Origin of the sequence: Rhizobium sp. G21 (genome assembly GCF_014158035.1) — a bacterium.
Classification (GTDB): domain Bacteria; phylum Pseudomonadota; class Alphaproteobacteria; order Rhizobiales; family Rhizobiaceae; genus Rhizobium_E.
The window spans coordinates 909,959-965,504 of the sequence record NZ_JACFXW010000001.1; the positions used below are offsets into that span (position 1 = coordinate 909,959).

58 protein-coding genes and 6 pseudogenes (2 of these 64 cut by a window edge) are annotated in these 55,546 nt (G+C 63.2%); 29 read left to right on the plus strand and 35 right to left on the minus strand.

Translation table 11 applies throughout. The features are described 5' to 3' along the window. From H2O14_RS04610 to fabD, 6 genes and pseudogenes are all read right to left on the minus strand, one after another. Window positions 1–271 carry the beginning of a YicC/YloC family endoribonuclease gene (locus H2O14_RS04610; protein ID WP_182826699.1) on the minus strand. 617 nt of this gene lie to the left of the window's left edge, so 271 of the gene's 888 nt are visible here — the first part of the coding sequence; the start codon lies at window positions 269–271; the stop codon falls past the left edge of the window. A gap of 20 nt (window positions 272–291) precedes the next feature. Beyond that, window positions 292–1,491, minus strand: coding sequence for an endolytic transglycosylase MltG (gene mltG, locus H2O14_RS04615; protein ID WP_182826700.1), 1,200 nt, complete (start codon window positions 1,489–1,491; stop codon window positions 292–294). A gap of 113 nt (window positions 1,492–1,604) precedes the next feature. Beyond that, window positions 1,605–2,867, minus strand: a complete 1,263-nt coding sequence (gene fabF / locus H2O14_RS04620; RefSeq protein ID WP_182826701.1) for a beta-ketoacyl-ACP synthase II — start codon at window positions 2,865–2,867, stop codon at window positions 1,605–1,607. Between the two features lie 98 nt (window positions 2,868–2,965). After that, window positions 2,966–3,202 carry an acyl carrier protein gene (locus H2O14_RS04625; protein ID WP_137153999.1) on the minus strand — a complete coding sequence of 79 codons (237 nt, stop codon included), beginning with the start codon at window positions 3,200–3,202 and terminating at the stop codon, window positions 2,966–2,968. Between the two features lie 283 nt (window positions 3,203–3,485). Continuing rightward, window positions 3,486–4,223, minus strand: coding sequence for a 3-oxoacyl-[acyl-carrier-protein] reductase (gene fabG / locus H2O14_RS04630; protein WP_182826702.1), 738 nt, complete (start codon window positions 4,221–4,223; stop codon window positions 3,486–3,488). A 29-nt stretch (window positions 4,224–4,252) separates the two neighbouring features. Further along, window positions 4,253–5,201, minus strand: a pseudogene (fabD, locus tag H2O14_RS04635) (ACP S-malonyltransferase). 173 nt (window positions 5,202–5,374) lie between these two features. On the opposite strand from fabD, the pseudogene H2O14_RS04640 reads away from it, so the two are divergent. Next, window positions 5,375–6,423: pseudogene (locus H2O14_RS04640) on the plus strand (aldo/keto reductase). Between the two features lie 101 nt (window positions 6,424–6,524). Continuing rightward, window positions 6,525–7,769 carry a TadE/TadG family type IV pilus assembly protein gene (locus tag H2O14_RS04645; protein WP_182826704.1) on the plus strand — a complete coding sequence of 415 codons (1,245 nt, stop codon included), beginning with the start codon at window positions 6,525–6,527 and terminating at the stop codon, window positions 7,767–7,769. Here the strand turns inward: H2O14_RS04645 and H2O14_RS04650 are convergent. Both H2O14_RS04650 and H2O14_RS04655 read right to left on the minus strand, forming a co-directional pair. Beyond that, a complete protein-coding gene (locus H2O14_RS04650) occupies window positions 7,759–8,175 on the minus strand; it encodes a hypothetical protein (RefSeq protein ID WP_182826705.1) in 417 nt (138 codons plus the stop codon). The genes H2O14_RS04645 and H2O14_RS04650 overlap by 11 nt on opposite strands. A 15-nt stretch (window positions 8,176–8,190) precedes the next feature. Beyond that, window positions 8,191–8,658, minus strand: coding sequence for a TspO/MBR family protein (locus tag H2O14_RS04655; RefSeq protein WP_182826706.1), 468 nt, complete (start codon window positions 8,656–8,658; stop codon window positions 8,191–8,193). A 232-nt stretch (window positions 8,659–8,890) separates the two neighbouring features. On the opposite strand from H2O14_RS04655, the gene H2O14_RS04660 reads away from it, so the two are divergent. From H2O14_RS04660 to H2O14_RS04700, 9 genes are all read left to right on the plus strand, one after another. Continuing rightward, window positions 8,891–9,088 carry a hypothetical protein gene (locus H2O14_RS04660; protein ID WP_182826707.1) on the plus strand — a complete coding sequence of 66 codons (198 nt, stop codon included), beginning with the start codon at window positions 8,891–8,893 and terminating at the stop codon, window positions 9,086–9,088. A gap of 38 nt (window positions 9,089–9,126) precedes the next feature. Beyond that, on the plus strand, window positions 9,127–10,269 hold the full coding sequence (locus H2O14_RS04665) for a hypothetical protein (protein WP_182826708.1): 1,143 nt from the start codon (window positions 9,127–9,129) through the stop codon (window positions 10,267–10,269). A 171-nt stretch (window positions 10,270–10,440) separates the two neighbouring features. Further along, window positions 10,441–11,889, plus strand: a complete 1,449-nt coding sequence (locus H2O14_RS04670; protein ID WP_182826709.1) for a glycosyltransferase family 39 protein — start codon at window positions 10,441–10,443, stop codon at window positions 11,887–11,889. Window positions 11,890–12,154: 265 nt separating this feature from the next. Continuing rightward, window positions 12,155–12,595: a 30S ribosomal protein S6 gene (gene rpsF, locus H2O14_RS04675; protein WP_182826710.1), complete on the plus strand. Its 441-nt coding sequence runs from the start codon at window positions 12,155–12,157 to the stop codon at window positions 12,593–12,595. Window positions 12,596–12,607: 12 nt separating this feature from the next. Further along, entirely contained in the window at window positions 12,608–12,856 is a 249-nt protein-coding gene (gene rpsR / locus H2O14_RS04680; protein ID WP_137154006.1) for a 30S ribosomal protein S18, read from the plus strand. Between the two features lie 191 nt (window positions 12,857–13,047). Continuing rightward, window positions 13,048–13,926: a DUF2232 domain-containing protein gene (locus H2O14_RS04685; protein WP_182826711.1), complete on the plus strand. Its 879-nt coding sequence runs from the start codon at window positions 13,048–13,050 to the stop codon at window positions 13,924–13,926. Between the two features lie 113 nt (window positions 13,927–14,039). Then, complete coding sequence (gene rplI, locus H2O14_RS04690; RefSeq protein WP_182826712.1) at window positions 14,040–14,615, plus strand: 50S ribosomal protein L9; 576 nt, start codon at window positions 14,040–14,042, stop codon at window positions 14,613–14,615. Between the two features lie 264 nt (window positions 14,616–14,879). Then, complete coding sequence (locus tag H2O14_RS04695) at window positions 14,880–16,157, plus strand: SAM-dependent methyltransferase (protein ID WP_182829267.1); 1,278 nt, start codon at window positions 14,880–14,882, stop codon at window positions 16,155–16,157. A gap of 231 nt (window positions 16,158–16,388) precedes the next feature. Then, on the plus strand, window positions 16,389–17,891 hold the full coding sequence (locus H2O14_RS04700) for a replicative DNA helicase (protein WP_182826713.1): 1,503 nt from the start codon (window positions 16,389–16,391) through the stop codon (window positions 17,889–17,891). Window positions 17,892–17,920: 29 nt separating this feature from the next. Here H2O14_RS04700 and H2O14_RS04705 read toward each other — a convergent pair whose 3' ends face one another. The 5 genes from H2O14_RS04705 to H2O14_RS04725 form a co-directional block, all read right to left on the minus strand. Then, on the minus strand, window positions 17,921–18,190 hold the full coding sequence (locus H2O14_RS04705; protein WP_182826714.1) for a type II toxin-antitoxin system RelE/ParE family toxin: 270 nt from the start codon (window positions 18,188–18,190) through the stop codon (window positions 17,921–17,923). Continuing rightward, window positions 18,174–18,401, minus strand: coding sequence for a CopG family transcriptional regulator (locus H2O14_RS04710; RefSeq protein ID WP_182826715.1), 228 nt, complete (start codon window positions 18,399–18,401; stop codon window positions 18,174–18,176). Before H2O14_RS04710 ends, H2O14_RS04705 begins: the two co-directional genes overlap by 17 nt. A 150-nt stretch (window positions 18,402–18,551) precedes the next feature. Continuing rightward, window positions 18,552–18,854, minus strand: coding sequence for an AzlD family protein (locus H2O14_RS04715; RefSeq protein ID WP_182826716.1), 303 nt, complete (start codon window positions 18,852–18,854; stop codon window positions 18,552–18,554). Beyond that, window positions 18,851–19,543 carry an AzlC family ABC transporter permease gene (locus tag H2O14_RS04720; RefSeq protein WP_182826717.1) on the minus strand — a complete coding sequence of 231 codons (693 nt, stop codon included), beginning with the start codon at window positions 19,541–19,543 and terminating at the stop codon, window positions 18,851–18,853. The genes H2O14_RS04715 and H2O14_RS04720 overlap by 4 nt, the downstream gene beginning before the upstream one ends. A 63-nt stretch (window positions 19,544–19,606) precedes the next feature. After that, window positions 19,607–20,467, minus strand: a complete 861-nt coding sequence (locus H2O14_RS04725; protein WP_182826718.1) for an AraC family transcriptional regulator — start codon at window positions 20,465–20,467, stop codon at window positions 19,607–19,609. 103 nt (window positions 20,468–20,570) lie between these two features. Between H2O14_RS04725 and alr the strand changes: the two genes are divergently transcribed. The 3 genes from alr to pssA all read left to right on the plus strand — a co-directional run bounded on the left by alr (window position 20,571) and on the right by pssA (window position 23,420). Continuing rightward, window positions 20,571–21,683: an alanine racemase gene (gene alr / locus H2O14_RS04730; RefSeq protein WP_182826719.1), complete on the plus strand. Its 1,113-nt coding sequence runs from the start codon at window positions 20,571–20,573 to the stop codon at window positions 21,681–21,683. Window positions 21,684–21,813: 130 nt separating this feature from the next. Continuing rightward, entirely contained in the window at window positions 21,814–22,512 is a 699-nt protein-coding gene (locus tag H2O14_RS04735; RefSeq protein ID WP_182826720.1) for a phosphatidylserine decarboxylase, read from the plus strand. An 11-nt stretch (window positions 22,513–22,523) separates the two neighbouring features. Continuing rightward, window positions 22,524–23,420, plus strand: a complete 897-nt coding sequence (gene pssA / locus H2O14_RS04740; protein WP_182826721.1) for a CDP-diacylglycerol--serine O-phosphatidyltransferase — start codon at window positions 22,524–22,526, stop codon at window positions 23,418–23,420. Here pssA and H2O14_RS04745 read toward each other — a convergent pair whose 3' ends face one another. The 9 genes and pseudogenes from H2O14_RS04745 to H2O14_RS04785 form a co-directional block, all read right to left on the minus strand. After that, window positions 23,421–25,574 (minus strand): AMP-binding protein, encoded by a 2,154-nt coding sequence (locus H2O14_RS04745; protein ID WP_182826722.1) that lies wholly within the window; start codon window positions 25,572–25,574, stop codon window positions 23,421–23,423. Window positions 25,575–25,658: 84 nt separating this feature from the next. Continuing rightward, window positions 25,659–26,396 carry an SDR family NAD(P)-dependent oxidoreductase gene (locus H2O14_RS04750; protein ID WP_182826723.1) on the minus strand — a complete coding sequence of 246 codons (738 nt, stop codon included), beginning with the start codon at window positions 26,394–26,396 and terminating at the stop codon, window positions 25,659–25,661. Window positions 26,397–26,461: 65 nt separating this feature from the next. After that, window positions 26,462–27,949: pseudogene (purF, locus tag H2O14_RS04755) on the minus strand (amidophosphoribosyltransferase); the annotation flags it as partial. 225 nt (window positions 27,950–28,174) lie between these two features. Next, window positions 28,175–28,791, minus strand: a pseudogene (locus H2O14_RS04760) (CvpA family protein). Window positions 28,792–28,876: 85 nt separating this feature from the next. Next, a complete protein-coding gene (gene radA, locus H2O14_RS04765) occupies window positions 28,877–30,280 on the minus strand; it encodes a DNA repair protein RadA (protein WP_182826724.1) in 1,404 nt (467 codons plus the stop codon). Continuing rightward, a complete protein-coding gene (locus H2O14_RS04770) occupies window positions 30,280–30,600 on the minus strand; it encodes a type II toxin-antitoxin system RelE/ParE family toxin (RefSeq protein ID WP_182826725.1) in 321 nt (106 codons plus the stop codon). Before H2O14_RS04770 ends, radA begins: the two co-directional genes overlap by 1 nt. Then, window positions 30,597–30,860, minus strand: coding sequence for a type II toxin-antitoxin system ParD family antitoxin (locus H2O14_RS04775; protein WP_210275410.1), 264 nt, complete (start codon window positions 30,858–30,860; stop codon window positions 30,597–30,599). The genes H2O14_RS04770 and H2O14_RS04775 overlap by 4 nt, the downstream gene beginning before the upstream one ends. Before the next feature lie 56 nt (window positions 30,861–30,916). After that, window positions 30,917–32,806: an ABCB family ABC transporter ATP-binding protein/permease gene (locus H2O14_RS04780; RefSeq protein ID WP_182829269.1), complete on the minus strand. Its 1,890-nt coding sequence runs from the start codon at window positions 32,804–32,806 to the stop codon at window positions 30,917–30,919. Between the two features lie 108 nt (window positions 32,807–32,914). Beyond that, window positions 32,915–34,831 (minus strand): LysM peptidoglycan-binding domain-containing protein, encoded by a 1,917-nt coding sequence (locus H2O14_RS04785; protein ID WP_182826726.1) that lies wholly within the window; start codon window positions 34,829–34,831, stop codon window positions 32,915–32,917. Between the two features lie 161 nt (window positions 34,832–34,992). Here H2O14_RS04785 and H2O14_RS04790 point away from each other — a divergent pair, with 161 nt between their 5' ends. Then, a complete protein-coding gene (locus H2O14_RS04790; protein WP_182826727.1) occupies window positions 34,993–35,607 on the plus strand; it encodes a TIGR00730 family Rossman fold protein in 615 nt (204 codons plus the stop codon). A gap of 68 nt (window positions 35,608–35,675) precedes the next feature. Further along, window positions 35,676–36,476: an endonuclease/exonuclease/phosphatase family protein gene (locus H2O14_RS04795; RefSeq protein WP_182826728.1), complete on the plus strand. Its 801-nt coding sequence runs from the start codon at window positions 35,676–35,678 to the stop codon at window positions 36,474–36,476. A 21-nt stretch (window positions 36,477–36,497) separates the two neighbouring features. Here H2O14_RS04795 and rarD read toward each other — a convergent pair whose 3' ends face one another. After that, window positions 36,498–37,418: an EamA family transporter RarD gene (gene rarD / locus H2O14_RS04800; protein ID WP_182826729.1), complete on the minus strand. Its 921-nt coding sequence runs from the start codon at window positions 37,416–37,418 to the stop codon at window positions 36,498–36,500. A gap of 106 nt (window positions 37,419–37,524) precedes the next feature. Continuing rightward, the gene (locus H2O14_RS04805; protein ID WP_182826730.1) at window positions 37,525–37,845 is read right to left on the minus strand and encodes a YnfA family protein; all 321 of its coding nucleotides are present in this window, start codon (window positions 37,843–37,845) and stop codon (window positions 37,525–37,527) included. A 118-nt stretch (window positions 37,846–37,963) separates the two neighbouring features. Between H2O14_RS04805 and H2O14_RS04810 the strand changes: the two are divergent. The 4 genes and pseudogenes from H2O14_RS04810 (at window position 37,964) to H2O14_RS04825 (ending at window position 40,613) form a co-directional block, all read left to right on the plus strand. Beyond that, window positions 37,964–38,498 (plus strand): annotated as a pseudogene (locus H2O14_RS04810) (sigma-70 family RNA polymerase sigma factor). Continuing rightward, window positions 38,491–39,258: an anti-sigma factor family protein gene (locus tag H2O14_RS04815; protein WP_182826731.1), complete on the plus strand. Its 768-nt coding sequence runs from the start codon at window positions 38,491–38,493 to the stop codon at window positions 39,256–39,258. The pseudogene H2O14_RS04810 and the gene H2O14_RS04815 overlap by 8 nt, the downstream one beginning before the upstream one ends. A 23-nt stretch (window positions 39,259–39,281) precedes the next feature. Continuing rightward, the gene (locus H2O14_RS04820) at window positions 39,282–39,998 is read left to right on the plus strand and encodes a Bax inhibitor-1/YccA family protein (protein WP_182826732.1); all 717 of its coding nucleotides are present in this window, start codon (window positions 39,282–39,284) and stop codon (window positions 39,996–39,998) included. A gap of 39 nt (window positions 39,999–40,037) precedes the next feature. Then, window positions 40,038–40,613: a DUF2076 domain-containing protein gene (locus H2O14_RS04825; RefSeq protein WP_182826733.1), complete on the plus strand. Its 576-nt coding sequence runs from the start codon at window positions 40,038–40,040 to the stop codon at window positions 40,611–40,613. Window positions 40,614–40,700: 87 nt separating this feature from the next. Here H2O14_RS04825 and H2O14_RS04830 read toward each other — a convergent pair whose 3' ends face one another. After that, window positions 40,701–41,606, minus strand: coding sequence for a LysR family transcriptional regulator (locus tag H2O14_RS04830; protein WP_182826734.1), 906 nt, complete (start codon window positions 41,604–41,606; stop codon window positions 40,701–40,703). A 100-nt stretch (window positions 41,607–41,706) separates the two neighbouring features. Here H2O14_RS04830 and H2O14_RS04835 point away from each other — a divergent pair, with 100 nt between their 5' ends. The 3 genes and pseudogenes from H2O14_RS04835 to H2O14_RS04845 all read left to right on the plus strand — a co-directional run bounded on the left by H2O14_RS04835 (window position 41,707) and on the right by H2O14_RS04845 (window position 44,444). Further along, window positions 41,707–42,879: an MFS transporter gene (locus tag H2O14_RS04835; protein WP_182826735.1), complete on the plus strand. Its 1,173-nt coding sequence runs from the start codon at window positions 41,707–41,709 to the stop codon at window positions 42,877–42,879. Between the two features lie 27 nt (window positions 42,880–42,906). Beyond that, window positions 42,907–43,940: pseudogene (locus H2O14_RS04840) on the plus strand (aldo/keto reductase). Between the two features lie 105 nt (window positions 43,941–44,045). Continuing rightward, window positions 44,046–44,444: a hypothetical protein gene (locus H2O14_RS04845; protein WP_182826736.1), complete on the plus strand. Its 399-nt coding sequence runs from the start codon at window positions 44,046–44,048 to the stop codon at window positions 44,442–44,444. A gap of 227 nt (window positions 44,445–44,671) precedes the next feature. On the opposite strand, the gene cimA is transcribed toward H2O14_RS04845, so the two are convergent. The 7 genes from cimA to cysS form a co-directional block, all read right to left on the minus strand. Further along, on the minus strand, window positions 44,672–46,288 hold the full coding sequence (cimA, locus tag H2O14_RS04850) for a citramalate synthase (RefSeq protein WP_182826737.1): 1,617 nt from the start codon (window positions 46,286–46,288) through the stop codon (window positions 44,672–44,674). Between the two features lie 213 nt (window positions 46,289–46,501). Continuing rightward, window positions 46,502–47,452 (minus strand): prolyl aminopeptidase, encoded by a 951-nt coding sequence (pip, locus tag H2O14_RS04855; RefSeq protein ID WP_182826738.1) that lies wholly within the window; start codon window positions 47,450–47,452, stop codon window positions 46,502–46,504. Between the two features lie 229 nt (window positions 47,453–47,681). Further along, on the minus strand, window positions 47,682–48,194 hold the full coding sequence (locus H2O14_RS04860; protein ID WP_182826739.1) for a GFA family protein: 513 nt from the start codon (window positions 48,192–48,194) through the stop codon (window positions 47,682–47,684). A gap of 118 nt (window positions 48,195–48,312) precedes the next feature. Further along, window positions 48,313–48,777, minus strand: a complete 465-nt coding sequence (locus H2O14_RS04865; RefSeq protein WP_182826740.1) for a GFA family protein — start codon at window positions 48,775–48,777, stop codon at window positions 48,313–48,315. Further along, on the minus strand, window positions 48,774–49,175 hold the full coding sequence (locus H2O14_RS04870) for a type II toxin-antitoxin system VapC family toxin (protein WP_246697292.1): 402 nt from the start codon (window positions 49,173–49,175) through the stop codon (window positions 48,774–48,776). The genes H2O14_RS04865 and H2O14_RS04870 overlap by 4 nt, the downstream gene beginning before the upstream one ends. Before the next feature lie 14 nt (window positions 49,176–49,189). Continuing rightward, window positions 49,190–49,432, minus strand: a complete 243-nt coding sequence (locus H2O14_RS04875) for an antitoxin (RefSeq protein WP_182826742.1) — start codon at window positions 49,430–49,432, stop codon at window positions 49,190–49,192. Window positions 49,433–49,492: 60 nt separating this feature from the next. Next, window positions 49,493–50,929 (minus strand): cysteine--tRNA ligase, encoded by a 1,437-nt coding sequence (gene cysS / locus H2O14_RS04880; RefSeq protein WP_182826743.1) that lies wholly within the window; start codon window positions 50,927–50,929, stop codon window positions 49,493–49,495. Between the two features lie 322 nt (window positions 50,930–51,251). Between cysS and H2O14_RS04885 the strand changes: the two genes are divergently transcribed. Next, complete coding sequence (locus tag H2O14_RS04885; RefSeq protein WP_170976340.1) at window positions 51,252–51,410, plus strand: hypothetical protein; 159 nt, start codon at window positions 51,252–51,254, stop codon at window positions 51,408–51,410. A 53-nt stretch (window positions 51,411–51,463) separates the two neighbouring features. Here the strand turns inward: H2O14_RS04885 and H2O14_RS04890 are convergent, their stop codons facing one another. From H2O14_RS04890 to H2O14_RS04900, 3 genes are all read right to left on the minus strand, one after another. Then, complete coding sequence (locus H2O14_RS04890) at window positions 51,464–51,667, minus strand: type II toxin-antitoxin system RelE/ParE family toxin (protein WP_182826744.1); 204 nt, start codon at window positions 51,665–51,667, stop codon at window positions 51,464–51,466. Between the two features lie 84 nt (window positions 51,668–51,751). Next, window positions 51,752–52,027 (minus strand): type II toxin-antitoxin system ParD family antitoxin, encoded by a 276-nt coding sequence (locus tag H2O14_RS04895; RefSeq protein ID WP_182826745.1) that lies wholly within the window; start codon window positions 52,025–52,027, stop codon window positions 51,752–51,754. Between the two features lie 41 nt (window positions 52,028–52,068). Next, complete coding sequence (locus tag H2O14_RS04900; RefSeq protein WP_182826746.1) at window positions 52,069–52,854, minus strand: SOS response-associated peptidase; 786 nt, start codon at window positions 52,852–52,854, stop codon at window positions 52,069–52,071. Window positions 52,855–52,921: 67 nt separating this feature from the next. On the opposite strand from H2O14_RS04900, the gene H2O14_RS04905 reads away from it, so the two are divergent. The 5 genes from H2O14_RS04905 to H2O14_RS04925 form a co-directional block, all read left to right on the plus strand. Beyond that, window positions 52,922–53,329: an NUDIX hydrolase gene (locus H2O14_RS04905; protein WP_182826747.1), complete on the plus strand. Its 408-nt coding sequence runs from the start codon at window positions 52,922–52,924 to the stop codon at window positions 53,327–53,329. Window positions 53,330–53,364: 35 nt separating this feature from the next. After that, complete coding sequence (locus tag H2O14_RS04910; protein WP_182826748.1) at window positions 53,365–53,778, plus strand: TIGR02301 family protein; 414 nt, start codon at window positions 53,365–53,367, stop codon at window positions 53,776–53,778. Window positions 53,779–53,881: 103 nt separating this feature from the next. Next, on the plus strand, window positions 53,882–54,139 hold the full coding sequence (locus H2O14_RS04915) for a hypothetical protein (protein ID WP_182826749.1): 258 nt from the start codon (window positions 53,882–53,884) through the stop codon (window positions 54,137–54,139). Between the two features lie 10 nt (window positions 54,140–54,149). Then, complete coding sequence (locus tag H2O14_RS04920; RefSeq protein WP_182826750.1) at window positions 54,150–54,884, plus strand: hypothetical protein; 735 nt, start codon at window positions 54,150–54,152, stop codon at window positions 54,882–54,884. A 71-nt stretch (window positions 54,885–54,955) separates the two neighbouring features. Further along, window positions 54,956–55,546: the 5' portion of a YgfZ/GcvT domain-containing protein gene (locus tag H2O14_RS04925; protein WP_182826751.1), read on the plus strand. Its footprint extends 249 nt past the window's final position; 591 of the gene's 840 nt are visible here — the first part of the coding sequence; it begins with the start codon at window positions 54,956–54,958; its stop codon lies off the right edge, out of view.

Here is a 55,546-nt window from a genome sequence, read left to right on the forward strand (position 1 = left end):
GCGTCATCACGGCGTCGAGAGCGGCGTCATTGATGACGGCTTCGACCTTGCCGACCCCGGCCTGCAAAGACAGCGACGCCTGTATATTGCCGCGGGCGAAAACCTGCCCGAGCCGGCGGCGCGCCTCCGCCTCCAGCCGATCGAGGCCGGGCGGCAGCCGCAGGCGGATATCCAGCCCCTTGCCATTGACCGAGCGCAATTCCCACGCCCACTGGTAACGACCGATCTGTCCATCCAACCGGGCGAAACCGGTCATGGATTGCAATGTCATGATTTCAAGCCCCGCCCCGCTTAGTTGGCGTCCTGCGCCGCCCCTGCCTCTGCATCCGTCTCGCCGCCCGCCGCCTTTTGCTTGGCGGCTTCCGCCTCGATCTGGCGCCAGCGACGCACATTGCCGTTGTGCTCGTCCAGCGTCTTGGCGAAGGCGTGACCGCCGCTGCCGTCCGCGACGAAGTAGAAATAATCGGTCTTCGAGGGGTTGGCGACCGCTTCGAGCGCGGCCCGGCCGGGATTGGCGATCGGCGTCGGCGGCAGGCCCTTGATCACATAGGTGTTGTAGGGCGTTTCCTTGGTCTTGTCGGACTGGGTGATCGGCTTGTCGACCGGTTTGCCGTCACCGCCGTAGATGCCGTAAATGATGGTCGGATCCGACTGCAGCCGCATATTCTTGCGGATGCGGTTGAGGAAGACCGAGGCGACCTGAGGCCGTTCGTCCGGCTTGCCCGTTTCCTTCTCGACGATGGATGCGAGAACGACCAGATCTTCCTTGCTCTCGATCGGCAAATCGCTGTCGCGATGATTCCAGACCTGTTCGATGAGCTTGGACTGGCTGGCCTTCATCTGTTCGACGATGGCCTTGCGATCGCTGCCGCGGGTAAATTTGTAGGTGTCGGGCCTCAGGCTTCCTTCCGGCGGCAGATCGACAGGCAGTTCGCCTTCGAGCACGGGATCGGCGGCGAGACGCTTGAAGATCTGCTTGACCGTCAGGCCTTCCGGAAAGGTGATCGAATACTGGATCGATTTGCCGGAGCGGAACAGCTCCATCACCTCTTCCATCGAGGCACCGGACTTGATCTCGTATTCGCCGTGGCGCATGGCCTCGCCAGCGCCGAGGAAACTCGTGACGCTCGAGAAGATCCGCGCCTGCGAAATGATGTTGCGGCGCTCGAGCGCGCTGGCGATCTCCTTCACGCCCGCGCCTTCGCGCACCAGAAAGGTCGTGTTGGTTTCGAGCGGTCCCGGAGCCTGATACTCGTGGAAGGCATAGTAGACCAGGGCGACCGCGCCGACGGTCGCCAAGGTGATCATGCTCATGACGAAATTCAGGAAGATCACCAGTTGGCTGCGCGCCTCGCGCGAGCGCTTCGGCGGCGACGGCACCTTTTCGGGCCTCAGAGCCTCGTTGGCCGACTGAGGTATGAAACGCCCGCCTGCCTCGCCATTGTCCTGGCGGCCAAACTGACCATTGGTTGTCTGGTTGGGTTCGGTCACCTGAAGTCCTCGAAAACTGATTCACGACGCAGAACCGGCTTTTCCTAAAGCGGCATTGCGGCAGAAACAGGAAAGTCATGCGGCGGCCCCGCGCAAGCGGAGCCGCTAGGGCCTCAGGCCGCGTAGCGCTTCAACACCAGCGAGGCGTTGGTGCCGCCGAAGCCGAAGGAGTTGGACAGCGCCACGTCGATCTTGCGCTTGCGCGCGGTCTTCGGCACCAGATCCACCTGCGTCTCCACCTCGGGATTGTCGAGGTTCAGCGTCGGCGGCGCGATATTGTCGCGGATCGCCAGCGTCGCGAAGATCGCCTCGATCGCGCCGGCGGCGCCGAGCAGATGGCCGGTGGCCGACTTGGTCGACGACATCGACACTTTGGCCGCGTGTTCGCCCAGCAGTCGCTCGACGGCGCCGAGTTCGATCGTGTCGGCCATCGTCGAGGTGCCGTGAGCGTTGATATAGTCGATGTCGGAGGGCTCGAGGCCTGCGCGCTTCAGCGCCATACGCATGCAACGCTCGGCGCCTTCGCCGTTTTCCGACGGGGCCGTGATGTGATAGGCGTCGCCGGAAAGGCCGTAGCCGACGACTTCGGCATAGATCTTGGCGCCGCGCGCCAGCGCGTGTTCCAGTTCTTCCAGAACGACGATGCCCGCGCCCTCGCCCATGACGAAGCCGTCGCGGTCCTTGTCATAGGGGCGTGATGCGCGCTGGGGCTCGTCGTTATAGGCGGTCGACAGCGCCTTGCAGGCGGCGAAGCCGGCGAGCGAAATGCGGCTGACGGGCGATTCCGTGCCGCCGGCCACCATCACGTCCGCATCGCCGAACCCGATGAGACGGGCGGCGTCGCCGATGGCGTGCGCGCCGGTCGAGCAGGCGGTGACGACCGAATGGTTCGGGCCGCGCAGCTTGTGGCGGATCGACACCTGGCCGGAGACCAGATTGATCAGGCGACCGGGAATGAAGAAGGGAGAGACCCGGCGCGGACCCTTGTCGCGCAGCGTATAGCCGGCCTCGACGATGCCTTCGACGCCGCCGATGCCTGAGCCGATCAGGACGCCGGTCTGGATCTGGTCTTCGTCGGTCTCGGGCTTCCAGCCCGCATCGGCCAGCGCCATGTCGGCGGCTGCCATGCCGTAGACGATGAACGCATCGACCTTGCGCTGTTCCTTCGGCTCCATCCACTCGTCGGGATTATACGCGCCGTCCTTGTAGTCGCCGAGCGGAATCCGGCAGGCGATCTTGGCCGGCAGATCCTCGACTTCGAATTCAGTGACCTTGCGCGCGCCGTTCTTGCCTGCGAGCAGGTTCGCCCAGGTGGCGTCGACGCCACAGCCGAGCGGGGTCACCATGCCGAGACCCGTAATCACGACACGTCTCATGGTTTGCCCTCCACCCTATGCGTTTTATCATTAGACAATAGAAAAAACGCTTGCCGTGCGGCCAAAACCGCGACGGCAAGCGCTCAACTCGATAAGGCTTAAGCCTGAGCCTTTTCGATGAACTTCACGGCGTCGCCGACCGTGAGGATCGAATCGGCGGCGTCGTCAGGGATTTCCACGCCGAATTCTTCTTCGAAGGCCATGACGAGTTCGACGGTGTCGAGCGAGTCGGCGCCCAGGTCGTCGATGAAGCTGGCGGCTTCGGTGACCTTTTCGGCTTCGACGCCGAGATGGTCAATCACAATTTTCTTCACGCGTTCAGCGATATCGCTCATGTCGGATTCCTCGACCTTCGTTCATGTCGTGCGCCGTTATGACGCCGTTAACCATTTTTAAACCGCGCGCCCTTGTCGGGTCTTTAGCGGTTCCGTTCAGCCGTTCGCGTCCAAATCCGGTCTAAACCGATTTTATCGCGAACCTGGCAGACAAGGACTGCACTCAGTCTCTTGCGGCTTAACACGGTTTAATTCCCGCGCAAAGCCAGAAAATGAGCCGCCCGCGCCTGTTCAACACCCAATATCAAGGGCTTGCGACAAGGCCTGCGACTCATCCCCGTTCTCAGATCATCGCCATGCCGCCATTGACGTGAATGGTCTGGCCGGTGACGTAGGACGCCTCGGAAGACGCCAGGAAAACCACGGCGGCGGCGATTTCCGCGCCCTTGCCCATGCGCTTCATCGGGATCTTAGCGGAGATGACGTCCTGCTGCTTTTCATTGAGCTTTTCGGTCATGGCGCTTTCGATGAAGCCGGGCGAAATGCAATTGGCGGTGATGTTGCGGCTGGCGACTTCGGCGGCGAAGGACTTGGTGAAGCCTTCCATGCCCGCCTTGGACGCGCAGTAATTGGCCTGACCCGGATTGCCGGTCGTTCCCACCACCGAGCTGATGTTGATGACGCGGCCGTAGCGGCGCTTCAGCATCGGGCTGGTGAGTTCGCGTGTCAGCGTGAAGGCGGCGGTGAGGTTGACGGCGATCACCGCGTCCCAGTCGTCGTCGCTCATGCGCATCATCAAGCCGTCGCGGGTGATGCCGGCATTGTTGACGAGGATGTCGACGCCGCCGAGGCCGGCCTCGACTTCGGCCGCGAAGGGCTTGATCGAGGCGCGGTCGCTGAGATTGGCCGTGAAGATATGGGCGCGGTCGCCGAGCTCGGCGGCCAGCGCCTCGAGCTTTTCGCGGCGGGTGCCGTGCAGGCCGACGATGGCGCCCTGGGCGTAGAGCGCGCGGGCGATTTCCTCGCCGATGCCGCCCGAAGCGCCGGTCACCAACGCCTTGCGGCCGGAAAGATCGAACATGAGACTTCCTCTCTTCTGTTGGCGCCGGATCAGCCGTTGAGGGCCGAAAGCGCGGCTGATGATGTCCTGCGGGCCGTTGACGGCCACGCCTGTCACGGTCTTGTCGATGCGGCGCGCGAGCCCGGTCAGCACCTTGCCCGCGCCGATTTCATAAAGCGTGGTCACGCCGTTGGTGGCAAACCACTCCACCGTCTCGCGCCAGCGCACCTGGCCGGTCACCTGCTTGACGAGGAGCGAGGCGATCTCGGCGGGATCGGTCACCGGGGCGACCGCGACATTGGCGATCACCGGAACGACCGGGCTGTTGATCGTGACCTTGGACAGCGCCTCCGCCATCGCATCGGCGGCAGGCGCCATCAGCGACGAATGGAACGGCGCCGACACCGGCAAGAGAATGGCGCGCTTGGCGCCCTTTGCCGTGGCGAGCGCGCAGGCGCGATCGACCGCGCCCTTCTCTCCCGAGATCACCAATTGTCCGCCGCCATTGTCATTGGCGATCTGGCAACCACCGTCAGCCTCAGAGGCTTCAGCGCAGACGGCTTCGACATCCGTCTGTTCCAGCCCGATGATGGCGGCCATGGCGCCCTTGCCGGAGGGAACCGCGGCCTGCATGGCGTTGCCGCGAATGCGGAGCAGTCGTGCGGCGTCGCCGATCGAGAAAGCGCCGGCGGCGGCAAGCGCCGAATATTCGCCGAGCGAATGGCCGGCGACATAAGCGATCTTGCTCTCGAGATCGAGGCCGCGGGCTTCGAGCACGCGGATGGCGGCGAGCGACACGGCCATGAGCGCCGGCTGGGCATTGGCCGTCAGCGTCAGCCTGTCTTCGGGGCCGTCCCACATCGTGGTGGTCAGCTTTTCGCCGAGCGCTTCGTCGACCTCATCGAACACGGCGCGGGCTTCAGGGAAAGCCTCGGCGAGGTCCTTGCCCATGCCGACGGCCTGGCTGCCCTGGCCAGGAAAGGTGAATGCGACCGCCATTGGGTGTCTCCCTTTATGGTTTTTGTCTTCCAATTCACACAATGTTGCAGCCTGTCAAGCTTCGCGCTCCGAGATAATCAGGCTTTTCCCGCCATATTCTCCCGTTCCGCCATCTTGCGGCGCAATAAAATCGGCCTACATTTCGCCCGATTTTCACATCGGAGCCATTTCCCATGAAATTCCATTCTCTCGGCCGGACCGGCATTTCCGTGTCAGAAATCTGCCTGGGCACCATGACCTGGGGCGGCGACCAGAACGACCAGGCCGACGGTTTCGAACAGATGGACCATGCGGTCGAGGCCGGCGTCAACTTCTTCGACACCGCCGAACTCTACCCGGTCACGCCGCTGTCGGCGGAAACGCAAGGCGCGACCGAATCCATCATCGGCGAATGGATGAAGGCGCGAGGCAATCGCGACAAGATCGTCGTGGCGACCAAGATTTCCGGCCCGGGCCGCAGCTATATCCGCGGCGGCGCGCCGATCAACCGCAAGGAGATCGAGGATGCGCTGGAGCAGTCGCTGAAGCGCCTCAGGACCGATTACATCGATCTCTACCAGCTGCACTGGCCCAATCGCGGTCACTATCATTTCCGCCAGATCTGGAACTACCATCCGGAGAAGCAGCCGCCCAAGGCCGAAATCCTCGACAATATGCTCGAATGCCTGGAAACGCTGGATGAAGCGGTGAAGGCCGGCAAGGTCCGCGCCGTCGGCCTCTCCAACGAAACCGCCTGGGGCACGATGCAGTTCCTCGACCTCGCCGAAAAGCATGGGCTGCCGCGCATGGCTTCGGTACAGAACGAATATAACCTGCTCTATCGCGCCCATGATTTCGACTATGCCGAACTCACCCATCACGAACAGGTCGGGCTCCTCTCCTACTCGCCTCTGGCCGCCGGTCTGCTCAGCGGAAAATATCTCAACGGCCAAAAGCCCGAAGGCAGTCGCGCCGCCATCAACGGCGATCTCGGCGGCCGCTTCCAGCCGCTGCAGGAGCCGGCGGTTGCGGCCTATGTCGACGTCGCCCGCCGGTATGGGCTCGACCCGTCGGCCATGGCGCTGGCCTGGTGCCTGACGCGGCCTTTCATGACTTCGGTGATCATCGGCGCGACGACGATGGAGCAGCTGAAGATCAATCTCTCTGCTGCCGATCTGGCGCTTTCCCCGAAATTCAGCAGGAAATTGCCGGCGTGATCAGGCGATATCCGATGCCTATTTGAGAGAAGCCTGATTTTCGGGACAATCGTAACGATCGGGTAAACCCGATCTTCACTCATGTTCCGCTAGGATACAGATGAGCTTTTCATCTGGAGCCTGCGGCATGAGAAATTTACCAACGCTCGATGTCCTTCGGGCGTTTTTCCACGATATAAGAGGCAATGTGGCTCTGGTTGCAGCCCTGGCGATGCCGGTCGTTCTCGGAGGCGTCGGCGCGGCGATAGACTACGGCATGGCGTCGGATCAACGGCAGCTGATGCAGTCGTCGCTCGATGCGGGCGTGCTGGCGGCCGTGCGCGAAACCACCGATGCGTCGCGCCGCAGCATCATCGAAAAATACATGTCGGCCAATTTTCTCGGCGCGACGCTGGCGCCGGACGGCAAGCCGCGCCAGCTCGAGACGATCGATTACACCACCCAACTTTCGCTCAAGACCAATTCGGACAATTCGCTGACGGCGACGTTCACCCGATCCTACAACACCAGCTTCATGGGTCTCTTCGGCTTCAAGACGCTCACGCTCAGGGTGAAATCAACGGCGGCCATGTCGCAATCGGGCCCCTGCATCACCGTGCTCGGCAGTTCGGGACAGGATGTGCTCATCAATTCCGGCGCGAACGTGACCTCGAGCGACTGCAAGATGCATGTGCGGTCGACCGCCAATCCGGCGTTCATCATGAACAGCGGCTCGACGATCAACCTGGCCGAATTCTGCGTCAAGGGCGTCAACTATATCAAGAACGGCGGCACGCTCGCCAATCTCAAGACGGGCTGCGCGGCGCAGACCGATCCCTATGCAAGCGCTTTCACGGAACCGACGGTGCCCTCGACATGCACCACCAGTGGATATTTCAACAGCAATACGGTGACGATGGAGCCGGGCGTCCATTGCGACACGGGCTTCAACGGCAGCCCGACCATCACCTTCAAGCCGGGCCTGCACATCATCAAGGGCCGGATGATCATCAACTCCGGCGCGACGGTGAACGCGACGGGCGTCACCTTCTATTTCCCGGACGTGAGCAGCGAAATCCGCGCCAATGGCGGCCTGACCTTCACCGCCTCTGCGCCCACCAGCGGGACCTATAAAGGCGTGCTGATGTTCGAAAAGACCTCGAACGCCTCCAACAACGCCAACAAGACCCAATATATCTTCAACGGCTCGAACGGCGAAAACCTCGAGGGCATCATCTATCTGCCCAACCGCAACGTGACCTACAACTCCACCACCAATGTCACCGAAAAGATCTCGATGGTCGTCAACCAGATGATCATAAACTCGGCGAACTGGAAGATTTCGGCCTATGGCGGATCCTCCGGCAGCGAGGGGGCGCGGCTTACGGAGTGACGAAAGGCCGTCCGCCTTGTGGCGGCAACGCGGATGCGCGCTCCTCAACCGGCGCGCCTTCCGACCTTTGATCGACCCGACGCACGCCTTCGGCCAGCCAGAGCGCATGCACCGCCGTCCAATCGGGCCGGGTCGCGGCGTCGAAACCGAAGGCATAGCCCATCCCCAGCGTCGGAAAAGCCTGCATGGCGCAGCGATGGGCGCCGGCGCGTAGATAGGCGAGCATCGCGGTGCGGTCGGTCCAGACCGTCAGCGTGTGATGGACGCCGTCGATCTTGCGCGCATCGGCGAAGAGATTGCCTTCCGCGCGCCGCGCCTGCGACATGCTGCGGACGGCGTGGAAGGCGAAGCGCGGAAGACGCCAAACGCTGCGCACCCGCATGCCGGTGATGCTGACATAGGGCATGAACGATCCTTTTCCTCACGGATTGAGAAGCACGAGCGAAACATTCAGAAGCGTGGCGAAGCTGACCCAGGCGAGATAGGGCGCAAACAGCAGCGCCGCGAGGCGATCGCGACGCCAGGTCGTGGCGATGAAGCCGGCGATGGCGGCCCACAGAGCCAGGACGATGGCGACCGATCCCCAACGCCAATGCAGCGTGAACCAGGCCAGCGACCAGGCCCAGTTGAGCGCCATCTGCGCCACCCAGAGCTTCATCTCCGGGCCATGACGATCCTGCATGAACACGCGCCAGCCGGCGATGCCGATCAGGATGTAGAGGATGGTCCAGGCCGGCGCGAAAACCCAAGCGGGCGGATTAAAAGGCGGCTTGTTCAGGTTGGCGTACCAATCGCCGGGTGGATTGGACATTCCGATATAGATCCCCACGCCAAGAACCCCGGCGACGAATGCGATCAGGGTGACGGTGGAACGGGAAGTCTGCGACATTTGCGCCTCCTTGCGGCCCCGCTTCGGGCTCGGTTGTCCTTGTTACGTCTGCGCCGGCCCGTTGGCTCGCTCCTCCGACCAGGCTCGACGCGATGAAACGGCGAAGTAGCCGTCGACGGCCGCCCGCTACAAAGAACAGGCGTCGTTCAGATATTGCTAACCCTGTTCGCTAGATAGTGAGGACGCCAACGCAAAAGCGACGGCTCTCGCTTTCAGGAAGGCAAGCTCGGCGATGGACATCAAACGTTTCGGCCTGGCCTGCCTCGCCGTCCTGGCGCTGGCGGCCGCCATCCGGCTACCGGGTCTGACCCGGGAATCGTTCTGGCTCGACGAAGCCTATAGCGCGCTTTTTCCGCCAAATCACTGTCCGAGCTCTGGGGCGACGCGCCCTCCTATGAAACCCATCCACCTTTCTTCTATTCGCTATTGAAAGCTTGGTCGGCGGTGTTCGGACGGAGCGAGGCCGGGTTGCGCAGCCTCTCGCTCGTCGCCGATCTGGCCGCCATCGGCCTCGTCGCCTGTTCGTCGCGTCTCCTCGACCTGCCCAAACGAGGCGACGCCATCGCCTTGGGGGCGGCGCTGTTGCTGGCCGCGCATGGCGACATGGTCAACAGGGCCGCCGATGCGCGTCCCTATGCGCTGATGACGCTTTTCGTGACTGTGGCGATGTTCGCCAGCCTGCGGCTGATCAAGCGCCTCGGCGATAACCGCGCGGGGCGATCGACGCCGGTCCTGGCCGATCTCGCGCTGCTCTCGGTCGCCGGAGGCCTCATCCTCTGGCTTCACAACACCGGCTTCTTCATCTGCCTCGGTCTGTGGTCCGGTCTCGCCGTCGCCGTCATCATGGTCCGTCCGCCCAATATGTTTGGCAGCCTGGCGGGAATCGTCGCGTCCGGGCTCGGGGCGCTGATCATCTGGTCGCCGGCTCTGCCGATTTTTCTCGAACAGGGCCGCGCGATGGCGGCGATGCCGTTCTGGACGCAGGCAAAAGCCGCCGATGCGTTCGCGGTCTTGCCGCTGATTTCAGGCGGAGGCTTCGCCGTTGCGCCCGTCGTCGTCGGAATGGCGCTCGGCTTCCGGCGGCTATGGGCGATCGACAGGCCGGTGGCGATCTTTGCGGCAACCACGCTCTTTCTGCCGCTTGCTCTCGTCCTGGCCACACATTTCATCGCAAAACCGATCTTCATCGACCGGCTCTTCGCCTGGATGACGCCGGCTTGCCTCGTCGTCGCGGCAATCGGCCTTGCCGATCTGGCGGCGCGACGGCGCGGGCTCGCCATCGCGACCGTGCTGCTCATCGTCCTGAGCAACGCGGCGACGATCCTCGGCGGCAAGCCGGTGAAGGAGCCGTGGCGCGAGATCGTCGCGACGATCGCGCGCGAGAGCCGGCCGGGCGACCGCATCGTCGCCTCGCCCAACGAAGTCTTCGCGCCGTTCGCCTTTTACGCCCCCGGCCAGACAGACCTGCCCCCATCCTCTTTGCGCCGGGGCCGTTTCCAGTGCGGGATGCGGCGCGCCGCTACATCACCAATCTCGGCGCTCCGGCGATCGAGACCTCGGATGCTCCCGCGCTGCAAAAGGCGATTGACGGAGCCGATCGCGTCTGGCTAATCGAGCGTAAAGCCGAGCTCTTCGATCCCGGCGGCGTGGTCAGGCAGGTCGTATCAAAGGGACGCGCCATCGCCTTTTCCGCCCGTAACGGCGACATTGTCGTCGAGCTCCATGTCCGCAACCGGTGAGCACCCGGCCGTTGTCGCGGCCCCGCCGCAGAGTGAGCCCGCAATGACCGTCCGCGCCAGCCTCGTCATCATCCTCGCCGTCACCGTCTGGCGGATCGTCTGGCTCGCCTTCGATCGCACCGACCTGTTTGTCGACGAAGCGCAATACTGGCTGTGGTCGCAGCATCTGGATTTCGGCTATTACTCCAAGCCGCCGATGATCGCCTGGATCATCGCGGCGGTCACGGGCGCGTCCGGTTCGAGCGACATTGTCTGGATCAGGCTGTGCGGCCCGCTCCTGCACGCCGCCAATGCGCTGATGCTGATGGCGGCGGCCCGGCGCGTGACTTCGCCGGAAAACGCCGCCTGGGTGGGCGCGAGCTACATCGCCATCCCCGCCGTCACGCTGTCGGCCTATATGTTCTCCACCGACGTGCCGCTGATCTTCTTCATCGCGCTGACGCTGTGGGCCTATCTCGGCCTCACCGAAAAACGGTCTGTCACGCTCGCGCTCGTCATGGGCCTCGGCGTCGGCTGCGCCTTCCTGTCCAAATATGCGTTGCTGTTCCTGCTGCCGGGCGGCGCGCTGGCGCTTCTGCTCATCCCGCAGGCGCGGATCGCCATCCGCGATTTCGCGATCTCGGTCGTCGTCGCGGCCCTCGTCGCCGCGCCCAATCTTCTCTGGAACCTCACCCATGGCGGCGCGACGGTGAAGCATACGGAAGACATAGCCAGATGGGACCAGATGGCGCTGAAGCCGCTCAAGGCGCTGGAATTCTTCGGCGCGCAATTGGCGGTGATGGGGCCAATCCTGTTTGCGGCGCTGCTTTATGCTGGCTTTCTGGCGATCCGCCGGCGGGCGGAGCCGCATGAACGCATCCTTCTCTGGCTGTCGCTGCCGGTGGTGGGGCTGATCACGTTGCAGGCCTTGATCGCCAAGGCCGAGGCCAATTGGGCGGCCTCCGCCTATGCCGCCGGCGCCATCGTCGCCGTGATGCTGCTCGCCCGGCTCTGGCCGCGCGGGCTGACGCTGTCGCTGGCGCTGACGGGGGCGATTGCGCTGGCCTTCCCGATCCTGCCCGCTTTTCCCGATGCGATCCCCTTCGGTCTCATCAAGCGCAATACCGGCCGTTCCGAGGTGAGCCTGAAGGCCGAAGAACTGGCCCGCGCAGCAGGTCTGTCAATTATCGTCTCCGACAACCGGGACATGCTCGCCGACCTCTTCCATACGCTACGCGACTCGACACTGACGCTGAAGGCGCGCGCACCGGCGGGCTTTCCAGAAAACTATTATGAGCAGACATTCCCCTATCCGCCCCCGGAGAACAGTTATGCCCGCTCCATGGATTTCGACATGGCCGAGCGCGTCCTATTCGTTACCCGGAAACCTTTCATCTGTGAGGTCGCACAGCCGAAACTTCTCGCCGCCTGGACGCCGGACAACGGCTATTATCGCGGGCGAACGATCTACGCCTATGAAACGCAAGTTGGCTGCCTGGAGCCGCGCGGCTGAGGGGTTGCAATCCCCGGCTTTCCGTGTATAAGCCCGCACATCAAACATCTGGTCTTATTGGCTGGTGGCTGTACGGAAGGCCGGTTTCGAGAATGAAACCGCTTGGAGCCAGAGGGTTCCGGCTTCCCGTGTCTCCGCTCTCGACCGTGAACCGTAAAGACGCTTTTCTTGCCCGCGAGGTCCGCCTCGCACCCTGAGATCAGTCGTTGAGGCTTGGCGCCAAACCGGATGGGATTGATGAAACGCAAGAAAGGCAAAGAGTTTCATGGCTCTCTATGAACACATTCTCCTTGCACGTCAGGATCTCGCAGCCCCGCAGGTCGACGCTATCGTCGAAACCTACAAGGGCGTGATCGAAGCCGCTGGCGGCAAAGTTGGTCGCATCGAAAACTGGGGCCTCAAGGGCCTGACCTACCGCATCAAGAAGAACCGCAAGGCCTTCTACGTTCTCATGGACGTTGACGCCCCGGCTGCCGCGATGCAGGAAGTCGAGCGCCAGGAGCGCTACAACGAAGACATCCTCCGCTTCATGACCGTCAAGGTCGAAGCTCACGAGGAAGGCCCCTCCGCCATGATGCAGAAGCGCGACCGCGACGACCGTCCGCGCCGCGAAGATGGCGACCGTCCGTTCCGTCCGCGCCGCGAAGACGGCGACCGTCCGCCGCGTCGTGATGGCGACCGTCCGTTCCGTCCGCGCGAATCCTAAGGAGATCCTGTAATGGCTGACACTTCCTCCGCTCCGGCGCGCCGTCCGTTCCATCGTCGTCGCAAGACCTGCCCGTTCTCGGGCGCCAATGCGCCGCGCATCGATTACAAGGACGTCAAGCTCCTGTCGCGCTACATTTCCGAGCGCGGCAAGATCGTTCCTTCGCGCATCACCGCCGTTTCCCAGAAGAAGCAGCGCGAACTGGCCCAGGCCATCAAGCGCGCCCGCTTCCTCGGCCTGCTGCCCTACGTCGTCGCTTAATCGCGGCTGACTCTGCGGCAAGACTCAGCGTCATCTGACTCTGCGTCATGACTTGAGGGGACGGCGGCTTCGCCCTCCCCTTTCCCTTCCGCGGTGGGCGCGGATCGGAACTTTGAAATCCCATGTTGGGGACCTTGCGGAAACGCCTCCCCTAACTGCGAACCCCTCGGGCGCAGGACAGCGAGAGTTTGATGACGAAAACCATGAACCCGATCCTGATCGGCGTGATCGCCGGATTGGCCGCCGCCGTTCTGATGGCTGCGGGCGGGTATTTCGTCGCGCTTTCGATCATCCTCATCTTCCTGTCGATGGCCGCGATCTTCGCCGCCGGCCTCGGTTTCGGTCTTCTCGCCTGCATCGTCGCGATCGGCACGGCGGCGCTCGCCAACGCCGTTCTTCTGTCTTCCCCGCTCGCTTTCCTGATGACCGCGGCTCCGCTGGTTCCCGCAGCGGTGATGAGCCATCTCGCCAACATGTCTCGCCCCGCGAGCGAGATCGGCGGCCCCGATACCGCCACCGCATGGTATCCGCTTTCGGACGTGCTGTTCGCGGGCGCCGTGCTGACGGCGATCGCCTCGGTCTACACTACGCTTGCCTCGCCGCATATCGAGGCGCTCTATGCTGCGCTCGCCGACGCCATGCAGCAGATGATGGCGGATATGAGCGGCGCCGGCGCCCAGATGGACACGCTGCCCCGCGACCAAATGATCGCCTTGATCCGGGTGATCTGGCCCTTCGCCCAGGCGATGCAGATGATGATCGCGCTGTTCGCCGGCTTCTATTTCGCGATGCGCTTCCTCTCCGCCGCCGGCCGCAACCTCCGCCCGCGCGAGGACATGGCGACCAGCCTGCGCATGAACCGGGTGGCCATCGTCGTCTTGATCGCCGGCCTGGCGGCGATGTTCGTCGGCGGCAAGATCGGCATGATCGGCGCGAGCCTGGTCGGCGCCTGCGCCGGCGGTTTCCTGCTCGCCGGTTTCGCGGTGATCCACGCCTATCTGCGCGGCAAGAGCTGGGGCTTTCCCGGCCTCGTGCTGGTCTATCTGCTGACTTTTTCTTCCTGCCCGTGATCGGCTTCCTGCTGGTCATCGCCGGCGGGCTCGCCAATCCGCGTCGCGCCATCCCGCTGACGCAGAACAAACCCGCAAACGACGCCAACACCTAACTCTGAAAGGACAAGACAATGGAAGTCATTCTTCTCGAACGCGTCAACAAACTCGGCCAGATGGGCGAAACCGTGAAGGTTCGCGACGGCTACGCCCGCAACTTCCTGCTGCCGATGGGCAAGGCGCTGCGCGCCAACGCCGGCAACAAGGCTCGCTTCGAATCCGAGCGCGCCACGCTCGAAGCCCGTAACCTCGAGCGCCGTTCGGAAGCGCAGAAGGTCGCCGACCAGCTCGAAGGCAAGTCCTTCATCGTGGTTCGCTCCGCCGGCGAAACTGGCCAGCTCTACGGCTCGGTCGCTGCGCGCGACATCGTCGACGTGCTCGCCGCCGAAGGCTTCAACATCGGCCGCAACCAGGTCGACCTGAATACCCCGATCAAGGCCATCGGCCTGCACAAGGTTGTTCTGCACCTGCATGCGGAAGTCGAGATCGAGATCGAGCTCAACGTCGCCCGCTCGGCCGATGAAGCCGGTCGCCAGGCCAAGGGTGAAGACCTCACCTCCGCCGAAGCCATCTACGGCGTCGACGAAGACGCGCTGCGTCCGGAAGACTTCTTCGATCCGAATTCCGTCGAGGAAGACGACGAAATCTGATCCGGCCATTTGGAAACTTTCCAGACACGCCTCAAAGACAACGCCTCTGGTGAAAACCGGAGGCGTTTCTCTTTGAAATTTACCATAAATGCCGCTTATTTCATCGCCAGCCGGAGCCTGCTTCAACAGGGGCAATTTTCCTATTGAAAACGCGACTTTTTTGGTAGCTTAAAGAATAATTAACGTTTCGTAAGGTGCTGCTACCGTCGCGTCATCGTTACCGCCCCGGCCGCAGTCAGAATCTGTCGCGTGGTGACACCCATGTTGCATGCTCTTCTGCATAAATTCATTTCGACCATCATCCGCCGTGGCAACCTCACCGTTACCTTCTCGAACGGCAAGTCCCGACATTACGGCGGCGGCCACGGAAAACCGGTCCATATCCGCTTCAACACCAAACGCGCCGAGCGCGGCATACTCGGCAATCCGGAATTCTACCTCGGACACTATTATGCCGAGGGTGAGATCGATCTCGTCCAGGGCGACATGTATGATTTTCTGGAGGCGGTGTTCACTGGCGATCCCGGCGGGGAGTTCCAGCAACGTCCATGGATGAAGGCGATCGCCGCGCTGCGCTACAAGCTGCGGCATTTCAAGGAGTTCAACGTCGCGCACCGGTCGCGCAGGAACGTCCAGCATCACTACGACCTGACCGGCGCGCTCTACGATCTGTTCCTCGACAAGGATCGACAATATTCCTGCGCCTATTTCGAGACCAAAGAGACCGATCTCGAAGAGGCGCAACTCGCCAAGAAGCGGCACATCGCCGCCAAGATGGCGATGACGCGGCCCGGCCTCTCCGTGCTCGACATCGGCTGCGGCTGGGGCGGCATGGCGCTTTATCTCGCCCGTTTCCTCGGCGCCTCGGTCAAGGGCGTGACCCTGTCGGACGAACAGCTGGCCGTCGCCCGCAAGCGCGCCGAGGATGGCGGCTTCGCCGAGCGCGTCCGCTTTGAACTCGAAGACTACAGGCATGTGCAGGAGCAGTTCGACCGGCTGGTCTCCGTCGGCATGTTCGAGCATGTCGGCCGCCCTTTCTACGACCAGTATTTCCAGCAATGCGCCAAGCTTCTGAAGAAGGATGGCGTCATGCTGCTGCACACGATCGGCCGCACCGACATGCCCGCCACCACCAACGCCTTCATCGAGAAATACATCTTCCCCGGCGGCTATATTCCGGCGCTGTCGGAAGTGATGCCGGCGATCGAGCGATCAGGGCTCAAGATCACCGACATCGAGATCCTGCGCCTGCATTACGCCGAGACGCTGAAAGCCTGGCGCGAGCGCTTCATGGCGCGGCGCGACGAGGCCAAGGCGCTGTATGACGAGCGCTTCTGCCGCATGTGGGAATTCTACCTCGCCGGCTCCGAAAGCGCCTTCCGCTGGCAGAATCTGGTCATCTTCCAGATCCAGCTCGCCCATGACCAGCAAGCCGTGCCGCTGACGCGCGATTACATCCACGAGGCGGAAGCCTGCCTGCGCGCGATCGAGCAGCGTCAGGGCGAAGGCGTGGCGCGCTTTCCGCAGGAGGCGGCGGAGTAGTTCCGGCGCGCGATTCTCTTTTTAATTTCAAGGGCCTGATCTATAGTCGCTCAGGCCTTTTCCGATTCGGCCTGGTCAATTCCGGGCCAGGTTCAAGGAAAAAGTTATCCACCATGCCCGACGTCCTGTGGACATCGGACAAAAGAATCGGAAAAAGCGGCGGCAATCGACTCCGGGGAGTGTTTGCCCCCTATAGATGGCCGACAACAGATTCATGACAGGCAGACGACCATGAAGGACGCCGCGCGCAGACTGAGCGCCATCAGCAATACCGAAGCTGCACCGCATCACCGCGAGGCTCCGAACAATATCGAGGCGGAACAGGCGCTGCTCGGCGCGATCCTGGTCAACAACGACGCCTATTACCGCGTGTCGGATTTCCTGAAGCCGGTGCATTTCTACGAGCCGCTGCATCGCCGCATCTACGAGGTCGCCGCCGACATCATCCGCATGGGCAAGACCGCCCATCCGGTGACGATCAAGACCTTCCTGCCGGCCGAAGAAAAAGTCGGCGACATGACGGTGGCGCAATATCTCGCCCAACTCGCCGCAAACGCCGTCACCATCATCAACGCCGAGGATTACGGCCGCGCGATCTACGATCTCGCGCTGCGCCGTTCGCTGATCACCATCGGCGAGGACATGGTCAACATCGCCTATGACGCGCCGCTCGACATGCCGCCTCAGACGCAGATCGAGGACACCGAGCGCCGCCTGTTCGAACTCGCCGAAACCGGCCGCTACGACGGCGGCTTTCAGTCCTTCGCCGACGCGGTGTCGCAAGCGATCGACATGGCTGGCGCCGCCTTCGAGCGCGACGGCAGCCTGTCGGGCATTTCCACCGGCATCCACTCGCTCGACGCCCGCATGGGCGGTCTGCAGCGTTCGGACTTGATCGTTCTCGCCGGACGTCCCGGCATGGGCAAGACCTCGCTCGCCACCAACATCGCCTACAACATCGCCGCATCCTACGAGCCGGAAGTGCTGCCCGATGGATCTTTCAAGGCGCGCAACGGCGGCGTCGTCGCCTTCTATTCGCTCGAAATGTCGGCCGAACAGCTGGCCACCCGCATCATCTCGGAGCAGACGGAAGTCTCATCCTCCAAGATCCGCCGCGGCGACATCACCGAAGCCGATTTCGAAAAGCTTGTCGCCTGTTCGCAGATGATGCAGAAGATCCCGCTGTTCATCGACCAGACCGGCGGCATCTCCATCGCCCAGCTGTCGGCCCGCGCCCGCCGCCTCAAGCGCCAGCGCGGCCTCGATTGCATGGTGGTCGACTATATCCAGCTGATGACCGGTTCCGGAAAATCGGGTGAGAACCGCGTGCAGGAAATCACCCAGATCACCACCGGCCTCAAGGCGCTCGGCAAGGAGCTCAATGTTCCCATCATCGCGCTGTCGCAGCTGTCGCGTCAGGTGGAAAGCCGCGAAGACAAGCGCCCGCAGCTCTCGGACCTTCGCGAGTCCGGTTCGATCGAACAGGACGCCGACGTGGTGCTGTTCGTGTTCCGCGAGGAATACTACGTCAAGAACCTCGAGCCCCGCGATCCCGACGATCCCAAATACAACGAATGGGAACAGCTGTTCGACAAGGTCAAGGGCACGGCCGACGTCATCATCGCCAAGCAGCGCCACGGACCGACCGGCACCGTCAAGCTCGCCTTCCAGTCCGAATTCACGCGTTTCGCGGATCTGGCGGACCCGAGCTTCGCCCAATATGAAGAGCATTGAGGGATGGGTCGGGCGAAAGCCTGGCCTTTTCAATCGTAGACTTGGCTGCGATGCCCAACGCGCAATATGACGATTGTGATTTGCTGGTCGCGGATACGCGCAATCAAGCGGTAGTCGCCGACACGGTATTTCCACATGCCGAGAAAACGTTTTCCCTTCAACGCCTCGCCGATGGACCGGGGATCGTCCAACAGAGCGAGCCTCCGATACAAGAAGGTAATGATTCTTCGGCTTTGGAGGCGGTCGAGCTTTGATAGGTCTTTCACGGCGCGCTCGTCGAACTCAATCTTCCACGCCATAAATCGCCACCAGTTCTTCCAGCGGCACCGTTTTCGAGCGGCCAGCTTCAAGATCAGCCAGCCGCTCTTCCGCGATGATTATATCTTCCATCTCGGCCAAGTGCTCCCGCAGCGCGGAAATTACCAGCGTGTCAGGGGTAACCCCCTCGCGCTGGGCGGCTGCGTCGAGCTTCTCCTTTAGATCATTTGGCAGGCGCAGAACCAGGTTCATGGGTCACCTCGCGGAGGCATGGGACGTGCAAGCCCTCTCAACTAATGCACACTCTGAAAATTTTCTCAACTGTAGCCATAGATGCGGCTTCACTCTGAAAATGACAAAGCCTTGGTCAATTGGCGTGTCAGACTGTTTGTGAAGAACATCTCACAACCCGACCCGCCGCAGCACGAACACCGCCGCCACGCCAATCGCGATGCTGGCGAGCAGCGGCAGGCGGCGGGCGGAGAGAGCGGTGAGCGCGCAGGCGATGGTTTCGGCCCAGCCGGTGGCGAAGGCGGTGGGCGCGATGACGGCCATGAGAACGGCGGGCGGAATGGCGTCGAGGGCCTGGCGGGCGATCGGGCCGATCGGCACGACGCGGATGAGCATGGGGCCGGCGAGCCGGGTGAGGATGGTGGCGGCGGCCATGGCGATGATGGCGAGGAGCGTGGCGGGATCGAGGCTCATGCGGCGTCTCCCTTGAGCGCAAGCGCGGTGGCGACAAAGAGGCCGGCTAACGCGCCCGCGACGATGTGCCAGGCGCCGCCGACGGTTTGATGCGTGGCGACGGCCGCGGCCCCGCTCGCCAGGAGCACGAGCGCGGTGGCGCGGCCCTTCCAGAAGCCCATGACCAGCACGATGAACATCGCCGGGAAGGCGAAGTCGAGGCCGGTCAGGGCGGGATCGCCGAGCAGCGCGCCGAGGCCTGCGCCGGCCAGGCTCGAAGCGATCCAATTCAGATAGAAAGGCGCGGCCATGCCGAAGTAATAGGCCGGCGTCAGCGGCGCCGCGCGCGACCGCGCTTCGGCGAACGCCCAATTCTCATCCGCCATCGTCATCAGCGCGAGCGGCTTCGAAAGACCGTGAAAGGCGCCGAGGGCGCGATCGAGCGATGCGCCCATCAGCACATGGCGCATGTTGACCAAAAGCGCAGCGAAGCCGAGCGCGCTCCAGGACGCCGGATGCGTCCAGAGATCCATGGCGACGAATTGCGAGCCGCCGGCGAAGACGAGCGCGCTCATCAGGCCTACTTCGAGCGGCGACAGGCCCTTGCCCGCCGCGACCGCGCCGAAGACGAGGCCGATGGGAAAGGCGGCGATGATGATGGGGAAGATCGTGCGGGCTCCGAGGAGCATGTCGGCTCTGGTGTTTTTCATTGTGTTTCCTTCAAGCGTTGGCCGCATAGCGCGATCGGAATTGCGCGTCTTGAAGGAAATTGATCAGCCGGCGCGAAAAACAGCGGGGGTCACCCCGGTGCGCGCCTTGAAATGCCGCGTCAGATGCGCCTGATCGGCGAAACCGCATATCATCGCCGTTTCCGACGGCGCTGCGCCCCGGCGCAGAAGCCGCCTCGCCCGGCGGATGCGCAGATCGGTCTGATAGGCATGCGGCGTGATGAAATAGTGCTTGCGGAAAGCGCGGATGAGATGGGCGCGGCTCAGACCGGCGATGCGCGCCAGCAAGTCCAGCGAGATCTCCTCCTCATAATGGGCGTCGATGTAGTCGCGGGCGCGGCGCACGCCCATCGGCTCCGCATGATCAGGCGGTGCGACGATCTGAGCGCCGTGACGGGAGAATATTTCGAGCAGCACCGTGTACATGCTCTCCTCGCCCTCGAGCGCGCTTGCGCCTTCCTCGATGGCGCGATGGGCGCGGCAGAATTGCTCGGCCAGATGCGGATCGGAGATCAGTTGCCGTTGGAAACTCGGCGCGCCGTGGAGAACCTTTCCGCTGACATCCTCCAGGATTTCCGTGAACACCTGCGTATCCGGATAGATCATGCGGTAGCGATAGCCGTCTTCGGCCCCCGGTTGGCCGTCATGGGTTTCGCCGGGATTGATGAGATAGAGTGCTCCGGGCCCGGTCATTTCCCGTGCGCCGCGGATCATCGCCATCTGGCAGCCGGCTTCGATCGAACCGATCGAAAACGTGTCGTGGGAATGCGGCGAGAACTCGTGGGTGATGAAGGTGGCCCGCATGCATTCCATATCCCTGAAGCGGGCGTCCCGCCAGAACCGCGCATGTTCGGATTTATCGGTCGGCATGGCGTCGGAGGCTTGCCGCTGGGAAATGTTATGCATGCGCCCGTCCTATCAGACGCCGCGCCGAGGGTCTTGAACAAAATGCGCGGGGCCCCTGCCGCCGCCGTTGCCCCGCGCGGCGTTTGCCCTTATTCCAGCCCGCATGCGCCATGATCCTCTCCCGCCGCCCGATTTCACCGTCGCCGCCAGCCGCCTCACCATCGACGTCGGCGCCTGCGTCGCCAATTGGCGCGACATCGCGGCGCGCTCCAAGGCGCAGACTGGCGCCGCAGTGAAAGCCGACGCCTATGGACTCGGCGTCGAGGCTATCGCTCCGGCGCTCGTGCGCGCCGGATGCAAGAACTTCTTCGTTGCGACGATCGAGGAAGGCGCATGCCTGCGCGCGCTTGCGCCGGACGCCCGCATCTTCTCCGTCTCCGGCCTCTGGTCCGGCCAGGAAGCCCTCGCAATCAGCCGCAGGATCATTCCGGTCGCCGCTTCGCCCGAACAATTGGATCTGATCGCCGGCTTGGGCGGAGCGCTGGACCATGCCCTGTTCATCGACACCGGCATGAACCGTCTCGGGCTGGCGCCCTCACAGGCTTCGGCCTATGCGCAATCGGGAGGCGAGCCTGTCGTGGTTATGAGCCACCTCGCCTGCGCCGATGAAGCCGACAACGCTCTGAATGCGCGGCAAAACGAGTCTTTTCAACCGCTTGCCGCGCTTTTCGAAGAGGCCGAGTCAAGCCTTTCGAGTTCCGCTGGAATTCTGCTGGGGCCGGACTATCACTATGATCTCACCCGACCCGGCATTGCTCTCTATGGCGGGCTGACGCTGGCCGGCTTCTCGCCGCGCCCGGTGGCCACCGCCGAGGCGCGGATCATCCAGATCCGCACCGCCAAAGCCGGCGAGACCGTGAGCTATGGCGCGTGCGAAAAACTCGACCGCGACAGCCGCATCGCCATCCTCGGAGCGGGTTACGCAGACGGCTGGCATCGCGCGGCGTCCGGCGCCGGCGCCCCCTTGCGGGATACGGGCCTCAAATCCGGCGGGGTCATGATCTCCGGCCATCGCGCGCCCATCCTCGGGCGCATCACCATGGACCTGACCATGGTCGACGTCACCGAAATACCCGAAGGTCTCGTGCGAGCCGGCGATTACGCCGAATTCTTCGGGCCCAATGTTCCGATCGAAGACGCCGCCCGCGCCGCCGGCACGATCAGCTATGAATTGCTGACCAGTCTCGGCAAGCGCTATGTGAGACGCATCGTCTGACGCACGGCCCATTTGCGTCCTTCTTCGGGCCCAAGACGCGAACTATCCCCACCCGCATCTTGAACATGGTTGAAGGGGCGCCCATTTCGCGCTAGGCCAAAGCCTGACGAAAACAGGAGTTTTTCCCACCATGAGCCTGGTCGACACGATCAAGAGCACCCTTGTTCCCATTCACCGCGAGGGACACAAGTTCATCCTGGCCTTTTTCGTGGCCTCCGTGGTGCTGGGCCTCATCTGGTATCCGCTGTTCTGGGTCGGCATGGTGCTGACGGCATGGTGCGCCTATTTCTTCCGCGATCCCGAGCGGTCTGTGCCGCAAGACGAGGACTGGGTGATCAGCCCGGCCGACGGCAAGGTGTCGCTGATCTCCGTTTGCCCGCCCCCGGCCGAACTCGGCCTCGGTGACGAGCCGATGCTGAAGATTTCGGTGTTCATGAATGTGTTCAACTGCCATGTGAACCGCGCGCCCATGCGCGGCTCGATCAGCCAGATCGCCTATCGCGAAGGCAAGTTCCTCAGCGCCGACCTCGACAAGGCGAGCGACGAGAATGAACGCAACGGACTGGTGATCGACACGGTTCGCGGAAAGATCGGCGTCGTGCAGGTTGCGGGGCTGGTGGCGCGGCGCATCGTCTGCTGGTCCCATGCCGGCCAGGCCATCGACGCCGGCGAGCGTTTCGGCCTGATCCGCTTCGGCTCGCGCCTCGACGTGTATCTGCCGGAAGGCTTTACGCCGCGGGTCTCGATCGGTCAGACGGCGATCGCCGGTGAAACTTTGCTCGCCGAATTCGGTTCCGACAAAGGCCCGGTGCTGACGCGCCGCATCTGACGGAGAGACACATGGACAACGCAGCCCTGCCGCCCGACAGCGCGGACGTCGAAGAAGACAGCGGGCGCGGGCCGCGCCTTCGCGAGATTCCGCTTCGGATGATGGTGCCCAACCTCATCACGGTGCTCGCCATCTGCGCCGGCCTGACCGGCATCCGCCTCGCCTTCGAGAACCGCTTCGAACTCGCCGTCAGCATGGTGCTGCTGGCGGCGTTTCTCGACGGCATCGACGGCCGCGTCGCCAGAATGATGCGGGCGACGTCGAATTTCGGCGTGCAGATGGATTCGCTCGCCGACATCATCAATTTCGGCGTCGCGCCGGCGCTGGTGCTCTATGTCTATATTCTCGACGACGCGCGCTCCATCGGCTGGATCGCGGCGCTGATCTACGCCATCTCGGCCGGATTGCGCCTGGCGCGGTTCAACGTCATGGTCGACAGGCCGAACAAGCCGAAATGGCTGTCGGAATATTTCGTCGGCGTCCCTGCGCCTGCCGGCGCGCTTCTGGTGCTGACCCCTGTCTATCTCGGCTTTCTCGGCTTCGACGTCGCCTCTTATATCGGCCCCGACATGCGACGCTACCTCGCCTATGCGACGGCGGCCTATACGGTGCTGATCGGCTATCTGCTGGTGTCGCGCGTGCCGGTGTGGTCGGGCAAGGCGCAAGGCATGATCCGCCGCGAGAACGCCCTGCCCTTCATTCTCGTCGTCGTTCTCTATGTCGCATTGCTGATGAGCTTCACCTGGCAGGTGCTCGCCGTCACCTCGATCGCCTATCTCTGCACCCTGCCCTTCGGCGCGCGCGCCTGGCAGAAGAAATATGGCGGCCTTCCTCCGCATGAAACGGCTCTGGAAGAAGGCGTGGTGCCCGACGACAAGACGATCCGCGCAGCCGAGGCGACCGACTGATCACACAGATGCGTCGGCGCGCCCCGCAATGGCCCGGCGGTTGATTTCGGGATAGTCCGTCTTGCCCGAACCGAGACGGGGAATGGCCTCGACCTCCATGATGCTGTCGGGGATCAGCAGTTCTGACAGTCCGAGGCTTCTGGCGCCGGCGATCAGGTCGCTCTTTCCGGCCGGACGATGGGTGGTGAGCAGCACCAGCTTCTCGCCGCGCCGGGGATCGGCCAAGGCCACCGCCGCGTGATCGGCCTCGGGCCAGACCTGATTGGCGAGTTTTTCCAAAGCGCCGAGCGACACCATCTCGCCGGCGATCTTGGCGAAGCGCTTGGCGCGACCACGAATGGTGATGAAGCCGCGCGCGTCGATCTCCACGATATCGCCGGTGTCGTGCCATTTGCCATGCAGTGGGCTCAGCACGCCCGGCGCTTCCGGCAGATAATAACCCATCATCACGTTGGGACCGGCGATCGAGAGACGCTTGCCGTCCTCCATGCCCTCGACGGGTTCGAGAGTCATATCCATGCCCGGCAGCAGCCGACCGACCGAGCCATCCTTCAAAAAACTCGTCGAATTGACCGCGACGACGGGCGACGCCTCGGTCATCCCGTAGCCTTCGAGAATGAGGACTCCGAAGCGGTCCAGAAAGATGCGGCGGGTCTCCGGCCTGACAGGCTCGGCCCCGGCGACGATCATGCGCAGGCTTTCGAAATCGCCTTCCTTGGCGGAGCGACCATAGCCCATGAGAAACGTGTCCGTGCCGAACATGATGGTCGGGCGCACCTTGCGGGCGACGCCGGGAATAATCTTGTAGTGCAGCGGCGACGGATAGAGCGCCAGCCTGACCCCATAGGCCAACGGCAGCACCATGCCGCCCAACAAGCCGAAGGAATGGAAGAGCGGCAGGACATTGAACAGGGTATCTTCCTGTGAAATGTCGATGCGGCAGTCCGCCTGCGCGGCGTTGGAAAGCAGGTTGATCGACGACAGCGCGACACCTTTCGGGGCGCCCTCGGAGCCCGAGGTGAACAGCACGATCGCCACGTCGGTAGGCTCGGAGCGCCGGGCCGGCCAACGCCATAGGGCCACGCCCAGCACCTTTTCCCACCAGCCGATCTCTTTCTGGATGTCTTCGAGATAGACGAGCCGGACACCGCTTTCGATCAGGCGTTCGACCTGTTTTTCGAGCTCCGCGCGCTCGATGAAGGCGCGCGAGGTCAACACGGTCTTGATCGCGGCGGTGGAGGCGGCGCTGGCGATCGCCGCCGCGCCGGCGGTGTAATTGAGCATGGCCGCGGGGGCGCCCGCAGAGGCGAGCGCGAGCACGGTCAGCACCGCGCCATTGGAATTGGGCAGCATCACGCCGACGGGTTTGCCGCGCGGCGCAAATTCGGCGAAGCGCCGCGACAGCACCCGGACGCCGATCAACGCCTGGCGATAGGTCAGGCGTCCGCCGAGCGAATCCTCGAGGATATCGCGCGACGGCCCGTAGAGCTTGGCCGCCTCGACCATCGCCTGAAACAGCGTGCGGTCGAGTTCGGCGGCGCGCAGCTTGGCCGCGGCGAGGCCATCGGCCATGTGGTCGGCAAGCGCGTGCCCCGTCGCGTCGTTCATGGCGAATGGCGGCGCGGCGACGACCGAGATCTGCGGCCAGGCTTTGCGCGGAGCCTTCTCGCGCGACCAGAAGGAACCGACGCTATGGCGTGCGCCGGAGACGTGAAGCGGCACGATGCGGGCGGTCGCCTGCTTGGCCGCCTCGCCGATCTCGGCGAAGCGCGCCATGGTCGCCTCGGACGGCTCGACCTCTTTCGGCGCATAGATACACAGTCGACCCTGGCCCGCCAGGACCGAACGGACGAGCGGCATATAGAGCGAGGCGTCGCCTTCGAGCCTGAAATGAAAGACGCCAACCGGGAGAAAGGCCTTCAGCAAAAGGCGATCCAGCCGGCTCTGCTCGGCGACGACGTAAATCACCGGCCCCACGAGCTCGGACGACTCGCGAAAGCCGCGATAGCGCGCGCCGAGCGCGAACTTCATCAGGGTCAGCGACAGCGCTTGACCATAGGTGAGCGCAGAGCCGGACTTTTCGCGCCATGCCGTGACCAGCCATGTGACGAGTGCGCCGCCCATGACGGCGATAACAGCGTTTACGAGGTTCACGGGTCCTCCCCATCATGCGCAAAACGACAGAATGTGCGAGGCCGCCTTCGAGTTCACGGCCCATTGAGCCGCTAAGCGAAAAAATTATGGCAATTTATAATCGGCGAACCGTTTTTCCCGCACGAGATAGAGTTTTCCGGTTTCCGTGACGTCTGGTCCGGTGAGTTCCGCAATGACCTTGGCCACCTCGCTGGGATGCGGAAGCGTCGTGGGATCTTCGCCCGGATAGGCCTGGGCGCGCATGGCGGTGCGCGTGCCGCCGGGATCGACGGAGTTGACCTTCAGTGGCAAGCGCTCGCTTTCGGCGGCCCATGTGCGCGCCAAAGCCTCGACCGCCGCCTTGGACGCCGAATAGGGCGCCCAGAACGGTTTGCATTTGTGCGCGAGGCTCGAGGACAGGATCAAGGCCCGGCCCTGATCGGATTTCTGCATCAGGGGATCAACCGAGCGGATCAGCCGCCAGGTGGCCGTAACGTTGACCGTCATGACCTTTTCGAACACTTTGCCTTCGACATGTCCGATCGGCGAGATGACGCCGAGCAGGCCGGCATTGGCGACGAGAATGTCGAGCTTGCCCCAGCGCTCGAAGATCGCGCCGCCCAGCGCGTCGATCGCCGCCATGTCGGCGAGGTCGAAAGGAACGAGCGTGGCGCTTCCGCCCTCCGCCTTGATCGCGTCATCCAGCTCTTCGAGGCCGCCGACGGTGCGGGCGCAGGCGATGACATGCGCGCCCTTTCTCGCCAATTCGAGCGCCGTGAAATAACCGATGCCACGCGAGGCGCCGGTGACAAGGGCGACGCGGCCGTTCAAGTCGAAACTCATGCTCTCTCCCAATATGCTTGCGGGAGAGCGCTTGGCTCTCCCGTCCCCCTCGAGATCCCGATCAGACCTTGGCTGCCCGCGCGCGCTGCGCGCGTGGCGAAATTCTCGGCCTCGCGGTCGAGAAGACGGGTCGGATAATCGCCCGTGAAGTAGTGATCGGTAAATTGCGGATTGGCCGCATTGCGCGGTTCGCCGCCGACGGCGCGATAGAGACCGTCGATCGACAGGAAGGCGAGCGAATCTGCCCCGATATATTTCGCCATCGCCTTTTCATCGGCATATTGATTGGCGAGCAGCTTGTCGGCGTCCGGCGTGTCGATGCCGTAGAAATCCGGATGGAAGATCATCGGGCTGGCGACGCGGATATGCACTTCCTTGGCGCCGGCGTCGCGGATCATCTGCACGATCTTGAGGGAGGTCGTGCCGCGCACGATCGAATCGTCGACGAGAATGACCCGCTTGCCCTCGATCATGGCGCGATTGGCGGAATGCTTGAGCTTGACGCCGAAAGCGCGGATCTGCTGGGTCGGCTCGATGAAGGTGCGGCCGACATAGTGATTGCGGATGATGCCGTATTCGAACGGGATGCCGCTCGCCTGGGCGTAACCGAGCGCGGCGGGCGTGCCGCCATCCGGCACCGGAACCACGACGTCGCCGTCGCAGGGCGCTTCGGCGGCGAGATTGGCGCCGGCCGCCTTGCGGGTCTGGTAGACGTTGCGGCCGCCGACGACCGAATCCGGCCGGGCGAAATAGACATATTCGAACATGCAGAGACGTTCGGGCTGCGGGCGCACCGGCGGGCGGGCGTCGATCGAGATCGAACCATCCGGCTGCAATTCGCAAATGATCACTTCGCCATTCTTGACGTCGCGGATGTATTTCGCGCCGATGATGTCGAGCGCGCAGGTCTCCGAGCAGAAGATCGGCTTGCCGTCGAGCTCGCCCATCACCAGCGGGCGGATGCCGATGGGGTCGCGGGCGGCGATCAGTTTGGTGCGCGTCATCGCCAGCATCGAATAGCCGCCTTCCATCTGCCTGATGGCGTCGATGAAGCGATCGGTCGTGGAGGCGTGGCGCGAACGAGCGATGAGATGCAGCACGACTTCGGTGTCGGAGGTCGACTGACAGATGGCGCCGGTGGCGATGATCTGGCGGCGCATCGTCAGGCCGTTGGTGAAATTGCCGTTATGGGCGATGGCGATGCCGCCCTCTTCCAATTCGGCGAACAGCGGCTGCACATTGCGCAGCGCCACTTCACCCGTGGTCGAATAACGGGTGTGGCCGATGGCGATGGTTCCCGGCAGTTTCGCGAGTGTCGCCGGATTGGTGTAGTGGTCGCCCACCAGTCCCATATGCTTTTCGGTATGGAACTGGCGGCCGTCGAAAGAGACGATGCCGGCGGCTTCCTGACCGCGATGCTGAAGCGCATGCAGACCCAGCGCCGTCAGCGTCGCCGCATCCGGATGGCCCAAAATGCCGAACACCCCGCACTCTTCGTGAAGGGTGTCACCGTCGAGAAAATCCATATCCATGGCAGAAACGTGCTCGTTCATCGGTTTTGCAGCCTTTGGCTCTTTCCAGTCTCACTAGCGCCGATCGCGGATGCGAGAAAGCCGGTATATGTGCGAGGACACGATCTTTTTCAATCGCGCCGACGCATGTCCAAAGGTTTCTCTGCGTTCGATCTATGAAGACATTCTCAGTCTTGGCGCGACCGCTTCGGCCGGCCCTCGCCCGGCCGGCGTCTTCGAACCGGCTGGGGTCGATGACGAATAGTGTTATTGCGCCGGCGCGGCGGGCGCAGTTCCGCCCGCGTCGTCGGCCGGCGCGGGTTCCGTGGCCCCTTCGGCCGGGGCTGCGCCATCCTGGGCCGGCTTGTTCATCTTTTCCTCGATCTTCTTGCGCAGCAGGGCCGCGACGTCTTCCGGCAGCGCTTCCTTCAGCCTCTCGCCGAGACCGTCGAGCGCCGGCTTGACTTGGCGTCGCGGATCCAGGCCGGATGCTTCTCGACCGGGACCCATTCATTGAAGAACTGCACAGCGACCACGATGATCAGGATGCCGCGCGCCGCGCCGAAGATGAAGCCGAGCGTGCGATCGAGAGCGCCGATACGGCTGTCGATGATCATGTCGGCGATGCGCATGGTGATGAAGGAAATGACGATCAGCGCGATGAGGAATATCGCCGCCGCCGAGGCGATGATGGCGAACTTGTCTTCGGCGATGAAATTCTTGGCGTAGGGCAGACCGAGCGGATAGAGCTTGTAGGCGGCATAGGCCGAACCGACCCAGCTGACCACCGACAGGACTTCGCGCGAGAAGCCGCGGACCATGGCGAGCACGGCGGAAAACAACGCGACGCCGAGAACGATACCGTCAAAACCAGTAATGGGCATAAATATTCTCCGATACGGCGGTCCGTTCACCGCTCATCGCCAGACGGCGGCACCTATAGCATTGCAACAGTTTAAAACAAAAGCCTCATTCCTCATCCGGCTCGGTCGGACCCACATGTTTCGAGCCCGCAATGCGCACCACCAGATCCATCAGGCTTTCGATGCTGTTCCAGGAGCCGTTGGAAGATTTTGGAATCTCCGCGGAGCCCGACGGCAACACAGCGGCCTGAAAACCCAATTTCTCGGCTTCTTTAAGGCGGAGGCCGGTATGGCTGACCGGACGGATGGCTCCAGACAGGCTGATCTCGCCGAAATACACGCATTCCTTCGGCAACGCCTGCCCTGCGAGCGAGGACACCAGCGCCGCCGCCACCGCCACATCGGCGGCCGGCTCGGAGATGCGATACCCACCCGCGACATTGAGATAGACGTCGTAATTTCCCAGCCGGACGCGGCAATGCGCTTCGAGCACGGCGAGAATCATCGCCAGACGCGAGGAGTCCCAGCCGACCACGGCGCGGCGCGGAGTGCCGAGAGAGGTCGGCGCAACCAGCGCCTGCACTTCGACCAGAACGGGCCGCGTGCCCTCGATGCCGGCGAAGACGGCGGCGCCGGGCGCTTTCTCATTGCGCTCGCCGAGGAAGAGTTCGGATGGGTTGGCGACTTCGCGCAGGCCCCGATCGGACATTTCGAACACGCCGATCTCATCGGTCGGCCCGAAGCGGTTCTTCACCGTGCGCATGATGCGGTAGTGGTGACCCCGGTCGCCTTCGAAATACATGACCGCATCGACCATATGCTCGACCACGCGAGGCCCGGCGATCTGGCCGTCCTTCGTCACGTGCCCGACCAGCACAACGGTGGCGCCGGTCTGCTTGGCGAACCGGATCATGGCCTGCGCGCCGACGCGGACCTGCGTCACCGTGCCGGGCGCGGCTTCGGCGACATCGCTCCACAGCGTCTGGATGGAATCGATGATCACCAGGTCCGGCCGTTTGTCCTCCGACAGCGTCGCGAGGATATCCTCGACATTGGTCTCGGCCGCCAGAAGCACGCCGGCGTCCGCCGCATGCAGGCGCTGGGCGCGCAGGCGCACCTGCGCCACCGCCTCTTCGCCCGAAACATAGATGACGCGATTGCCGCGCCGGGCGAGAGCCGCGGCGGCCTGCATCAGCAGCGTCGACTTGCCGATGCCGGGGTCGCCGCCGATCAGCACGGCCGAGCCGCGCACGAATCCGCCGCCGGTAACGCGATCGAGTTCTGATATGCCGCTTTCGATGCGCGGCGCTTCTTCGATCTCGCCCGACAGCGTGGTCAGCGTCACCGGCCGGCCCTTCTTCGGCGCCTTGCCGGGGCCGCCGCCGATGCCGCCCGTCGGGTCTTCCTCGACGATCGTGTTCCAGGCGCCGCAACCGTCGCATTTGCCGACCCAACGGGAATGCACGGCGCCGCAATTCTGGCAGATGAAGTTGGTGCGATTCTTGGCCATTAGTCCTCGGCAGCGGGAGAGAACATCTCTCTCTTTACGTCCTGTCGCCCGTGAAGGATTCGCAGAACGCGTAGTCGGCCTTCGACGGTTCGAAAATAGATGCAGCGGTTTTTATAGGGAAAGGCGCGCAGACCAGGAGAAATCCAATCCCTGGGAACTCCATGATTTCCAGATGACGCCAGCGCCTGGATCTTTACCAACAGAGACTTGATCAAGTCTCTGCCGACGGCGGCTTCTCCTCGCGCCTCCAGGTGCGCATAAATAAGTGCGAGATCACGTTGCGCCCCAGGCGATAAAGAAAAGCGAAGCGGCCGGTTCACCGCAGCGTCTGAGCCTGTTCGATAATGAAGTCTGCGGCAGCATCTGCACTGTCGAAGGTCACGTACTCGCCCCGATGGAACTGAGCATCCGCCTCAGCGATCACCGCCCTGAGCGCCGCAACCTTTTCTTCATGCTCCAGTCGCACCAAACCAGCTCGCAGAACCTCCGCCTCATCAGCAAAGCGGCCAGAAGCAAGCTGCTCATCGATGAACGCCTGCTCCTCATTCGTCACGGTCACGGAAATAATCCTGTCGGTCATAGCGCGCCTGTTCTCCAACTCTCGCCGATCTTAGCAAAACGAGAACAAAATAGCAACTACTCCGCCGCCGGCTTGCCCCGCACGATCACGCCGAGATCATCGGTTTCCCGAACCTTCTTCAGCTGTTCCTCGACCTGAGTGGCTTCGAGCTGGCGGCTCCACATCTGGGCGTAGAGACCGTTCTCGGCCAGCAGATCGCCGTGTCGGCCGCGCTCGGCGATGCCGCCGTCCTTCAGCACGATGATCTCATCGGCGTTGACGACGGTCGACAGGCGGTGGGCGATCACCAGCGTGGTGCGGTTCTTCGAGACGATGTCGAGCGCCGCCTGAATTTCCTGTTCGGTGCGGGTGTCGAGCGCCGAAGTCGCCTCGTCCAGAATCAGGATCGGCGGAGATTTGAGAATTGTGCGGGCGATCGCCACGCGCTGCTTTTCACCGCCCGAGAGCTTCAATCCACGCTCGCCCACCATGGACTTGTAGCCTTCCGGCAGCGTGCGGATGAAGTGGTCGATCTGGGCGATCTCGGCGGCGCGGGTCACTTCTTCTTCGGATGCCGAAGGACGGCCATAGCGGATGTTGTAGGCGATCGTGTCGTTGAAAAGCACCGTGTCCTGCGGCACCATGCCGATGGCGGCGCGCAGCGACTTCTGCGTGACGCCGCGCACATCCTGACCGTCGATCGTCACGGAGCCCTGCTGCACGTCGTAGAAGCGATAGAGCAGACGCGATATGGTCGACTTGCCGGCGCCCGACGGACCGACGATGGCGACCGTCTTGCCGGCAGGCACATCGAAAGACACGCCCTTGAGAATCGGCCGCGCGGCGTCATAGGCAAAATGCACGTCCTTGAAGGAGATTGCGCCCTGCGCGATGGCCAGCGGCTTGGCGTCCGGCGCATCCTCGATTTCGGCGTCGACTTCGAGCAGGTCGAACATCTGCTCGATATCGGTGAGGCCCTGGCGGATTTCGCGATAGACGAAGCCGATGAAATTGAGCGGGATCGACAGCTGCATCAGCATTGTGTTGATGAAGACGAAATCGCCGAGCGTCTGCTCGCCGCGCTGCACGGCCATCGCCGACATCACCATCATCACCAGCGTTCCCGCGCCGAAGATCACGCCTTGGCCGAAGTTCAACCAGCCGAGCGAGGTCCAGACCTGGGTGGCGGATTTCTCATAGCGCTCCATGGAGACGTCGAAACGCTTGGCCTCCATGTCCTCGTTGCCGAAATATTTGACCGTTTCGAAATTGAGAAGCGAGTCGATCGCCTTGGTGTTGGCCTCCGTGTCGGAGTCGTTCATCGTCCGGCGGATATTCATGCGCCAGTCGCTGGCCCGCACCGTAAACCAGATATAGAGCCAGACGGTGACGGCAGTCACGAACAGGTAGGAGAAACCATAGCCCCACCAGAAGATCGCCGCAGTCAGGATGAATTCGATCAGCGTCGGGAATGTGTTGAGGATGGTGAAGCGGACGATCGTTTCGATGCCCTTGGTGCCGCGCTCGATGACGCGCGACAGGCCGCCGGTGCGCCGCTCCAGGTGAAAGCGCAGCGACAGGCGATGCAGGTGCACGAAGGTCTTGAAGGCGAGCTGGCGCACGGCGTATTGACCGACGCTGGCAAACATCGCGTCGCGCAACTGGTTGAGCGCAAGCTGTAGCAGACGGGCGACGTTGTAGGCGACGACCAGGGTCACCGCGCCCAGCATGAATAGCGGCAGAATGCCGACCGCATCCATCTTGCCGTTCAGCGCATCGGTCGACCATTTGAAGAAGTAAGGCACCGAGATCAGCACGACCTTGGCGACCAGCAGGATCGCGGTGGCCCACACGACGCGCATCTTGAGATCGGGGCGATCGGCCGGCCACATATAGGGCCAGAGATTGACGATCGTCTGCAGCGTCTTGCCAGATTCCGCCGATACAGTTTTTGTCTTGCCCGCCATGCGCCACCAGTATTCCGAAAGAAACAGAACGGCGGCCCGAGATTGGACCGCCGCCACAGTCGTCACATAGGGTCGCGCCGCGAGATCTGCAACGACGCGACGATGAATTTATTGCAGGCCCAGCCGCTTGCGATGGATTTCCTCGGCATTGACGAGCGGCTTGTCCGGCACGCCGAAAATCTGGCCGGGCAGAATGCGATCGGGGTCCTCGATCTGCGCCTCGTTGGCGAGATAGATCGTCGTGTAGCGCACGCCCTGGCCATAGACGCGGCGCGAGATCTGCCACAGCGTATCGCCGCGGCGGATGATCACCGACGACTCGCTGTGCTGCAGCGGCGCCTGCTGGATGACCTTGGGCTCCGCCTCGGCGGCCGCCGTCTTGGTCTCCGGCGTCACTGCCGGCTGTGCGGCCGTCTCGATGGAGGCCGGCTTCGTCTCCGTCGCGGCGGGCGCTTGCGCCGTTTTGGCTGCGGCTTCGGCGGCGTTCGCTGTGGGCTCACCGTCCTGCTCGGCCGCAGGCGCGGGCTTTTCGGTCGTCGCGATCGCCTGCTTGGGATCGGCGGACGCCGCTTCGACGGCGGGCGGAGTCTTCTGCTCGACGGCCTTCGCCGGTTGGGCCGCCGCCGTTTCGATCGCCGGGCCGGTGGCCGAGGTCACGGCGTCGTCGATCTTGTCGAGCGCGGCCTGCACATCCGTCGCGTTCTGCGGCAGCGCCTTCAGGAGCGCGAGCGCCTTCGCCGCCTCGCCTGCGGTCTTGGCGGCCATTTCCTGGGCGACCGGGTCGACATTGTCTGGCGTCTTGATGTCCGCAAGCGACTTGAGCGCGATTTCGGTGGCGGAGCGAGCGGCGGCCAGTTCCTCGGCGCTGGGCGTCCGGCCATTGGCGAACTGGCCCTTGAGAAGGTCGATCGCCTTGCCGGCCTCTTCGCGCGCCTTGTCATAGGCGCCGAAGGCGAGCGGCTGCATCGGGCTGGTCGCAGCGCCGCCGGATTCGCCGGCCACCGCCGCCATCTGCGCGCCTTCCGGACGGAAGAACGGCACGGAAGCGCGGAATTCGACGCGGGCGCCGTCGGCGCTCAGCACATCGGCGCGGATCGTGTGATCGCCGACCGACAGCGGCATGGTGTTGTCGGCGACGAAGCGGCCCTTCTCGTTGACCTTCACCTCCGCCACAAGCTTGTCGTCGGCGTAAACGCGGACCGAGCGGCTTTTCGGAGCCTTGCCGGCCACGAACAGCTTGTCGCCCTCGATCTCGACGGCAGAGACCTGCACTTCGGGATCGAGCGCGGCCGAAGCGGACGCCGTGGCGTTCTTCTGCACGATCACGGCGGACGGAGTTTCGGCGGCGGCGGTCTGTGTCTGTTGCGCCGGCTTGGTCTCCGTCGCGGCGGGCGCATCGACCTTCGCTTCCGCGGGTGCGGCTTCGGGCATGGTCATGATGCGGGAGGCTTCGCCCGGTTTGGAGACCATTGCGAGCAACTCGCCCTTGTTGTCCTTCGGCACGGAGATGGTTGCGACTTCCTGGGAGGTCACGGCCTTGCCATTGGTCCCCTTGGCCTGCAGCACGAGTTGATGGTCGCCGGCGGGCAAAGGGTCGTCGAGCACGACGGCGAAATCGCCTGTCGCGCCGGCCTTGACGGTGGAGATGACCTTCTCGCCGTCGGACACGGCGACGTCTGCATTCGGAGCGGCGCGGCCGGCGATCACGGTCGACCCGTCCGGCTCGACGCGCAACACGTCGAAAGACGGCGTATCGGGGTTTTGCGGCGCGGTCTTGGCCGGCTCCGCCGGAGCCTCGGTCTTGGCGGCTTCGGTTGCGGGCGGCTCCGTGGTCGCGCCGCCCGATATGTCGTTCATGCTCGTCTTCGCCGAAGCGACCACCTGTTCAGCCGCGCTCTTGGCGGTCTCCGCAAGTTGTTCGGCGTCTTTCTTGGCCGAGGAATTCGGCAAGACGACGAGGAACATCAGAAGGCTGGCGACCACCAGAACAATCAGTGCGACCAGAATGGCGCGGCTTCTTTTCATCACTCTTTCTCCAGACGGCGCGAGCATTTTCGCAGCCTTGAAAATTGCTAGCCGGTTCCCTCAGTATTCTCAAGCGGTTCGGCGGAAGGCTTGGCCCCGGCGGAGCGCTTTTCCTTCATTTTTCTTGACGGGAGGGGTCCCGCATAGTCTTTTCCGAGGCCATGATAGCAGAAAATGTTCCGATTCGATCCATTTGTGTTTATTGTGGCTCGCAGCCCGGCCGCGACCCCTCCTACATGGAAGCCGGCCGCGCGCTGGGCAAATCCATCGCCGAGCATGGCATGCGTCTCGTCTATGGCGGCGGCACGCGCGGCATCATGGGCGCAGTCGCCTCAGGCGTGCTGTCGCATGGCGGCAAGGTGATCGGCATCATTCCGGAATTCCTGATGGACAAGGAGGCGTCCCGCCATTCTCTGGGCTCGCTGACCGAACTCGTGGTGACCGAGGACATGCACCAGCGCAAGCACCGCATGTTCGAGGAAGCCGACGCCTTCGTGACGCTGCCGGGCGGCATCGGCACGCTGGAAGAGATCGTCGAGATCATGACCTGGGGCCAGCTCGGCCGCCATCGCAAGCCGATGGTCTTCGCCAATATCAACCAATTCTGGGATCCGATGCTGGAGTTGTTGAACCATATGTCGGGCCAGGGTTTCATCCATACCTCGCATCTGGTCAAGCCGCTGGTCATAGACCGGATCGAGGACATCATCCCGTCGATCGTCGATGCGGCCAAGACACATGCGGAAGGCGATCCGGCCCTGCTGTCGCGGATGTGACGCCGGCCGCATCGGCCCCGAAACCCGTCGAGGCGGCTCGGGGGCAGACTTGCGGAAAGGCGTCTTGCATGAAGATCATGAGCCTGAACGCCTGGGGCGGCGTGTTGCACGACAAATTCGTCGCCTTTCTCGGCGAAGCCGATCCCGATGTCCTCTGTCTGCAGGAAGTGATCCGGACGCCGGGCGCCGAACGCGACTGGCTGGTCTATCGCGACGGCGATCACGTTCTCGACCAACGCGCCAATTTTTTCGACGAGGTCTGCCGCGCGCTGCCTCGTCACGCGGCGTATTTCTGCCCTGCGGCGCGCGGCGCGCTCTGGGATGACGCAAGGGAAGTCGCATCGTTCTGGGGTTTGGCGACCTTCGTCCGCACATCCTTCACCGTGATCGGACAGGCTCAGGGTTTCGTGCATGGGGATTTCTCGCCACATGGCTATGGCGACCACCCGCGCCCACGCAACGCGCACGCCGTGAGGCTGTACGACGCCGCGCTAGACCGGACCGTCAGCATCGCCCATATGCACGGCCTGCGCGACCTACGCGGGAAGATGGATACGCCGGAAAGGCTCGCGCAGGCCCAACGGTTTCTCGCGCTCTCGGATCAGGTCTCGGATGCGGACGACATCCGGGTACTGTGCGGCGACTTCAACGTCGAGCCCGACAGCGAAACGCTCGCCCTCATGCGCGAGCAAGGCTTCACCGAGCTCGTGACGCGGCATGCGTCTCAGGGAACCCGGACGTCGCTCTATCAGAAGCCCGGCCGCTTCGCCGATTATTTGCTCGTCGACCAGCCCGAAAAGGTGCTCGACTTCGATGTCGTTCGACATCCGGAAGTGTCTGACCACTGCCCTCTGATCGTGAAGATCTGACCCGCGTTGAGGTCGAGATGTTCAGCCCGGCGCCGAATTCTTCTTCATCATTCCACGCAGCATCGGCCAGGAATAAACTACCAGCGCCGACCAGATGAAGCAGAAGGCCACCAGCTTTTCGGTCGAGAAATGTTCCTTGAACACGAAGACGGCCGTCAGGAAGATCATCGTGGGCGCGATATACTGCATGATGCCGATGGTGGAGAGCCTCAGCAGCTTGGCGCCGTTGGCGTAGAGCATCAGCGGCACGGCGGTGACCAGGCCCGAGGCCACCAGCAACACCATGTCCGCGGTTCCCGTCGGGCCGAAATGGCCGGTCCCCTCGCTCGACGCGTAGACGAGATAGCCGATGGCCGGAAGCGACAGGATCAGCACTTCGAGAAAGAAGCCCTGGTTCGGCCCGACCGGCAGCGTCTTGCGGCAATAGGCGTAGAAACCCCAGGTGATCGCCAGACTGAGCGACACCCAGGGCAGGCCGCCGGCTTCGTGGGTGAGAATGCCGACGGCGATGACCGCGAGGCCGATCGCCACATATTGGGTCTTGTTCATCCGCTCCTTGAGCAGGATCGCGCCCAGCGCCACGCTGATCAGCGGATTGATGTAATAGCCGAGCGCCGATTCGAGCGCCCTGCCCGCCCCGATCGACCAGACGTAAATCAACCAGTTGACGGTGATGAAGCAGGCGGTGACGCAGGCCATGCCGAGCATGCGCGGCGTGCGCAGCGCGACCTTGAGATCTTCGGTGCGTCCGCGCAGCAGAAGCACGAGCCCCGCCACCGGCAGCGACCAGAGCACGCGATGCGCCACCACTTCGAGCGGCGGAATATGCGACACCGCCTTCATATAGAGAGGCAGGAAGCCCCAGAGGAGATAGGCCGACAGCGCATAGCCGAATCCGGCGAGCGTGTCGCCGCCCTGGGCGGCCTTGTTGTCAGTGCTCATGGTGGCGTTTTCCCGATGCGTCACATGCAGCTAACCGAAGGCGCCCGCGGCGACCAATTCATAAAGTTGATGATAGGATCAGCTTTATGAAAGCCTCGACGGCGCTTCAGCCGCGAGACGGCAGGAGAATGATGGCGGCGCCCGCGAGGCAGACCATAGCGCCCATGACATCCCAGCGATCCGGCCGCTGCGCCTCCACCACCCACAGCCAGACGAGCGAGGCGGCGACATAGACGCCCCCATAGGCGGCATAGGCCCGACCCGCCGCCTCAGACGGGACAAGCGTCAGGAGCCAGGCGAACAGCGCCAGCGAGAGCATTCCCGGCGCCAGCCAGAGAGAGGAGCGGCCGAGCTTGAGCCAGGCCCAGAAGGAAAAGCAGCCGGCGATTTCGGCGAAGGCGGCGGCTATATAGACAAAATAGATCATCGTCTGAGAGTGCCATGGGCAGCGGCATGGCGAAAGACCGAATGCGCCTCGAACAGAATCCTCAAAAAAAATCGCAAGGCGCATGGAATAGGATGAATATGGCCGGCGTATACTGGGCATGATGGGAAAGAAGCACGGCTTCAATGTTGTGGATCAGCTCGCGGCGCTTCGGCGTTACGCGCGCTCCCTGTCGCGCAATGGCGACGAGGCCGAGGATCTCGTGCAGGACGCTGCTGCGCGCCTATGAGAAACAGGCCACGTTCCGCACCGACGGCAATATCCGCAACTGGCTGATGTCGATCCTGCACAACACGCATATCGACCGGCTGCGCCGCAAGCGCAGCGTCGAGCGCAAGCATGACAGCGCGGCCGAAATGGCCGAGCAGTCGGCGCCGGCGTCGCAGGAACTGTCGGTCAGGCTCGCGCAGATCCAGGCGGCGTTCCAGGACCTGCCGGAAGACCAGCGCGAGGCGCTGCATCTCGTGGCGATCGAGGAGCTCTCCTACCAGGAAGCCGCCGACGTGCTGAACATTCCCATGGGCACGCTGATGTCGCGGATCTCGCGCGCGCGGGCCCGATTGAGAAATCTCGAAGACGGGGCCGAGGGTGACCGCAAGCCGCGTCTGAGACTGATAGGAGGCGCAGATGACTGACCCGATCGTTGACGCCGATCTCAACGCCTATGTCGACGACCAGCTCGACGTCTCCAGGCGTATCCAGGTCGAAGCCTATCTGTCGGAAAATCCCGTCGTGGCCGCGCAGGTCATGGCCGATCTCCGGGTGAAGGACGAATTGCGCCTCGCGCTCGCCGGCGCCGACAGCGCTCCGCGCCCTGGAACACGGGAAGCCGCGCGGCGCCTCGAAGGCTCCCTCGCCCGGCGTCGCGTCTACGCCTTCTTTCAGCGGGCGGCGGTGGTGACGCTGTTCATCGGCGCCGGCTGGTTCGCGCACGAACAGATCGGCCCTTTGGGCGCCACCAAGGTGGCCGCCTCGACGCAGGCGCCGGCTTACGTGTCCGAGGCGATCGCCGCGCATGAGACGGCGCAGTTGCGCCAGACCGCGGCCTGGCAGACGCCGAGCCGGAAATTCGACGCCGCGGCGCTGCGCGCGGCCACCGCGATCACCCTGCCCGACCTGCCCAAGGGCTGGCGGGTGGTGGACGCGCAGATTTTCCCTTCGGCCAATGGGCCGAGCGTGGAAGTGGCGCTCGCCACCGAGAAAGGACGACTGCTGTCGCTTTTCGCCGAGCGCCCAGGAAACTTCGCCGTCGAGCCGGTGCAGGAAACGCATACGGCCGAGGCGCGCGCCGCCTACTGGCAGATCGGCGACGTCGCTTATGCGCTCGTCGCAGACCGGTCCGAGGCGGGCTCGCTCGACGCGACCGCCCGCAAGCTGGCGGAAACTCTCTACTGATCATCAAACGAGGAGACCCGATGATGAACCCTATGAACGACAGATATGGCTATGCGAGCCAGGCCCAATCCGGCGCCCTGTTCGACGAAGGCCTGCGCCAGCACATGCTGCGCGTCTACAACTACATGGGCCTGGGCCTGGTGATCACCGGCATCGTGGCCTATGTCGTCGGCACCACGCCGGCGCTCTATGTGCCGATCTTCCAGACGCCGCTGAAATGGGTGGTGATGCTGGCCCCGCTCGGCTTCGTGCTGTTCTTCTCCTTCCGCATCCAGTCGATGTCGGCGGGAACGGCGCAGGCGATGTTCTGGGCCTTCTCCGCGGTGATGGGCCTGTCGCTGGCCTCGATCTTCCTGGTGTTCACGGGCGCTTCGATCGCGCAGACCTTCTTCATCGCCGCCACCATGTTCGGCGCGACCAGCCTTTACGGTTACACGACCAAGCGTAACCTCGCCAATTTCGGCTCCTTCCTGATGATGGGCCTGATCGGCGTGGTGATCGCTTCGATCGTCAACATCTTCCTCGGCTCGAGCGCCCTGCAGTTCGCGATCTCGGTGATCGGCATCGTGGTGTTCGTCGGCCTCACCGCCTGGGACACGCAGAACATCAAGGAACAGTATGCCGAGAATTTCGACCAGGAATCCCAGCAGAAGCTGGCGGTGTTCGGCGCGCTGTCGCTCTACCTGAATTTCGTCAACATCTTCCAGCTTCTGCTCAACTTCACCGGCGAGCGCGAATAAGGCGCCGACCGCACGTGATGCAAAGGAGTGCATGACATCATGGACCAGAATGACCGTTACGCCATCGAGGGCCTGTTCGGCAAACTCGCCGAGGTCGAACGCCAGGCGCCGCAGCGCGACGCCCAGGCCGACGCCTTCATCCGCGAGCGGATGTCCAGCCAGCCCGGCGCGCCCTATTTCATGGCGCAGACCATCGTGGTGCAGGAGCAGGCGCTGGAAGCGGCCCAACAGCGCATCGAGGAGCTCGAATATCAGCTCGCTTCGCGGCCCGCGCAGGGCGGCGGCTTTTTCTCCTCGCTGTTCGGCTCCAGCCAGCCGCAGCGTTCCATGCCGCCGCGCCAGCCCTCGCCCATGATGGGCCAGGCCTATGGCCAGCAGCCTCAGTCCGGCGCACAGGCCGGTCCCTGGGGCCAGCAATCCGCCCATGGCCGTCCGGCCGGCGGCGGCTTCCTCGCCGGCGCGGCGCAGACCGCGATGGGCGTGGCCGGCGGCATGCTGCTCGGCAACGCCATCGCCGGCATGCTGGGCGGCGACGAGGCTCAAGCCGCAGAGAACGACAGCAGCAGCCAGGATGACGGCGGCGGCGACGACGGCGGCGACGACAGCTTCTTCTGAGACGCCCGCCGAAGGTGTCCCCAAGACTTCGGCGACTTGGCCCGGCCCGCGAAAGCGGCCGGGCTTTTTCGTGTCACGGCTTCGTCTCTACGAAACACGACCGCGATCTGCGAGGTAATCGAGCACGACGCGCACACGGGAGGGCATTGGTCCGCTATGGCCGAGATAGATGGCGTGAAACGTCTCTCCCTCGACGACCATGCGCTCCGGCGCCACCTCGACGAGCCTCCCCTCCGCCAGATCGCCGGCGCAGGTGAACGCGGCAAGCCGCGCAATGCCGAGCCCTCGGATCGCCATCAGCCGCAAAGCCTCGCCGTCGCTGGCCTTCAGCCGGATCCTCGGGTCGACGGCGGCGATCCGTTCTCCCTCCCGCATCCGCCATTCGTTCATGGCGCGCCGATAGGTGAAATCCAACCGGTCGTGCCTGGCGAAATCCTCCGCCCTCTGCGGCATGCCGCGCCGGTCGATATAGGCGGGCGAGGCCACGAAGATCAGCCTCGTGTCGCCGAGCTTGCGCGCCATCAGGCTGGAATTCTGCAGCGGCCCGGCGCGGATGGCCACATCGGCGCGTTCCGACACCAGATCCACCACCGCATCGGTCTGAATGAGCTCGATATCGACGCCCGGATAGAGATCGAGAAAACCGCCGAGGGCCGGTTGGAGCACATGCGTCGCATAGGAGGCGGAGGTATTGATCCGCACGCGGCCGGTCGGCCTGTCCTGCCCGCCGGCCAGACGCTCGGCCTCGTCGATCTCCGCCAGAATGCGGCGCGCGCGCTCGTAAAAGGCCTCGCCCTCGGCGGTGAGCGTCAGCCTGCGGGTGGTGCGATTGACCAGCCGCGCGCCGAGCCGCGTCTCGAGCCGTCCGAGCAATTTGCTGATGGCGGACGGCGTCATGTCCAGCGCGCGCGCCGCAGCCGAGAGGCTGCCGGTGTTCACCACGGTGGCGAAGGCTTCCATGTCCCCGGAGCGATTGACGTCGATGCGACTCATTGTGATCTCAATTCACAAATACTATTCCCTGGAGCATTCTAGTTCACAAGCGGGCCTGCGTCTATCTCTCGTCTCGACACAGTCAATCGGGACAATCAACATGCCTCTCGCACTCTATGCTCTCACCGTCGGCGCCTTCGGCATCGGCGTAACCGAATTCGTCATCATGGGATTGCTGATCGATGTCGGCAAGGATCTCGGCGTCTCCATCGCCGCCGCCGGCCTGCTGATCTCGGGTTATGCGCTCGGCGTCGTCTTCGGCGCGCCCATCCTGACGGCGGTCACCGCGCGCTGGCCGCGCAAATCGGTGCTTCTCGGCCTGATGGCCATCTTCACGCTCGGCAATCTCGCCTGTGCGCTGGCGCCCAGCTACGAGGCGCTGATGACGGCCCGGCTGTTCACGGCGCTCGCGCATGGCGCATTTTTCGGCGTCGGCTCGGTGGTGGCCACCAAGCTCGTGGCCGCCGACAAGCAGGCTTCGGCCATCGCCATCATGTTCACCGGGCTGACGGTGGCCAATATCATCGGCGTGCCCTTCGGCACATGGCTCGGCCAGACCTTCGGCTGGCGCTCGACCTTCTTCGCCGTCGCCGCCGTGGGCGTCGCGGCATTGGCCGTGATCGCCCTCCTGGTGCCCCGTGAAAATGAGGCGCCGGAGGCGAGCGACTGGAGGACGGATCTGCGCGCGCTGATGCGGCCCGCCGTGCTGATCGGGCTTCTGACGACCGTTCTCGGCTATGCCGGCGTCTTCGCGCTGTTCACCTATATCGCTCCGGCGCTGAAAGACGTGACAGGCTTTTCCGAAGCCGCGATCTCGCCCATTCTGCTGGTGTTCGGCGCGGGCCTGGTGGTGGGCAACCTCGCTGGCGGCAAGCTAGCCGACCGGAACCTGCGCCTTGCGCTCTATGCCACTCTCATAGCCCTGGTGCTGGCGCTGGGCCTGATGACGTTTGCGTTGGAAAACAAGATCGCCGCCGTAATCTTCATCTTCCTGCTCGGCGCCGCGGGCTTTGCGACCGTCGCGCCCCTGCAGATCTGGGTGCTGCAAAAGGCCGAAGGCGCCGGCCAGAGCCTCGCCTCCAGCTTCAACATCGCCGCCTTCAATCTCGGCAATGCGCTGGGCGCCTGGCTCGGCGGACTGGTGATCGCCGATGGCGCGGGCCTTCCCTATCTGCCTCTGGCGGCCGCAAGCTTTCCGTTGCTCGCATTGGGCGCGCTGGCCTGGGGGCTGTCGTTGGATAACCGCCAAATTCCAGCTGCCGCACGCGGCTGAACCCTTCACAAAGCAAGGAGCAAGATCATGGACTATCGCAGACTTGGCTCATCGGGCCTCAAGGTTCCCCTTCTCAGCTTCGGCGCAGGCACGTTCGGCGGCAGCGGCCCGCTTTTCGGCGCCTGGGGCACAAGCGACGCGGTCGAGGCGCGCAGGCTGGTGGACATCTGCCTGGAGGCGGGCGTCAATCTGTTCGACACGGCCGATGTATATTCCGGCGGCGCCTCCGAACAGGTGCTGGGCGAAGCCGTCAAGGGCCGTCGCGCCGATGTGCTGATCTCGACCAAGACGGGCCTGCCCATGGGCGAAGGCCCCAATGAAGCGGGAACCTCGCGCAGCCGGTTGATCAGAGCGGTCGAGGATGCGCTGGGCCGGCTCGGGACCGACTATATCGATCTTCTGCAATTGCACGCCTTCGACGCCTTCACCCCTGTCGAGGAGGTGCTGTCGACGCTGGATATGCTGATCCGCGCCGGCAAGGTTCGCTATATCGGCGTGTCCAACTTTTCAGGCTGGCAGATCATGAAATCCCTCGCCGCCGCCGACAAGCACGGCTGGCCGCGCTATGTCGCCAACCAGGTCTATTATTCGCTGGTCGGCCGCGACTACGAATGGGACCTGATGCCGCTTAGCGCAGACCAGGGGCTCGGCGCGATAATCTGGAGCCCGCTCGGCTGGGGCCGCTTGACCGGCAAGATCCGCCGCGGCGCGCCCATCCCCGAATCCAGCCGCCTGCACGCCACCGCCGAATTCGGCCCGCCCGTAGATGACGAGAAGCTCTACACGATCATGGACGCGCTCGACGCCATCGCAGCCGAGACCGGCAAGACCGTGCCGCAGATCGCGCTCAACTGGCTCACCACGCGCCCGACCGTATCCTCCGTGATCATCGGCGCCCGCAATGGGAACAGCTGCGGCAGAATCTCGGCGCCGTGGGCTGGTCGCTGACGCAGGAGCAAATCGCCCGTCTCGATAAGGCGAGCACGGTGACCCCGCCCTACCCGCATTTCCCGTATATGCGGCAGGAGGGATTTGCGCGGTTGAATCCGCCGATGGTGTGAGATTCAAGAACAGCGTTTCCACCACGAAAAACAGCATCCCGCAGCGTGTCATTGCGCTGCGGTTTTTCATGCAGCTTTGACGTCTCTTTTCTCGTGAGAGACTGCTTGTATAAAGCGCGCCAACGCAACCTCATCCACCCCGAAATCGTCCGTCGCAATCTCGACGGTCTTGCCGCCGAAGGGCCTGAGGATGCGATTGAAAATCCAGTGATCGGGCCTGAACCATCTGAAGCGGATGTTCGCGCCCGGCTTCAACCCCAGCGAAACGAGCGTCCCTCCTTTTCCTGCCTCGATCGACGCAGACGCGACGTCGCGCCAGGCGATCGGCGCGCGGCTAACGCGATTATCGGTGACATGGTCCTCGTTGAGCGAGAGCTTTGCGCCGCCTTCGAACAGCTGGACATATTGGTCCGCCACAATCCGGTTGATGATGTGCAAGAAGGAAAATGCGAAAAGGCCGAGTATCAAGATCAAGAAGGGGTGCTTAGCAACACAGACGAATAGTCAGGCGCCAGACCCTCGCGGGCTCCGCTCGCCGTTGTGGTCCACCACCAGACCACGCCCCCAGCATGGCGATCACACCCACGGAGAGAACCAGGTGAAGCCTGTTCTGACGGCGGCGATAAAACTCCGCCGGCAGGCGAAACTCCAGCGCGGGCGGCGCGGAGACCCATAAGGTGGGCGTTCCGGGGATGCGATAAAAGCCCGCCTCGTCGCGATCGATCACCGCTTCACTCCGCCGCCGCCTGCCCAGCCTGCTCGCGGTTCTTCATCAGCTTGTAGACGATCGAATCCATCAGCGCCTGGAAGGAGGCGTCGATGATGTTGTCGGAGACGCCGACGGTCCACCAGCGCGCGCCCGCGCCATCGGCGGATTCGATCAGCACGCGGGTGATGGCTTCGGTGCCGCCATTGAGGATGCGGACCTTGTAATCCACCAGTTCGAGATCGGCGATTTCGGACTGGTATTTGCCGAGATCCTTTCGCAGCGCCACATCGAGCGCGTTAACCGGACCATGGCCTTCGGCCACCGACATGGTCTCGTGCCCGTCGATGATCAGCTTGACAACGGCTTCCGACACAGTCTTGAGCTGGCCGTTGGCGTCGAAGCGGCGCTCGACCATGACGCGGAAACTCTCGACCTTGAAGAAATCCGGCACCGAGCCGAGAATGCGGCGGGCAAGCAGCTCGAAACTGGCGTCGGCGCCTTCATAGGCATAGCCCGAGGCCTCGCGCTCCTTGACCTCTGATATTAGCTGGTCCAGCCGCGGATCGTCCTTGGACACCACGATGCCGCGACGCTTCAGGGCGTTGAGGAAGTTGGACTTGCCGCCCTGATCCGACACCATGACCTTGCGCAGATTGCCGACGCTTTCCGGCGGCACATGTTCATAGGTGCGCGGATCCTTGAGCAGCGCCGAGGCGTGAATGCCGGCCTTGGTGGCGAAGGCGGAGGCGCCGACATAGGGGGCCTGGTGATCGGGCGAGCGGTTGAGCATCTCGTCGAAGGCGTGGCTGAGGCTGGTGAGCCCCTGCAGCTTCTCGGCGTCGACGCCGGTGTCGAAGCGATCGGCGTAAGCCGGCTTCAGCACGAGGGTGGGCAGGATGGTGACGAGATTGGCGTTGCCGCAGCGCTCGCCGATGCCGTTGAGCGTGCCCTGCACCTGGCGGACGCCGGCCTCGACCGCCGCCAGCGAATTGGCGACCGCCTGGCCGGTGTCGTTGTGGGCGTGAATGCCAAGACAGTCGCCCGGCACGCCCGAGGCGATGACGGCCGCGACGATCTCGCGGATTTCCGACGGCTGCGTGCCGCCATTGGTGTCGCACAGCACCACCCAGCGCGCGCCGGCCTCATAGGCGGTCTTGGCGCAGGCGAGAGCATAGTCAGGATTGGCCTTGTAACCGTCGAAGAAATGCTCGCAATCGATCATCGCTTCCTTGCCGGCGCCGATGACGGCCTCGACGGACTGGGCGATGCAGTCGAGATTGTCCTCATTGGAACAGCCGAGCGCGACCTTGACGTGATAGTCCCAGCTCTTGGCCACGAGACAGACCGCATCGGATTTCGCCTGCAGAAGCAGGGACATGCCGGGATCGTTCGAGACGGAGATTCCGGCGCGCTTGGTCATGCCGAAAGCGACGAATTTCGACCGCGCCGTGCGCTTCTTCTCGAAGAATTTGGTGTCGGTGGGATTGGCGCCGGGATAGCCGCCCTCGACATAATCGAAGCCGAAATTATCGAGCATCGTGGCGATTGCGATCTTGTCCTCGACGGAAAAATCCACGCCCGGCGTCTGCTGGCCGTCGCGCAACGTGGTGTCGAAGAGATAGATGCGTTCCCTGGTCATAGTCGTCCTTCCGCCAGTCGTCTGGCGCTTACATACTCGTCACCCCCTCTGCCCTGCCGGGCATCTCCCCCACGAGGGGGAGAGACAGGAGGCTCAGCCTCGCCCACTCTCTGCCATCCCCGCACAGGCGGTCGCCTGACGCCTGCTCTTCTCCCCCTTGTGGGGGAGATGCCCGGCAGGGCAGAGGGGGAAATGCCCGTCGCAGCGCTGTCGTTACTTCCCCGCAAACCGGTCCGTCGCCCGGATCAGCTGGTCGAGAATGCCGGGCTCGGAATAAGCGTGTCCCGCCCCTTCGATCAAGTGGAATTCCGCCCGCGGCCAGGCTTTATGCAGCGCCCAGGCATATTTGGCCGGGCAAGGCATGTCATAGCGACCGTGGACGATGACGCCGTCGATGTCTTGAAGCTTATGCGCATCGCGCAGCAACTGCCCTTCGTCCATCCAGCCAGCATGGACAAAGTAATGGTTTTCGATGCGGGCGAAAGCCAGCGCGAACTCGTCCTCGCCGAATTTGGCGCTGGTTTCGGGCTCGGGCAGAAGCGTGATCGTCTGGCCTTCCCACTGGCTCCAGGCCCGCGCCGCCTCGATCTGCGCCTGTTTGTCATCGCCCACCAGCCTCTTGCGATAGGCGGCCATCATCTCGTGACGTTCGTCCTCGGGGATAGGCGCGAGGAACGTCTCCCATTTGTCGGGAAACATTTCCGAGACGCCGAACTGATAATACCAGTCGAGCTCGGCTTTGGTGAGCGTGTAGATGCCGCGCACCACGAGCTCGGAGACGCGTGTCGGATGCGTCTCGGCGTAAGCCAGCGCCAAAGTCGAGCCCCAGGAGCCGCCGAACACCAGCCACTTTTCCGCGCCGATCATCTCGCGCAGCTTCTCGATGTCGGATACGAGATGCCAGGTCGTGTTGTTGTCCAGGCTGGCATGAGGCGTGGATTTGCCGCAGCCGCGCTGGTCGAACAGGATCACGTCATAGAGCGCCGGATCGAACAGCCGCCGATGGCTGGGCGAGAAGGCGCCGCCGGGCCCGCCATGCAGGAAGACGGCGGGTTTTGCGCCCTTGGTTCCCACCCGCTCCCAATAGATGGAATGGCCGTCGCCGGTGTCGAGAGTGCCGCTGTCGAAGGGGGTGATTTCGGGGTAGAGGGTGCGGAAGGTCATGCAGTAGGCTCCAGATATGATTTGGGGGTGCGGTTACCCCCTCTGTCCTGCCGGACATCTCCCCTCAAGGGGGAGATCGATCCGTGGCGACGGCCGACGCAAGACAATTCACGCTGCTCTAGTTCACCTCGACGCTTAAGATGGGCGGAGACGGCGCGCCCAGCCAATCTCCCCCTTGAGGGGAGATGTCCGGCAGGACAGAGGGGGTGGCCACAGAACGAAGGTTTTCTCACACCCCCTCCTCCGTCGGCCGCCAGTGATCGGCAGGCTCTGTGCGCGGCGACCATTCGTGCGTGTCGTGGTCGGGGTGCTGATAGTTGACGATATGCGCAAGGAAGGGCGCGGCGGCGAGGTCGTCCTCGGTCACCCGCTCCGGCAGTTCATGGAGATGATCGACATAGTCGACCTTACCCTCGACGCCGAATTGCACGGTGGGAGCTATGCGGCCGGGCTCGTCGAAGGCGCCGACGGCCAGGCCGACGCCGTCGGGGGCTTCATAGCAGAGCGGCGTGCCGCATTCTTCGCAGAAGCCGCGGCGGACATAGTTGGAAGATCGGAAATATTTGGGCTTGCCGCGCGTCCAGGTGAGCGCCGCCTCGCCGACAGACACGAGCGGCGCGAAGTAATTGCCGAACGCCTTCTGACACATGCGGCAATGACAGATCGAGGCGTCCTGGTAGGGGCCTTCGAGCCGGAAGCGGATGGCGCCGCATTGGCAGCCGCCGGTGTAAACATCGTTCATGCGAAGGCTCCCACGAAATAGAGGACCACGGCCACGATCACCACCAGCGCCACGGCCTTGCCGATCAGCGCGTAGATCAACCATTTCGGCATCTGGGTGTTGGGATTGCCGGCCATGATCAATCCTCGGGCCATTTGTCGGTGTCGTGATCGGGATGCTGCCAGCTTTCGATCGCCGCAAACATCGCATCGACCTCGGGATCGTCGAGCACCGGTTGCTCGAACAGGTGATCGATCCAGGGCAGCCGTTTATTGTGATTGACCTGGATCTGCGGCTCGAGCTTTTCGGGATGATCGAAAGCGCCGATGGCGAGTTCAATCCCGTCGCCATGATGATAGGTCAAGGGCGTACCGCATTTGCTGCAGAAGCCGCGCCGGACTTTCTTGGATGACCGGTAGAGCGACGGCTGGCCGCGCGTCCATTCGAGATGGGCGTGATCGGCGGTCACCAACGGCCCGAAAAAGCCGCCGAACGCCTTCTGGCACATGCGGCAATGGCAGATCGAGGGACGGCCGAGATGGCTGGCGCGAAAACGCACCGCGCCGCACTGGCAGCCGCCGGAGAGGATTTCGTTAGCGCTCATGCGGCGGGCCTTTCGATCCAGTTTTCGAGTTTCAGCCCGTCGAGGCGGGAGAATTCGCGGATATTGTCGGTGACGAGGGTGAGGTCGAGCGATCTGGCGTGGGCGGCGATGAGGAGATCGTTTGGGCCGATTGGCTTGCCACGACGTTCTAGATCGAGCCGCAAAAGGGCATAGGTCTCATCAACCTCGGGCTCGAGAGCGAGAATAGAAATGTCCTCGAGGAATACTGAGATGCGCGATCTCAGCGCCTGCGACGCTCTCTTATAGATCCCGTATTTGAGTTCGCAGGCGGTTATCACGCTCAGACAGAGCGCGCTTTTTCCCTCGGCCTCGCCTCGTTGCACTGCATGTCCTTGCGGATTGCGGAGCATGTCCGAAACGATGTTTGTGTCCAGCATGAAGCGAAAGTCTGTCATAGATCGACGTCTTCCACCGGCAAGAGCCCTTCATCAACATCTGGAAACTCTTCGTCGAGCGGCTCAAGCGATCGAAGCCATTCAAATAAATCGCGATCCTCGCGCTTCGGCTCGAGAATGATCCGGTCCCCCTCTTTGCGCATGGTCACCTCATCCCCAGGGAAATCGAATTCCTCGGGGATTTCCACGGCCCGATGGCCGTCCTTCAGGACGATTTTCACATGCCGGATGTCGTTCATGCTCGGCGCCTCCGATGGCCTTGCGGCAAGCATAGGCCAGACCGCTGAAAACTCCAATTGCTACCGCTTGATCTCCCATGTCGTGACGCGCTCGCCGGTCGCCGGATCCTTGCCGTCCTTCAACTGGATGCCCTTGACGAGCAGGTCGTCGCGGATCTTGTCGGCTTCGGCAAAATTCTTGGCTTTCAGGAGCTCAAGACGCATCTGGACGATAGCCTCGACGCCGTCGGCCAGATGCTGGTCGATCGCAACCTTCTTGGGCAGGACGCCCAGAAGTTCTGCGCTCGCGGCGAATTCCGGAGAATTGCTCGACGCCAGGGCATGAAGCGCTTGAACTGCAGCGACCGTGTTCATGTCGTCCGCCAGCGCCGACAAGACCGAAGCATTGACAGGTCCGACCGGCTCGCCGCCCATGGGCCACTTTGCCAGCAGACGCTCCGCCTCTTCCAGGCGCTTGACGCTGAAATCGATCGGTTCGCGATAATGCGTCATCAGCATAGCCAGACGCAGCACCTCGCCCGGCCATTTTCGGCCGCCGAAATTCTCCGTCGTCATCAGCTCGTTGATGGTGAAGAAGTTACCCTCGGACTTGGACATCTTCTTGCCCTCGACCTGAAGGAAGCCGTTATGCATCCAGACATTGGCCATGGCGTGCGTGCCATGCGCGCAGCGCGACTGGGCGATCTCGTTTTCATGATGCGGGAAGATGAGATCGAGGCCGCCGCCATGGATGTCGAAGACATCGCCGAGATAGCGGCCGGACATGGCTGAGCATTCGATATGCCAGCCGGGCCGGCCGTAGATGTCGACGCCTGCGCCATCCATGCTGAAGCGGGCCGGCCAGCCGGGCTGATCGGCGTCGGAGTGCTTCCACAGCACGAAATCGGCGGGATTGCGCTTATGGGCTTCGACCGCTACACGCGCGCCGGCCTGCTGGTCCTCGAGCTTGCGCTTGGAGAGCTGGCCGTAATCGGCCATGGAGCCGGTGGAAAACAGCACTTCGCGGCCCTCCGCGCCATCGGCGACATAGGCATGGCCGCGGTCGAGAAGCTTCTGGATGATGTCGATCATCTGGGTGATGTTGTCGGTGGCGCGCGGCTCGACGTCGGGCGGCAGGCAACCGAGCGCCTTCACATCCTCATGAAACTGTGTTTCGGTCTTCTCCGTCACCAGCCGGATGGCGGCGTTGAGCTCCATGCCGGGATAATCGCGCAGCGCCCGCGCATTGATCTTGTCGTCGACATCGGTGATGTTGCGGACATAGGTGACCTTCGTCTCGCCCTTGCCGCCATCCCAGACGCCCTTATCGGCCAGATGTTTCAGCAGCCGATAGAGCACGTCGAAGACGATGACCGGGCGGGCATTGCCGATATGGGCGAAGTCATAGACGGTCGGACCGCAGACATACATCCGCACATGGCTGGGGTCGATGGGCTGAAACGGCGCCTTTTCGCGCGTCAGCGTGTTGTAGAGCCTGAGTTCCGGCGTGTCGGCCATGCGTGTCCCCATAGACTGTTTGCCCGGCTGGCCGGGGCGTTTTGCTCTTGGGGTGTCAGGAGACGAAAACGGCCGGGCCAGCGCTTGCGCTAGCGAATAATGATCCGGCAGATGATGCAGTTCATCGTTTTCATGGGGGCTATATCGCGCAGTCAAGCGATGCGGTCAAGGTCGGCGCAATTTTTCCGATGCATACATTTTGAAGAAATATGGTACTTTGGCATGGGAAATGTTCGCGGGGAGGAAAACCGCCATGCTTTTGTCCCAATCGACACGGCATAAGCAAGACACGAAACATTTCCCAAATGGGATGAGGAACACCATGCAACGCATTGAAACTGGTAAACAAAATATTAACGACCTTCTGACCAAATATGGTCCTGTCGGCCCGCGTCACCTGCTCGCTGCCGCGCTGATGATGCAGCGCCCGCGCGAGGAGGAAAAGACCGACGCAGCCAAGAAGGATGTGCGGGCGGCTTGATACGTCGCCTTGCATTCTCTGCGAACTGAGCCTGCGGCGATGAGACCTCAGTCTCACGCCTCCTCCGGATCGATTTCCGGAGGCTTTGCTCCATGAGTGACGGTCACCACGAAGATCCCGTAATCGGCGGGAATATAAACGATGAGATAGCGCTTCACGATCAGCAGTCGCGCGTGCTCATCGAGTGACGGGCGCAGCGCGCCGATTTTCGGGAACTTCGTTGCGCGCACAAGGGCCAGTCGGATCGCTTCGAGCAACCGTCCGCCGCCGCCCCATTATGGGCCGCAATGTAAGCCCAGATGTTTTCCAGGTCGCGAATGGCTTTTGGTGAGAGGCGATATTCACGCCTGCCCATCGCGAGCCGCTTTCATGCGCGAAACAAGATCTCTAATATCGACTGAGACCGGTTCGCCGCTGGCAAGCCCTTCCCGGTAGTGATGCACCAAATCTTCGTCATCGATCAACCGGCCTGCATCGAGATCGGCCCAATTTCGAAGAACATCCATCACAACTTCTTCCCGCGACGCATAGCCGCCTTCGCGCACGGCCAGATCCAGCCGCTCGACATCCTCGGGCGTCAGTGAAAGCGTAATGGTGGTGCGCGCGTGTTCGTTCATGGGCTCAATCTACCACTCGGGCCCGAAGGCGACAACCGCGCTCAGAACAGGCTCATCTGGCCACCCCCGCCGCCATCCGCCTTGGGTTTGGCGGCTTTCGACTTGGGCTTTTCCGCGACGAGAGAGGGATCGACGGGCGCTTGCACCTCGGGACCGACATTGGCGACCTTGTTGACCAGATCGGAGACCGGGATCGCCTCGAACAGATCCTCGGGCGGCGAGCGCAGGAGCTCAGTGACATGGCGCGGCTCCTGGGTCTTGCAATCGAGCCAGCGGTCGAAATCCTCGGGCGCGATCACCACCGGCATGCGATCATGGATCGGCGCGAAGGCGGGATTGGAGGCGGCCGTCAGGATCGCGCCGGTGTCGACCTCGGAGCCGTCGGCCGAGGCCCAGGTCTCCATCAGCCCGGCGAAAGCGACGATGCGGCCATGGCGCGGCCGCACCCAATAGGCCTGGCTCTTCTCGCCGCTCTCCTTGGGCGGGCGGCGCCATTCGTAGAAGCCGGAGGCGGGAATCAGAATACGGCGATGGCGCATGGCGGCGCGGAAAGAGGCCTTTTCCGCCGCCGTCTCGGCGCGGGCATTGACGAGCAGCGGAAAGTCGCGCGGATCCTTGACCCATCCCGGCGTCAGCCCCCAACGGATCAGGAGCGCGCGTCGTTGCGGCAGGTTGGAGCCGGGCGCGCCCTGCTCGCCGGCGATGACCGCGAGGATCGGCTGGGTCGGCGCGATATTGTAGCGCGCCGGGAATTCCTCCAGCTCCAGCAGCGCCAGGAATTCGCGCACCTCTTCGGGCGTCGCCGTCAGTGAAAATCGTCCGCACATGGGAAATCATTTGGCATCGCGCCTTCACCGCGTCAATGTCGCGCCGACCGATAAACCAGGCCCGAAGATGAACACAGAACTCGCCTCCTCCGCCATCCTGATCCGCAATGGCCGCGTGCTGCTGATCCGCCGCAAGAATCCGCCCTCGCTCGACATGTTCGCCTTTCCCGGCGGGCGCGCCGAGCCGGGCGAATCGCCGGATCAGACAGCGCTCAGGGAATTCGAGGAGGAGACGGGCATCGCCGCGCGCGATCCCACGCTGTTTGCCACCTACGACCTTCATTCGGAGAATCCCGGCCGGCATTTTCATCTGAGCGTATTTCTCGTCCAGGCCGATGCGGAAGCCATAGCCGAAGCGCGTGACGACGCAGCCGACGCCGGCTGGTTCACCCCCGACGAAATCAAGGCTATGAACTGCCCCGCCTCCGTCCTCGACTGCGTCGACAGGTTGGAACAGGGCTTTGAGCTCGGGTGATTTGCGAGCCGGCGGCTCTTTTGCTAGGAAAGGCCATGTCGATTTTTCGCTTTATCCTCATCTGCGCGCTCGCCGTTGCGCCGTCGGTCGCCTGGTCCGCCGGAGAGACGGATCAGGCCGCCACGCCCCCGCAGCCCGTCGAAAAGCCCGCGCCCTATGACGTCAAGTTGCAGCGTTTCGCGGAAATCCTTGGGTCTGTGCATTATCTGCGCAATCTCTGCGCCGAGCATGATCCTTCCTGGCGCCAGGCGATGGCTGCGCTGCTCGACGATGAAACCAAGGGCGAGCCGAAACGGGCGGCGCAATTGACGGCGGCCTTCAATCGCGGCTACCGTTCCTTTGCCGCCACCTATGCCAGATGCACGCCGCAAGCGGTGGAGGCCGAAAGCCGCTACCGTGCCGAAGGGGCAACACTCGCAGCAGAAATTACCGCCCGCTTCGGAAATTAAGCATAGTTAACCTCTTTTCATTGCGTCCGATGCCGTTTTGGGAAAACCTTGCTATGAGTTTTAACGGATCGGTAATGACGACCGCCGTCAGGGAAGTATGAGTATGGAAGCCACCGCCAAAGACCTCGACGACATGATCGTCCATGAAAAGATGCAGGCCGCCTGGGAAAGCCAGGGGGAAGCATGGGCCGAGGGCCGCGCGGACGGTATCGAGCCGGAGATCATCGCGGAGGCGGCGATCGCATTCGCCATGCAGGAGACGATCAGGCTGCATGGCGAAGAAGGCGCCGAAGCCTTGCTCGAATCACTGAAGGAGCGCATCGCTTCGGGAGAGTTTTCGCCGAACCGCACGATTCAGTAAGGATGTCGCGATGCCTGAGCCGGGATTGCTTCCACTGCTCCGCTATACCGCCGTCGTTCTTTTGGGTTGCGCCGCCTTTGCGGCCTCGACATCGGCGCCCGTCTCCGCGCTGACCGCCCGCCCGGATCAGCTGGCGCTGCAGGATCAGCCGTCGACGGACGCGCCGGCGGAAAGCGCCGGCGATACGATCAAGCCCGGCCTACCGATGCCCGACGGCCTGATCGACAAGAACGCCGTGCGCCCGCAGGCCGCCGACGACAAGGACGACGTTTCCCCGCCGGTCGAAATGATTCTGGACGCCAAGCTGCTGCCTCAGCAAGTGCAGCGCATGCGGGTGGCGCTGGTGGAAGCCGCCGCCAGCGGCGACATCGAACGATTGCGGCCGCTTCTGACGCTTGGAGAAGAAGGCACGCAGGTCGCCGTCGGCGACAGCCCGGAGGATCCGATCGTGGCGCTCAAGAGCGTATCAGGCGATCCTGACGGACGAGAAATCCTGGCGATCATTCTCGACATACTCTCGACGGGCGCGGCGCTGGTCGACAAGGGCACGCCGGATGCGCAGTATGTCTGGCCCTATTTCGCCGAAAAATCGCTCGACAAACTGTCGCCGCCGGAACAGGTCGAATTGTACCGGATCGTGACCGCGTCGGATGTGGCCGACATGAAGGAATTCGGCGGCTATAATTTCTACCGCATCGGCATCACGCCCGAAGGCAAATGGAAGTTCTTCGTGGCGGGCGACTGAGCGCGTCTCAGGATCTTGCCTCCGACCACGCTTGCGACTACCTCAGCGTGATCAGAAGGGACTCATCCGCCATGCCAGCCGTTTCATTGCCCGATCGCGCCTTCATCTCGGTCACCGGCGACGACGCCGAAGATTTCCTGCAGAGCATCGTCACCACGGATATCAAGGCTTTGCCCGAGGGCGAATGCCGGCCGGGAGCGCTGTTGACCCCGCAGGGCAAGATCCTGTTCGATTTCCTGATCAGCCGCACAGAGCACGGCTTGCTGCTCGAAACATCCGCCGAACAAGCTGATCCTTTCGCCAAGCGGCTGATCCTCTACAGGCTGCGCGCCAAGGCGCAATTCACGCGCCTGCCGGAAAGCCATGCGCTGATCTCGTGGGATCCGGCGGGCGACGGCGCGAAAGATCATCGCTTCGCCAAAGCCGGGCTCATATTGACGCGCCGTCCCGACGACGCGCCTGCCGCGGATGCGACGGACGGCTATCACGCCCTTCGGCTGTCGCTCGGCGTCACCGGCGGCGCAGAAGACAGAGGGGTCGGCGACTATTTCCCGCATGACCTGATGCTGGACAAGAACGACGGCCTGTCCTTCAAGAAGGGATGCTATGTCGGCCAGGAGGTGGTGTCGCGCATGCAGCATCGGTCGACGGCGCGACGGCGC

Coding starts and splice junctions, on each gene's coding strand:
- H2O14_RS04785 (WP_182826726.1), bottom strand. CDS start 34,831: ATGAAAAGAAGCCGCGCCATTCTGGTCGCACTGATTGTTCTGGTGGTC.
- H2O14_RS04670 (WP_182826709.1), top strand. CDS start 10,441: ATGACCGTCCGCGCCAGCCTCGTCATCATCCTCGCCGTCACCGTCTGG.
- H2O14_RS04750 (WP_182826723.1), bottom strand. CDS start 26,396: ATGAGTTTCGACTTGAACGGCCGCGTCGCCCTTGTCACCGGCGCCTCG.
- H2O14_RS04700 (WP_182826713.1), top strand. CDS start 16,389: ATGAAGGACGCCGCGCGCAGACTGAGCGCCATCAGCAATACCGAAGCT.
- rpsF (WP_182826710.1), top strand. CDS start 12,155: ATGGCTCTCTATGAACACATTCTCCTTGCACGTCAGGATCTCGCAGCC.
- H2O14_RS04705 (WP_182826714.1), bottom strand. CDS start 18,190: ATGGCGTGGAAGATTGAGTTCGACGAGCGCGCCGTGAAAGACCTATCA.
- H2O14_RS04915 (WP_182826749.1), top strand. CDS start 53,882: ATGGAAGCCACCGCCAAAGACCTCGACGACATGATCGTCCATGAAAAG.
- fabF (WP_182826701.1), bottom strand. CDS start 2,867: ATGAGACGTGTCGTGATTACGGGTCTCGGCATGGTGACCCCGCTCGGC.
- pip (WP_182826738.1), bottom strand. CDS start 47,452: ATGACCTTCCGCACCCTCTACCCCGAAATCACCCCCTTCGACAGCGGC.
- H2O14_RS04720 (WP_182826717.1), bottom strand. CDS start 19,543: ATGAAAAACACCAGAGCCGACATGCTCCTCGGAGCCCGCACGATCTTC.
- H2O14_RS04835 (WP_182826735.1), top strand. CDS start 41,707: ATGCCTCTCGCACTCTATGCTCTCACCGTCGGCGCCTTCGGCATCGGC.
- H2O14_RS04895 (WP_182826745.1), bottom strand. CDS start 52,027: ATGAACGAACACGCGCGCACCACCATTACGCTTTCACTGACGCCCGAG.
- H2O14_RS04685 (WP_182826711.1), top strand. CDS start 13,048: ATGACGAAAACCATGAACCCGATCCTGATCGGCGTGATCGCCGGATTG.
- H2O14_RS04735 (WP_182826720.1), top strand. CDS start 21,814: ATGAGCCTGGTCGACACGATCAAGAGCACCCTTGTTCCCATTCACCGC.
- rarD (WP_182826729.1), bottom strand. CDS start 37,418: ATGAGCACTGACAACAAGGCCGCCCAGGGCGGCGACACGCTCGCCGGA.
- alr (WP_182826719.1), top strand. CDS start 20,571: ATGCGCCATGATCCTCTCCCGCCGCCCGATTTCACCGTCGCCGCCAGC.
- H2O14_RS04825 (WP_182826733.1), top strand. CDS start 40,038: ATGGACCAGAATGACCGTTACGCCATCGAGGGCCTGTTCGGCAAACTC.
- radA (WP_182826724.1), bottom strand. CDS start 30,280: ATGGCCAAGAATCGCACCAACTTCATCTGCCAGAATTGCGGCGCCGTG.
- H2O14_RS04900 (WP_182826746.1), bottom strand. CDS start 52,854: ATGTGCGGACGATTTTCACTGACGGCGACGCCCGAAGAGGTGCGCGAA.
- H2O14_RS04820 (WP_182826732.1), top strand. CDS start 39,282: ATGAACCCTATGAACGACAGATATGGCTATGCGAGCCAGGCCCAATCC.
- cysS (WP_182826743.1), bottom strand. CDS start 50,929: ATGGCCGACACGCCGGAACTCAGGCTCTACAACACGCTGACGCGCGAA.
- H2O14_RS04905 (WP_182826747.1), top strand. CDS start 52,922: ATGAACACAGAACTCGCCTCCTCCGCCATCCTGATCCGCAATGGCCGC.
- H2O14_RS04780 (WP_182829269.1), bottom strand. CDS start 32,806: ATGGCGGGCAAGACAAAAACTGTATCGGCGGAATCTGGCAAGACGCTG.
- H2O14_RS04920 (WP_182826750.1), top strand. CDS start 54,150: ATGCCTGAGCCGGGATTGCTTCCACTGCTCCGCTATACCGCCGTCGTT.
- fabG (WP_182826702.1), bottom strand. CDS start 4,223: ATGTTCGATCTTTCCGGCCGCAAGGCGTTGGTGACCGGCGCTTCGGGC.
- H2O14_RS04660 (WP_182826707.1), top strand. CDS start 8,891: ATGGACATCAAACGTTTCGGCCTGGCCTGCCTCGCCGTCCTGGCGCTG.
- cimA (WP_182826737.1), bottom strand. CDS start 46,288: ATGACCAGGGAACGCATCTATCTCTTCGACACCACGTTGCGCGACGGC.
- H2O14_RS04655 (WP_182826706.1), bottom strand. CDS start 8,658: ATGTCGCAGACTTCCCGTTCCACCGTCACCCTGATCGCATTCGTCGCC.
- H2O14_RS04865 (WP_182826740.1), bottom strand. CDS start 48,777: ATGAGCGCTAACGAAATCCTCTCCGGCGGCTGCCAGTGCGGCGCGGTG.
- H2O14_RS04645 (WP_182826704.1), top strand. CDS start 6,525: ATGAGAAATTTACCAACGCTCGATGTCCTTCGGGCGTTTTTCCACGAT.
- H2O14_RS04830 (WP_182826734.1), bottom strand. CDS start 41,606: ATGAGTCGCATCGACGTCAATCGCTCCGGGGACATGGAAGCCTTCGCC.
- rplI (WP_182826712.1), top strand. CDS start 14,040: ATGGAAGTCATTCTTCTCGAACGCGTCAACAAACTCGGCCAGATGGGC.
- H2O14_RS04860 (WP_182826739.1), bottom strand. CDS start 48,194: ATGAACGATGTTTACACCGGCGGCTGCCAATGCGGCGCCATCCGCTTC.
- H2O14_RS04910 (WP_182826748.1), top strand. CDS start 53,365: ATGTCGATTTTTCGCTTTATCCTCATCTGCGCGCTCGCCGTTGCGCCG.
- H2O14_RS04870 (WP_246697292.1), bottom strand. CDS start 49,175: ATGCTGGACACAAACATCGTTTCGGACATGCTCCGCAATCCGCAAGGA.
- rpsR (WP_137154006.1), top strand. CDS start 12,608: ATGGCTGACACTTCCTCCGCTCCGGCGCGCCGTCCGTTCCATCGTCGT.
- H2O14_RS04775 (WP_210275410.1), bottom strand. CDS start 30,860: ATGACCGACAGGATTATTTCCGTGACCGTGACGAATGAGGAGCAGGCG.
- H2O14_RS04875 (WP_182826742.1), bottom strand. CDS start 49,432: ATGAACGACATCCGGCATGTGAAAATCGTCCTGAAGGACGGCCATCGG.
- H2O14_RS04815 (WP_182826731.1), top strand. CDS start 38,491: ATGACTGACCCGATCGTTGACGCCGATCTCAACGCCTATGTCGACGAC.
- H2O14_RS04715 (WP_182826716.1), bottom strand. CDS start 18,854: ATGAGCCTCGATCCCGCCACGCTCCTCGCCATCATCGCCATGGCCGCC.
- H2O14_RS04805 (WP_182826730.1), bottom strand. CDS start 37,845: ATGATCTATTTTGTCTATATAGCCGCCGCCTTCGCCGAAATCGCCGGC.
- H2O14_RS04650 (WP_182826705.1), bottom strand. CDS start 8,175: ATGCCCTATGTCAGCATCACCGGCATGCGGGTGCGCAGCGTTTGGCGT.
- H2O14_RS04725 (WP_182826718.1), bottom strand. CDS start 20,467: ATGCATAACATTTCCCAGCGGCAAGCCTCCGACGCCATGCCGACCGAT.
- pssA (WP_182826721.1), top strand. CDS start 22,524: ATGGACAACGCAGCCCTGCCGCCCGACAGCGCGGACGTCGAAGAAGAC.
- H2O14_RS04795 (WP_182826728.1), top strand. CDS start 35,676: ATGAAGATCATGAGCCTGAACGCCTGGGGCGGCGTGTTGCACGACAAA.
- H2O14_RS04625 (WP_137153999.1), bottom strand. CDS start 3,202: ATGAGCGATATCGCTGAACGCGTGAAGAAAATTGTGATTGACCATCTC.
- H2O14_RS04790 (WP_182826727.1), top strand. CDS start 34,993: ATGATAGCAGAAAATGTTCCGATTCGATCCATTTGTGTTTATTGTGGC.
- H2O14_RS04710 (WP_182826715.1), bottom strand. CDS start 18,401: ATGAACCTGGTTCTGCGCCTGCCAAATGATCTAAAGGAGAAGCTCGAC.
- H2O14_RS04885 (WP_170976340.1), top strand. CDS start 51,252: ATGCAACGCATTGAAACTGGTAAACAAAATATTAACGACCTTCTGACC.